General features: G+C 66.8%; 48 protein-coding genes, 1 tRNA gene and 1 pseudogene (1 of these 50 running past the window's edge). 16 read left to right on the forward strand and 34 right to left on the reverse strand.

From position 1 onward, the window contains the following. The 4 genes in view from V2S85_RS13450 to V2S85_RS13465 are tightly spaced (at most 58 nt apart) and all read right to left on the reverse strand, a layout consistent with a single transcriptional unit that may run on beyond the window. Window positions 1–492: the 5' portion of a CoA transferase gene (locus V2S85_RS13450; RefSeq protein WP_330703360.1), read on the reverse strand. It extends 636 nt beyond the left edge of the window; 492 of the gene's 1,128 nt are visible here — the first part of the coding sequence; the start codon lies at window positions 490–492; its stop codon lies beyond the left edge, outside the window. A gap of 58 nt (window positions 493–550) precedes the next feature. Further along, entirely contained in the window at window positions 551–2,050 is a 1,500-nt protein-coding gene (locus V2S85_RS13455; protein ID WP_330703361.1) for a class I adenylate-forming enzyme family protein, read from the reverse strand. 10 nt (window positions 2,051–2,060) lie between these two features. Then, complete coding sequence (locus tag V2S85_RS13460) at window positions 2,061–2,351, reverse strand: hypothetical protein (RefSeq protein ID WP_330703362.1); 291 nt, start codon at window positions 2,349–2,351, stop codon at window positions 2,061–2,063. Between the two features lie 47 nt (window positions 2,352–2,398). After that, window positions 2,399–3,628 carry a CoA transferase gene (locus V2S85_RS13465; RefSeq protein WP_330703363.1) on the reverse strand — a complete coding sequence of 410 codons (1,230 nt, stop codon included), beginning with the start codon at window positions 3,626–3,628 and terminating at the stop codon, window positions 2,399–2,401. A gap of 324 nt (window positions 3,629–3,952) precedes the next feature. Here V2S85_RS13465 and V2S85_RS13470 point away from each other — a divergent pair, with 324 nt between their 5' ends. Next, window positions 3,953–4,264 carry a hypothetical protein gene (locus V2S85_RS13470; protein WP_330703364.1) on the forward strand — a complete coding sequence of 104 codons (312 nt, stop codon included), beginning with the start codon at window positions 3,953–3,955 and terminating at the stop codon, window positions 4,262–4,264. A 113-nt stretch (window positions 4,265–4,377) separates the two neighbouring features. Here V2S85_RS13470 and V2S85_RS13475 read toward each other — a convergent pair whose 3' ends face one another. Both V2S85_RS13475 and V2S85_RS13480 read right to left on the reverse strand, forming a co-directional pair. Next, on the reverse strand, window positions 4,378–4,881 hold the full coding sequence (locus V2S85_RS13475) for a MarR family winged helix-turn-helix transcriptional regulator (protein WP_330703365.1): 504 nt from the start codon (window positions 4,879–4,881) through the stop codon (window positions 4,378–4,380). A 23-nt stretch (window positions 4,882–4,904) separates the two neighbouring features. Further along, entirely contained in the window at window positions 4,905–6,158 is a 1,254-nt protein-coding gene (locus V2S85_RS13480; protein ID WP_330703366.1) for an acetyl-CoA C-acetyltransferase, read from the reverse strand. A 239-nt stretch (window positions 6,159–6,397) separates the two neighbouring features. On the opposite strand from V2S85_RS13480, the gene V2S85_RS13485 reads away from it, so the two are divergent. From V2S85_RS13485 to V2S85_RS13495, 3 genes are all read left to right on the forward strand, one after another. After that, window positions 6,398–8,065, forward strand: a complete 1,668-nt coding sequence (locus tag V2S85_RS13485; RefSeq protein WP_330703367.1) for an MFS transporter — start codon at window positions 6,398–6,400, stop codon at window positions 8,063–8,065. Window positions 8,066–8,166: 101 nt separating this feature from the next. Then, window positions 8,167–10,398: a TonB-dependent receptor gene (locus V2S85_RS13490; RefSeq protein ID WP_330703368.1), complete on the forward strand. Its 2,232-nt coding sequence runs from the start codon at window positions 8,167–8,169 to the stop codon at window positions 10,396–10,398. A gap of 44 nt (window positions 10,399–10,442) precedes the next feature. Further along, the gene (locus V2S85_RS13495; RefSeq protein WP_330703369.1) at window positions 10,443–11,486 is read left to right on the forward strand and encodes a dihydrodipicolinate reductase; all 1,044 of its coding nucleotides are present in this window, start codon (window positions 10,443–10,445) and stop codon (window positions 11,484–11,486) included. On the opposite strand, the gene V2S85_RS13500 is transcribed toward V2S85_RS13495, so the two are convergent. From V2S85_RS13500 to infA, 8 genes are all read right to left on the reverse strand, one after another. After that, the gene (locus V2S85_RS13500; RefSeq protein WP_330703370.1) at window positions 11,477–12,913 is read right to left on the reverse strand and encodes an efflux transporter outer membrane subunit; all 1,437 of its coding nucleotides are present in this window, start codon (window positions 12,911–12,913) and stop codon (window positions 11,477–11,479) included. The two genes, V2S85_RS13495 and V2S85_RS13500, sit on opposite strands and share 10 nt — an antisense overlap. Then, window positions 12,910–16,116, reverse strand: coding sequence for an efflux RND transporter permease subunit (locus V2S85_RS13505; RefSeq protein WP_330703371.1), 3,207 nt, complete (start codon window positions 16,114–16,116; stop codon window positions 12,910–12,912). Before V2S85_RS13505 ends, V2S85_RS13500 begins: the two co-directional genes overlap by 4 nt. A gap of 7 nt (window positions 16,117–16,123) precedes the next feature. After that, on the reverse strand, window positions 16,124–17,350 hold the full coding sequence (locus V2S85_RS13510; protein ID WP_330703372.1) for an efflux RND transporter periplasmic adaptor subunit: 1,227 nt from the start codon (window positions 17,348–17,350) through the stop codon (window positions 16,124–16,126). A 187-nt stretch (window positions 17,351–17,537) separates the two neighbouring features. Continuing rightward, window positions 17,538–17,613: transfer RNA gene (locus tag V2S85_RS13515), tRNA-Phe, on the reverse strand. A gap of 99 nt (window positions 17,614–17,712) precedes the next feature. Beyond that, window positions 17,713–17,904: a DNA gyrase inhibitor YacG gene (locus V2S85_RS13520; RefSeq protein ID WP_330703373.1), complete on the reverse strand. Its 192-nt coding sequence runs from the start codon at window positions 17,902–17,904 to the stop codon at window positions 17,713–17,715. Next, the gene (locus V2S85_RS13525; protein ID WP_330703374.1) at window positions 17,901–18,875 is read right to left on the reverse strand and encodes a ribonuclease E/G; all 975 of its coding nucleotides are present in this window, start codon (window positions 18,873–18,875) and stop codon (window positions 17,901–17,903) included. Before V2S85_RS13525 ends, V2S85_RS13520 begins: the two co-directional genes overlap by 4 nt. After that, window positions 18,868–19,455, reverse strand: coding sequence for a nucleoside triphosphate pyrophosphatase (locus V2S85_RS13530; protein WP_330703375.1), 588 nt, complete (start codon window positions 19,453–19,455; stop codon window positions 18,868–18,870). The genes V2S85_RS13525 and V2S85_RS13530 overlap by 8 nt, the downstream gene beginning before the upstream one ends. Window positions 19,456–19,471: 16 nt before the next feature. Beyond that, on the reverse strand, window positions 19,472–19,723 hold the full coding sequence (gene infA / locus V2S85_RS13535) for a translation initiation factor IF-1 (protein WP_008832182.1): 252 nt from the start codon (window positions 19,721–19,723) through the stop codon (window positions 19,472–19,474). Between the two features lie 286 nt (window positions 19,724–20,009). Between infA and V2S85_RS13540 the strand changes: the two genes are divergently transcribed. From V2S85_RS13540 to V2S85_RS13550, 3 genes are all read left to right on the forward strand, one after another. After that, entirely contained in the window at window positions 20,010–23,132 is a 3,123-nt protein-coding gene (locus tag V2S85_RS13540) for a TonB-dependent receptor plug domain-containing protein (RefSeq protein WP_330703376.1), read from the forward strand. Between the two features lie 105 nt (window positions 23,133–23,237). After that, window positions 23,238–25,181: an excinuclease ABC subunit UvrC gene (gene uvrC, locus V2S85_RS13545; protein ID WP_330703377.1), complete on the forward strand. Its 1,944-nt coding sequence runs from the start codon at window positions 23,238–23,240 to the stop codon at window positions 25,179–25,181. A 93-nt stretch (window positions 25,182–25,274) separates the two neighbouring features. Beyond that, the gene (locus V2S85_RS13550; RefSeq protein WP_330703378.1) at window positions 25,275–25,889 is read left to right on the forward strand and encodes a hypothetical protein; all 615 of its coding nucleotides are present in this window, start codon (window positions 25,275–25,277) and stop codon (window positions 25,887–25,889) included. A 4-nt stretch (window positions 25,890–25,893) separates the two neighbouring features. On the opposite strand, the gene V2S85_RS13555 is transcribed toward V2S85_RS13550, so the two are convergent. From V2S85_RS13555 to V2S85_RS13570, 4 genes are all read right to left on the reverse strand, one after another. Next, window positions 25,894–26,124 carry a DUF2061 domain-containing protein gene (locus V2S85_RS13555; protein ID WP_330703379.1) on the reverse strand — a complete coding sequence of 77 codons (231 nt, stop codon included), beginning with the start codon at window positions 26,122–26,124 and terminating at the stop codon, window positions 25,894–25,896. 86 nt (window positions 26,125–26,210) lie between these two features. Next, window positions 26,211–27,059, reverse strand: a complete 849-nt coding sequence (locus V2S85_RS13560) for a transcriptional regulator (RefSeq protein ID WP_330703380.1) — start codon at window positions 27,057–27,059, stop codon at window positions 26,211–26,213. Between the two features lie 8 nt (window positions 27,060–27,067). Next, entirely contained in the window at window positions 27,068–28,213 is a 1,146-nt protein-coding gene (locus tag V2S85_RS13565; protein WP_419198198.1) for a GNAT family N-acetyltransferase, read from the reverse strand. A gap of 163 nt (window positions 28,214–28,376) precedes the next feature. Beyond that, the gene (locus tag V2S85_RS13570; protein WP_330703382.1) at window positions 28,377–30,470 is read right to left on the reverse strand and encodes a sodium-translocating pyrophosphatase; all 2,094 of its coding nucleotides are present in this window, start codon (window positions 30,468–30,470) and stop codon (window positions 28,377–28,379) included. A gap of 161 nt (window positions 30,471–30,631) precedes the next feature. Here V2S85_RS13570 and tgt point away from each other — a divergent pair, with 161 nt between their 5' ends. Continuing rightward, complete coding sequence (tgt, locus tag V2S85_RS13575) at window positions 30,632–31,759, forward strand: tRNA guanosine(34) transglycosylase Tgt (RefSeq protein ID WP_330703383.1); 1,128 nt, start codon at window positions 30,632–30,634, stop codon at window positions 31,757–31,759. A 92-nt stretch (window positions 31,760–31,851) separates the two neighbouring features. Next, window positions 31,852–33,840, forward strand: a complete 1,989-nt coding sequence (locus V2S85_RS13580; protein ID WP_330703384.1) for a S9 family peptidase — start codon at window positions 31,852–31,854, stop codon at window positions 33,838–33,840. Between the two features lie 37 nt (window positions 33,841–33,877). Here V2S85_RS13580 and V2S85_RS13585 read toward each other — a convergent pair whose 3' ends face one another. From V2S85_RS13585 to rpiB, 8 genes are all read right to left on the reverse strand, one after another. Then, complete coding sequence (locus tag V2S85_RS13585; protein ID WP_330703385.1) at window positions 33,878–34,078, reverse strand: hypothetical protein; 201 nt, start codon at window positions 34,076–34,078, stop codon at window positions 33,878–33,880. Window positions 34,079–34,218: 140 nt separating this feature from the next. After that, window positions 34,219–34,833 carry a 30S ribosomal protein S4 gene (gene rpsD, locus V2S85_RS13590; protein WP_271183266.1) on the reverse strand — a complete coding sequence of 205 codons (615 nt, stop codon included), beginning with the start codon at window positions 34,831–34,833 and terminating at the stop codon, window positions 34,219–34,221. 214 nt (window positions 34,834–35,047) lie between these two features. Beyond that, the gene (locus V2S85_RS13595) at window positions 35,048–35,329 is read right to left on the reverse strand and encodes a hypothetical protein (protein WP_330703386.1); all 282 of its coding nucleotides are present in this window, start codon (window positions 35,327–35,329) and stop codon (window positions 35,048–35,050) included. An 84-nt stretch (window positions 35,330–35,413) separates the two neighbouring features. After that, window positions 35,414–36,157 (reverse strand): RNA methyltransferase, encoded by a 744-nt coding sequence (locus tag V2S85_RS13600; RefSeq protein WP_330703387.1) that lies wholly within the window; start codon window positions 36,155–36,157, stop codon window positions 35,414–35,416. After that, complete coding sequence (gene nrdR, locus V2S85_RS13605; RefSeq protein ID WP_008831226.1) at window positions 36,141–36,617, reverse strand: transcriptional regulator NrdR; 477 nt, start codon at window positions 36,615–36,617, stop codon at window positions 36,141–36,143. The genes V2S85_RS13600 and nrdR overlap by 17 nt, the downstream gene beginning before the upstream one ends. A 14-nt stretch (window positions 36,618–36,631) precedes the next feature. Then, a complete protein-coding gene (locus tag V2S85_RS13610; protein WP_330703388.1) occupies window positions 36,632–36,859 on the reverse strand; it encodes a hypothetical protein in 228 nt (75 codons plus the stop codon). A gap of 4 nt (window positions 36,860–36,863) precedes the next feature. Next, complete coding sequence (gene glyA, locus V2S85_RS13615; protein WP_069707703.1) at window positions 36,864–38,162, reverse strand: serine hydroxymethyltransferase; 1,299 nt, start codon at window positions 38,160–38,162, stop codon at window positions 36,864–36,866. Between the two features lie 14 nt (window positions 38,163–38,176). Continuing rightward, window positions 38,177–38,614, reverse strand: a complete 438-nt coding sequence (gene rpiB / locus V2S85_RS13620; protein ID WP_008831229.1) for a ribose 5-phosphate isomerase B — start codon at window positions 38,612–38,614, stop codon at window positions 38,177–38,179. A 180-nt stretch (window positions 38,615–38,794) separates the two neighbouring features. Here rpiB and V2S85_RS13625 point away from each other — a divergent pair, with 180 nt between their 5' ends. Continuing rightward, on the forward strand, window positions 38,795–40,519 hold the full coding sequence (locus tag V2S85_RS13625) for a M20/M25/M40 family metallo-hydrolase (RefSeq protein WP_330703389.1): 1,725 nt from the start codon (window positions 38,795–38,797) through the stop codon (window positions 40,517–40,519). A 64-nt stretch (window positions 40,520–40,583) separates the two neighbouring features. Further along, entirely contained in the window at window positions 40,584–40,832 is a 249-nt protein-coding gene (locus V2S85_RS13630) for a hypothetical protein (RefSeq protein ID WP_330703390.1), read from the forward strand. Between the two features lie 179 nt (window positions 40,833–41,011). Here the strand turns inward: V2S85_RS13630 and rpoD are convergent, their stop codons facing one another. From rpoD to V2S85_RS13645, 3 genes are all read right to left on the reverse strand, one after another. Next, window positions 41,012–43,042, reverse strand: coding sequence for an RNA polymerase sigma factor RpoD (rpoD, locus tag V2S85_RS13635; protein ID WP_330703391.1), 2,031 nt, complete (start codon window positions 43,040–43,042; stop codon window positions 41,012–41,014). Window positions 43,043–43,113: 71 nt separating this feature from the next. Next, window positions 43,114–45,003 (reverse strand): DNA primase, encoded by a 1,890-nt coding sequence (dnaG, locus tag V2S85_RS13640; RefSeq protein WP_330703392.1) that lies wholly within the window; start codon window positions 45,001–45,003, stop codon window positions 43,114–43,116. Window positions 45,004–45,026: 23 nt separating this feature from the next. Continuing rightward, on the reverse strand, window positions 45,027–45,479 hold the full coding sequence (locus V2S85_RS13645) for a GatB/YqeY domain-containing protein (RefSeq protein ID WP_271183273.1): 453 nt from the start codon (window positions 45,477–45,479) through the stop codon (window positions 45,027–45,029). 181 nt (window positions 45,480–45,660) lie between these two features. On the opposite strand from V2S85_RS13645, the gene carA reads away from it, so the two are divergent. The 4 genes from carA to greA all read left to right on the forward strand — a co-directional run bounded on the left by carA (window position 45,661) and on the right by greA (window position 51,309). Beyond that, window positions 45,661–46,827 carry a glutamine-hydrolyzing carbamoyl-phosphate synthase small subunit gene (gene carA / locus V2S85_RS13650; RefSeq protein WP_330703393.1) on the forward strand — a complete coding sequence of 389 codons (1,167 nt, stop codon included), beginning with the start codon at window positions 45,661–45,663 and terminating at the stop codon, window positions 46,825–46,827. A 146-nt stretch (window positions 46,828–46,973) separates the two neighbouring features. Further along, the gene (locus V2S85_RS13655) at window positions 46,974–47,348 is read left to right on the forward strand and encodes a hypothetical protein (RefSeq protein ID WP_330703394.1); all 375 of its coding nucleotides are present in this window, start codon (window positions 46,974–46,976) and stop codon (window positions 47,346–47,348) included. A gap of 46 nt (window positions 47,349–47,394) precedes the next feature. After that, entirely contained in the window at window positions 47,395–50,718 is a 3,324-nt protein-coding gene (carB, locus tag V2S85_RS13660; protein ID WP_330703395.1) for a carbamoyl-phosphate synthase large subunit, read from the forward strand. A 114-nt stretch (window positions 50,719–50,832) separates the two neighbouring features. Continuing rightward, entirely contained in the window at window positions 50,833–51,309 is a 477-nt protein-coding gene (gene greA / locus V2S85_RS13665; protein ID WP_008828706.1) for a transcription elongation factor GreA, read from the forward strand. 64 nt (window positions 51,310–51,373) lie between these two features. Here greA and V2S85_RS13670 read toward each other — a convergent pair whose 3' ends face one another. The 5 genes from V2S85_RS13670 to V2S85_RS13690 form a co-directional block, all read right to left on the reverse strand. Then, window positions 51,374–51,595 (reverse strand): DUF4170 domain-containing protein, encoded by a 222-nt coding sequence (locus V2S85_RS13670; RefSeq protein ID WP_008828705.1) that lies wholly within the window; start codon window positions 51,593–51,595, stop codon window positions 51,374–51,376. Window positions 51,596–51,732: 137 nt separating this feature from the next. Continuing rightward, a complete protein-coding gene (locus V2S85_RS13675) occupies window positions 51,733–52,284 on the reverse strand; it encodes a hypothetical protein (RefSeq protein WP_330703396.1) in 552 nt (183 codons plus the stop codon). A gap of 18 nt (window positions 52,285–52,302) precedes the next feature. Then, window positions 52,303–52,605 carry a hypothetical protein gene (locus tag V2S85_RS13680; RefSeq protein ID WP_330703397.1) on the reverse strand — a complete coding sequence of 101 codons (303 nt, stop codon included), beginning with the start codon at window positions 52,603–52,605 and terminating at the stop codon, window positions 52,303–52,305. Between the two features lie 18 nt (window positions 52,606–52,623). Next, entirely contained in the window at window positions 52,624–53,007 is a 384-nt protein-coding gene (locus V2S85_RS13685; RefSeq protein ID WP_330703398.1) for a phage holin family protein, read from the reverse strand. A 35-nt stretch (window positions 53,008–53,042) separates the two neighbouring features. After that, window positions 53,043–53,522: a DUF883 C-terminal domain-containing protein gene (locus V2S85_RS13690; protein ID WP_008828701.1), complete on the reverse strand. Its 480-nt coding sequence runs from the start codon at window positions 53,520–53,522 to the stop codon at window positions 53,043–53,045. A 176-nt stretch (window positions 53,523–53,698) separates the two neighbouring features. On the opposite strand from V2S85_RS13690, the pseudogene eno reads away from it, so the two are divergent. Then, window positions 53,699–54,134, forward strand: a pseudogene (gene eno / locus V2S85_RS13695) (phosphopyruvate hydratase); the annotation flags it as partial.

The raw sequence follows: 54,134 nt of genomic DNA on the forward strand, positions 1-54,134 counted from the left end.
GCGGCTCCGGCTCTCCACCTTGACCACTTCCATGCCCGCCTGCCACAGCAAGTGCCCGGCCAGAGGACCGGCCCAGATCGCGGAAAGATCGACGACCAGCGGCCGATGCCCCGGCATGCGCCGGCGATGGTCGGCGGCGAGCAGGACTTCGACGGGAGGCGATGCGGGCGTCTCGTCCATGCCGGCCACCGGTAGGCCCAGCAGGCGCCCGGTCGCGACGAGATGGGCGCAGTCGTGCTGCAGCACGGCGGCGGCGATGGCATTCCAGTCGCCGGTGTCGATCGTGGCGTCGCCGAACAGCGCCGGGAGAAGTTCGCGGTCCACCTCGCGGATCAGCGTCAGGGCGAACCAGCCGCCGTCGCGCGTGGGCATGAGGTGGCTGGCGCCGAGGCCGGCCGAGATCCTTGCGCCGACCTTGTAGCCCCCGGCCGCGGCACGCTCGCCCATCAGCATCGCCGCATCCAGGAACGGCAGGCCATGATCGCGGGTCATGGCGCACAGTTGCCGTTCGGCCCAGCGGGCGAGGGGAATCGTCAGGCCATGAGGACGGTCAGAGGGCAAGGACATCCTTCACCTTGCGGCGCAGCAGCTTTCCCATCTCGTTGTAAGGCAGTTCGCTGACGAAGGCGACCTTCTCAGGCACGCGCGAGGAGCGCAGGCGCGAGCGGACGAGATCCTTCAGTTCGTGCTCGGGCGGTACGTCATGCCCGGCGCGGGTGACGATCGCGACGCCGACCGCCTCGCCCCATTCGACCGAGGGGATCGCGCAGGCGCAGGCATCGGCGACCGCCGGGTGGGTGAGCAGCACGTCCTCGATCTCTCCCGGCGACATGTTCTCGCCGCCGCGCACGATCACGTCGTCGGCGCGGCCGGAGAGGAACAGGTAGCCGTCCGCGTCCATGTAGCCGGCGTCGCGGGTGGGAAACCAGCCCTCGGCATCGAGCGCGCTCTTTTCCTTGTACTCGCCCGAGACCTGCTCGCCGCGCACGTAGATCTCGCCAGGCTCGCCGGTGGGGAGGACTTCGCCGTTCTCGCCGCGGATCTCGATCTCGACGGTCGGGATCGGTTTGCCGAGCGAGGTCAGGCGGGCGCGGATGTTCGGATCGTCGGAGGCGAGGGCCTCGCGGTGATCGTCGGGGCCGAGCAGGGCGACGGTGGAACTCGTCTCGGTCAGGCCATAGGCGTTGGTGAAGCCCGCCGCCGGGAACCGTTCGAGGGCCTTGTGGATCACCTCCAGCGGCATCTTGCCGCCGCCATAGGCGATCGCGCGCAGCGAGGCGGTGTCGGCGCTCGTGCCTTTCTCCATGGCCTCGATGATGCGCGCGAGCATGGTCGGCACGACGAAGGCGTTGGTGACGGCCTCGCCCTCGACCAGCGCCAGCCAGCCTTCGGGCGAGAAGGCGGGCAGCATCACGATCCGGCGCTGCGCATAGATCGACGACAGCAGCGCCGAGATGCCCGCGATGTGGTAGGGCGGGACCACCACCAGCGCGGCGTCGGCCTCGTCGGCGCCGGCGAACTCGACGGTGCCCAGGATGTAGCCCAGCAGGTTCGAATGGCGCAGGATCGCTGCCTTGGGCGCGGCCGTGGTGCCGCTGGTGAAAAGCTGGATCGCCACGCCTTCACCGGGATCGTATTCGCGCGCGTCGTCCGCCGGGACCGTCTCCTGCGACTTGAGGGTGAACTCCTCGCGCGCCAGGATGGTGTGGCCCTGGTTCCCGGCGATGCGCATCACGCGCTCCTCGTCGCCGATCACCAGCGCGGGCGCGATGCGGCCCAGCAGCGCGGCGAGGTCGGCGTCGGGCAGGCGATAGTTGAGCGGGCAGTAGGGCACTCCCGCCAGCGCCGCGCCGAACACCGCGATCACCGCCGCCTCGCTGCTTTCGTCGAGCAGGGCGACGTATTCGGCCCCGCTGTCCTGGATGACCGCGAAGGCGCCGCGCGCGGCGGCGAGGAGGTCCGCGTAAGTCCAGCGCTTGCCCTCGCAGACGAGGGCGATGCGGTCGGGCGCGGCCTCGGCCGCCATTTCGAGAAGAAGGGCGATGTTCATCGGCGTGTAGTCAGTCCGAGGCGGGAAGCGGCTTGGCGTCCTTGACGACGAGCGCCTGCCCGTCGACCGCGAGCGAGCCCTTGCCGGGCTTCACGCAGAGCAGTTCGTACTTGCCGTCGGTATCGACGTAGCGCTTGCCCATCAGCGTGCCGGCCGAGAAGTCGGCGGCGAGGGGGGCGGGATCGGCGGGCTTGGCCTCGCCCATCGGCGCACCGCCGCATTCGATCTGGCCATCGGCGGCGCGGATCACCATGACCTCGGTGTCGCAGGCGGCGCTCTTCAGGCGGGTTCCGGGCTTCATTTCGGGTTCCTTGTCCTCTCTTGCATGCGTCTTGTTCGGATGAGCGCTCAGGCGATCGCGCCGCTGGCCTTCCATTCCTCGATCCGGTCCCATTCCACGCCCATTTCCATGAGCACGATCTCGGTGTGTTCGGAGGCCTGCGGCGAGCGGGTGGTTTCCACCGCCTCGCCGTTCCACTGCACCGGGCCGCGCACCAGCTTGAGCGGCGCGCCGCCGTCGGCCCCCTCGACTTCGACGATCATGTCGTTGGCGAGCGCCTGCTCGTCGGTCAGCAGTTCGTGGAAGCTCTGGATCGGCGCCCACTGGCCGGAGAAGGTCTTGAGGTGCTGGCGCCAGTATTCGAACGGCTGCGAGGCGAACGCCTTCATCAGGATATCGCTGGCGGCACCGGCGTTCTCGAACAGCGCGCGCGGTTCGCTGAAGCGCGGATCGTCCGCCGCCTCCGGCACGCCGATGTGCTCGAACAGGCTGCGGATATGGCCGGTGGGCGAGATCGTGCAGAGGTTGATCGTGCCGTTGTCGCTGGTCTGGTAATTGCCCATGAACGGATTGCGCGCAGCGCCGCCCGAGCCGGGCATCGGGTTGCGCGTGAGTATGCCGGTCTCCGCGACCTGGGCGATCACCGCGCCCGAGGCCCAGGCGGCGGCGCTCAGCAGCGAGACGTCGAGTTCCACGGCCTCGCCGGTCTTCTCGCGGTGGAAGAGGGCAGCGGAGATGCCGCCGGCGATGAACATGCCGCCGATCGAATCGCCGAATGCGGGGATCCCCTGCGAGATCGGGCCGGGCAGTTCCTCGGGAGTCATCGAATAGGCGATGCCGCTGCGCGACCAGAAGCAGGTGCCGTCGAAGCCGCCGACCTCGCGCTCGGGGCCCTTGTTGCCGAGCGCCGAGCCGCGCGCGTAGATGATGTTCGGGTTGGCGGCGCGGATGTGCTCGACGTCGAACTTGTTCTTCTGGCGCACCTGCGGGAGGTAGTTGGTCAGGAACACGTCGCACTGCTTCGCCAGTTCGTAGAGCACGTCCTGGCCCTCGGGCGTGGACAGGTCGATGCCGACGCTGCGCTTGCCGCGATTGGGGTGTTCGAACAGCGTGTGGCGCAGCGGGTCGAGGGTGACGCCGCCCATGTTGAGAAAGCCGCGCTGGGTGTCTCCGCGGACCGGATGCTCGATCTTGATGACGTCGGCGCCCCAGTCGGCCAGCACCGCGCCGGCTGCGGGAGTGAAGGTGAACTGCGCGACTTCGAGGACGCGCACGCCCTGCATGACCTTTGTCGACATCTGCTGCCAATCCCTGTGATTTTCTGTCCGGCGCCCGGTTTTCCGCCGTTTGCACCTGTCGATCCGGTGTGCGCGCAAAGCCGGGATGGATCAACCGGGTGGCCCATCGTGCGGACGATCATGCCCGTAGATACCTGCTTTTCCAGCGCTTCCAGAACTGCGGGAGCGCCGTGCGCAGGCGAATGCCGCCGAGGCGATGATGTTGCCGAAAGTGCCTTTAAAGATGCATAATTTGCATTTGACCGGGTGTTCAAAAAATACTAACCCAGCTTAGTAAGTAAATCAGCCCGAGCCTTAGGGGTTCGCAGTTTTCGGAGAAACGCCATGAAGAAGTTCGTCACGCTCGTCGCTCTCGCCACCGTCGCGTCGGCCCCGGTCGCCGCCTTCGCAGAGACCACCCAGGTCCGCGAAGCCACCGAGGAAACTGCCGCCGCTCCGGTCGCGCTGAACGCCGGCAAGATGCTCTACGCCGCCGACGGTTTCCGCGTCGCCTCGATCTACCGCGTCAGCGCCGAGGGTAACCCGCAGGTGATCCTCAACGGCCGCCTCGTCACCGTTCCGGCCTCGAGCCTCAGCGACGTCGGCGGAAAGGTCACCACCTCGCTGTCGAAGAAGGAACTTGCTGCCGCGAAGTGAGTTCTGCCGATACTCTCAAGAAGAAGAGGGCGGCGCCGGATGGCGTCGCCCTCTTTTCTTTTTGCGGCCGGGTCTTTTTGCGGCCGGGCAGATCGGCGCGGCGTGCCGGCGGTTCAGCCCCGGCTGACGTTCTCGTAGATGCGCGTCATGAAATCGAGCAGCATGTCGACCTCGCCTTCCGAAAAGCCGGCGAACATCTTCTGCTCGCTCTCGCTGGCGATGGCGCCGAGCTGGTCGAGCAGGGGACGTGCCTGTTCGGTCAGGTAGACCGCGCGGGCACGCCGATCGTCGCGGCGGTCGCGGCGTTCGAGCAGGCCGTCGGCGCAGAGGCGGTCGATCAGGCGGCCCGCCGAAGCCTCCGACATCTCGAGATACTCGGCGACGGTGCGCTGGGTCGAGCCGGGATAGCGCGCGACGATCGCGATCATCGCCCACTGCGAGCGGGTGACGTTGAGCGCGGCAACCTTGCGGTCGAAGTTGTTGCGCTGCAGTCGCGAAACGATCGTCATGCGCAGGCCGACCTGGCGCCTGGGACTTTCGTCGCGCATCATGAACGGGTCGTTGATCGTTCCGGCCGGCTTGTCGTCGGTTCGTTCCTGGCCCGCTTCTGTCGCCACTAACTGCTCCATGTTGCGCGCCGTCAGACGCGTTCGATGATGATGGCGGGGGCCATGCCGCCCGCCGCGCACATCGTGATGAGGGCATAACGCCCGCCGATGCGTTCGAGTTCGTCGAGCGCGGTGCCGATCAGCATGGCCCCGGTGCCGCCGATCGGGTGGCCGAGCGCGATCGACCCGCCATTGGGATTGACCCTGGCGCGGTCGAGGTCAAGGTCGCGGATGAACTTCTCGACGACCACGGCGAAGGCCTCGTTCACTTCGAAGACGTCGATGTCCCCGGTGGTCAGCCCCGCCTTGGCGAGAACCTTGCGCGCGGAGGGCACCGGGCCGTTGAGCATGAGGGTGGGGCAGTCGCCGGTCTCGGCCATGGCGACGATGCGCGCACGGGGCTTGAGGCCATGGGCGTCCGCATAGTCCTTCGAGGCCAGCAGGATCGCCGAGGCACCGTCGACCACGCCCGAGGAGATGCCGACATGGTGGATCGGCGTGATCTCGACGTCCGGATAGACCTGCGTGATGAGTTCGCCGTAAGTCCTGCCGCCGGGTGTCGAGGGCATGTTCAGGAACATCTCGAAGGCGGGCTTGAGCTGGGCGAGGCTCTCCGCCGTGGTTTCGGGCCGGGGATATTCCTCGTGGTCGAGGATCACGTTGCCCTCGTCGTCCTTCACGACGATGGTGGATTTGTCGAAGCGGCCTTCGGCGATGGCGATGGCGGCGCGGCGCTGGCTCTCGACGCCGAGCGCCTCCAGTTCCGCGCGGGTGATGCCTTCCATCGCGGCGATGGCATCGGCGCAGACGCCCTGGTTCGACTGCGGGTGCTTCGCCTGCAGGCGGGGGTTGCCGGCGCCCATGCCGGCGCTGCCGACGCCGGCCTCGCGCATCTTCATCCCGTACATGTTGGCGTAGGAGAGCATGTCCATGCCGCCCGCGACCATGAGATCGGCCATGCCGGACTTTATCATCGCGGCCGAGAGGTTGGTGGCGGTCAGGCTCGATCCGCAGAAGCGGTTGAGGGTGACGCCGCCGGCCTTCACGTCGTAGCCGGCGTCGAGCGCGGCCATGCGGCCGATGTCGCCCGCCTGCAGGCCGAGCGCCGCCGAGACGCCCCAGATGACGTCGTCGACGTCGGCGGTGTCGAGGGCGTTGCGCTCTCTGAGCGCGGCTAGGACCGTGGCCGAAAGATGCTCGGGATGCATCTGCGAGAGCGCGCCCTTGCCCATCTTGCCGAGCCCGCGCGGGGTACGCACGGCGTCGATGATATAGGCCTCGGTCAAGACAGGTCTCCTCGCGTTTATCGCGCGGCAAAGCGCGGTTTCCCGCGTGATGCGGGCGGGGCGGGCGATTTGCAATCTGGGGCGGGGGTGCTATCGCCGCAGCGATTGCTGACTATGGTTAGTATATCGGAATCGCGCGGCCTTGCGTCAATGGATCGTCTTCGCGATGGGCGGCTTGACGCGGCGCTGCCGCCGTTCAAGATCGATGGCCAGATATAACGACAGGGGGACGAGCAGCCATGGCGAGCGTGGACGAGGAACAGCCCGGCGGCGCCTTCGCACCGCTTCGCGAACGCACGTTCCGCAATATCTGGACCGCGAGCCTGTTCTCAAACTTCGGGCAACTCTTCCTGGGCGTGGGTGCGCAATGGGAGATGACGCGGCTGAGCAGTTCGCCGAGCATGGTCGCGCTGGTGCAGAGCGCGATGATGTTGCCGCTGATGCTGGTGACGCTGCCGGCGGGTGCCATCGCCGACATGTTCGATCGCCGCCGCATCGCCATCACCGGCCTTGCCTGCAGCGCGGTGTGCGCGGCGGTGCTGGCGGCGGTCACGTTCCTCGGCCTGACCACGCCCTGGCTGCTGCTGGCGTTTTGCGTGCTGATCGGCGCCGGCGTGGCGCTGTTCTCGCCTTCGTGGCAGGCCTCGATACCGGAGCAGGTCTCGCGCGCGCACTTGCCCGCCGCCGTGGCGCTGGGGACGATCAGCTACAACGTCGCGCGCAGCTTCGGGCCGGCGCTCGGCGGGTTGATCGTAGTGGTCTATGGCGTCCGGGCGGTGTTCGGCATGACCTCGCTGCTTTACCTGCCGCTGCTGATCGCGTTCTTCTTCTGGCGGCGCCGCCATGTGCCCTCGCGCCTGCCGCCCGAGCGGATCGACCGTGCCATCGTCACCGGCGCCCGCTATGCGCTCCACGCCCCGGCGGTGCGCACCGCGCTGCTGCGGGTGCTCGGCTTCGGGCTGAGCACCGCGACGGCCTCGGCACTGGCACCGCTCATCGCCAAGGACTTGCTCGGCGGGAATGCGGCGACGTTCGGAATCCTGCTCGGCGCGCAGGGCGTGGGAGCGGTGGCGGGCGCGCTGTTCGTCAGCCAGATCCGCGCGGCGATATCGACCGAGTGGGCGGTGCGGCTTTTCGCTGTCGGCACCGGCGCCGCGCTGGTGACGATCGGGTTCAGCCATTCGCTGGTACTCAGTTGTCTGGCCTTCCTGATCGTGGGGGCCTGCAACATCCTGACGATCGCGATGCTGAACGTGACCGTCCAGCTTTCGGCGCCGCGCTGGGTGACGGCGCGGGCGCTGTCGCTGTTCTCTTCTGCAATCACCGCCGGGATCGGCATCGGCGCCTGGGGCTGGGGCGTGGTCGCGGCGCACCATGACGTCGCCTTCGCGCTGGTGGCTTCGGGCGTGGCGGTGGGCGCGACGGCATTCCTGGGCCTCCTGCTGCCGATCGGCAAGGATCCCGAGGCCGACATGGACACGGTCGACATCGGCCACGAACCCGCCGCGAACCTGCCGCTGACGCTGCGTTCCGGGCCGGTGGTGGTCGAGGTGGAGTACGACGTCGATCCCGATCTGGCGCGAGAGTTCCACGCGGTGATGACGGCGATGCAGCGGGTGCGCAAGCGCAACGGCGGCTTCGACTGGACGATCTCGCGCGACATAGAGAACCCGGCGCTCTGGACCGAGCGCTACCACTGTCCCACCTGGGGAGATTACCTGCGCATGCGAAGCCGGTACACGCAGGGGGATTACGATATCCAGGCGCAGGCCGACGGGTTCAATCGCAGTCGCCATGGCCGCCGTGTGCGCCGCCGGCTGGAACGGCCGTTCGGCTCGGTGCGATGGCAGGCCGATTCCTACGATCCGCGCCAGGAAACCATCGGCTACATCACCCCCGGTACCTGAATCCGCCGCTGGCGCGATATGTGGGGCGTGCGTCCGGTCGATCGCTGGATCGCGTCGATTCCCCGTGCCACTCTGCGTGAAAAGCAGATGGGAGGGATTTCATGAAGATCGCGACGACGTGCGCGTCCATATTCGCGCTTGCCGCAATGGCGCCGCTGACGGCCTTTGCTCAGGATACGGGGCAGGGGATGGCCCAGGGCGATACCGGCGACATCGATGGCGGTGCGATCATCGTCACCGCGCAGCGCCGTGCCGAGGCGCAGGTCGATGTGCCGATCTCGATCACCAACTTGTCGGGCGACGCTCTCAAGACCGCCAGCGTCCAGCAACTCGCCGATATCGGCAAGGTCACCCCGGCGCTGCGCTTCGACTTCGCGGGCGGCTTCTTCCAGCCCACCATTCGCGGCATCGGCACGGCGGTGACGACCTCGGGCGGTGGCGGCAACGTCGGCATCTACATCGACGGTTTCTATTCGCCCAACCCGCTGGCGGCCGATTTCGACCTCATCAGCGTGGATTCGATCCAGGTGCTGAAAGGCCCGCAAGGCACGCTGTTCGGCCGCAACACCACCGGCGGCGCCATCCTCGTGACCACGCGCGAACCCTCCACTTCGGCCAATGCGTTCGAGGGGCGGCTGACCTACGGCCGCTACAACGAGGCCAAGGCCGAGGGCTTCGCGAACTACGTGATCTCCGACCGCGTCGCCCTCGGCATCGAGGGCCAGTACCGGCGGGGCGACGGCTGGCAGCGCGACATCTCGAACGGCAACCGGCGCGTGGGTGGCTACGAGAGCTGGTCGGTGCGCCTTGGGCTCAAGGCCGAACTGACCGACACCGTGGACGTGCTGCTGCGCTACAAGCATGGCGACGTGGACGATCCCTCGACGATGCTGGCTTCCAGTCTCGACACCTCGGACTTCGGCCTCGGCGCACCGTTCGGCGGGGTGCCGGGGACGTACACGACCGCCAAGAACCGCATCGCCACCGGATCGGTCGGCGAGGTATTCCGCTCGAATACCGACGTGGTCCAGGGCACGATCCGCGCGGACCTCGGTTTCGCCGACCTGACCTCGTACAGCCAGTACCGCAGCGAGAACTCGGTGATGTCGCAGGATCTCGACTATTCCGGGCTCGACCTGTTCCAGCTCGGCCTGCCCAATCTCAACGAGACCTGGAGCCAGGAAGTGCTGCTGACCTCCAAGGCCGGTCCGAAGCTGCAGTGGACCGCCGGGCTGTTCTACTTCCAGAACAGCGACACCTACATCACCTACATCAACAACGCCGGCAACGATCCGGCCCAGCGCATCCGCCTGGGCGGTTCGAGCACCACGGTGAAGAGCTACGCGGCATTCCTCGACGCCACGTACGAGATCACGCCTAGCGTCTTCCTGACGGCGGGCGCGCGCTATTCGATCGACAAGATCGTCGATGCCTATTGGAACCAGCAGTTCCTGCTCACCGAGATGCCGGTGCCGAACATCTCGAACAACAAGCTGACCCCGCGTGTCGTGCTGCGCTACAAGCCGACCGACCGGACCAGCATCTATGCCTCGTTCACCAAGGGCTACAAGGCGGCGATCTCGGACGTGGGCGGCTCGTGCCAGATCCCCGATACGAACTACACCTGCAACAAAGTGCAGCCCGAGGACATCAACGCCTACGAAGTGGGCTTCAAGTACGAGCAACGCGGCCTGTCGTTCGAGGCTGCGGCGTTTTACTACGACTACAAGAACCTGCAGGTCTCGATCTACCGTACCGGCACGGCCGAGATCATCAATGCGGCGACCTCGGAGATCTACGGGCTGGAAGGGGCGCTGCATTACCAGGTTACCCCGGCGTTCCAGCTCAACGCGGGCGCGTCTTATGTCCATGCGCGCTACAAGCGCTTCAACGATGCGCCGGTGTACGTGCGCTGCGCCGGGCTGGACGAGGACACCGCCGAAACCTGCGCCGCCAATGGCGTGACTTTCGTGGTCGTGCCGACGACGCTGGAGAACGTGACCATGCAGCGCACGCCCGAGTTCACGGGATTCCTCGGCGCGCGCTACGAGACGCAGCTTGGCGGCGGCGAACTCGCGCTGTCGGGCAACCTGTTCTACTCGTCGAGCTTCTACTTCGGACCTTCGGGCGTACAGTTCCGGCAGGGCGGCTACGAAACGCTGGCGCTGCGCGCGCAGTGGACCGCGCCGGACGAGAAGTTCCACGTCGCCGTGTTCGGCGACAACGTCACCAACAGCCGCTACCTGACGCAGGCGCAGTATTCCAGCTACGGCATCGGCGCCAACTGGAGCAAGCCGGTCACCTACGGTGTCGAACTGGGCGTCAGCTTCTGAGAGTCGGTTCGGAAATTCGCGGCACCGGAACGGGGGAGAATGTCATGACCGAACAGAAGACCTGGCGCGTCGTGCAGTGGGCGACCGGCAACATCGGCAGTCGTTCGCTGCGCATGGTGATCGAGCACCCCCGCATGGAACTGGTCGGGCTATGGGTCAGTTCGCCCGAGAAGGTCGGCAGGGACGCGGGCGAGCTTTGCGGGCTGCCGACCGAGACGGGCGTGAAGGCGACCAACTCGCTCGACGAGATCGTCGCGCTCGACGCCGACTGCGTCCTGTTCATGCCGCAGGGGACGGACTGGGACGCGCTGTGCGCCTTGCTCGCGTCCGGCAAGAACGTGGTGACCACGCGCGGCGACTTCCATTTCCCGCCGAGGATGGATTCCGAAAAGCGCGCGCGCATCGAGGAGGCCTGCGCGCAAGGGAGTACCTCGATCCATTCCACCGGATCGAGCCCTGGCTTCGTCACCGAGGCGCTGGCGATTCCGCTATTGTCGCTCCAGCGGGGGCATGGCCTGCTGACGATCGACGAATACGCCGATTGTTCGAGCCGCAACTCGCCAGACATGCTGTTCAACATCATGGGGTTCGGGGCGCCGATGGGCCCATTCGACCAGCGCCGCGCCGAGCACCTCAAGGGCGACTTCGGCAGTTCCCTTTCGCAAGTGGCCGAGGCGATCGGGCTGCCCTGCGACGACATCGAGGCCGTCGGCGAACTCTCGGCCACGCGCCGGGATCTGGAGATCGCCGCTGGCACGGTCCCCGCCGGCACCGTCGGCGCCATGCGCACCACCATCACCTGCAAGCATCAGGGGCGAGCGATCCTGCGCTTTCGCGCCAACTGGTACGTCACCACCGACATCGAGCATGACTGGGCGCTGCGCGATTCCGGCTGGCGCCTCGCCACCGAGGGCGACACGCCGGTGACCGTGGACATCCACTTTCCCGTCGCCGAGGCAGACTATGCCGCCTATACGCCGGGGCTGACCGCGCACCGTCCCGTCAACGCCGTTCCCGCCGTCTGCGCCGCCGCGCCGGGCATCCGCACCACCGTCGAACTGCCGCAGATCGTCCCGCTCTACGGCTGAGCGGGGCCTGCGGCGGCGGGCGCGGGGGTTGCCGTCGCCTGATCGCCGCCGAGCACGCGGTAGAGCGTGATCCGGTTGCTGGCGAGGGCGAGCCGGACCGCGATCTCCGCCTGCCGCGCCGAATAGAGGCTGCGCTGGGCGTCGAGGTTGTCGAGCGAGCCGACGATCCCGCGCCGATAAGTCGCCTCGGTGAGCGTGGCGCTATCCTGCGCGGCCACCGTGAAGGCCTTCGCCGCGCGCAGTCGCTCGGCCAGCGTACCCTGGTTGGCGAGGGCGTCGGCGGTTTCCTGGAACGCGGTCTGGATCGCCTTCTCGTAGGTCGCCAACGCGGCATCGCGCTGGGCCCTGGTGACTTCGACGTTGGCCTTGCGCCCGCCGGCGTTGAACACCGACCAGCTGCCGTCGGCGCCGAGGGTCGTCGTGCGCGAAGCGGCGTCGAACAGTCCCGACAGCGACTGGCTGGCGAACCCGATCAGCGCGCTGAGCGAGATCGAGGGGAACAGCTGTGCCCGCGCGACGCCGATGTCGGCATTGGCGGCGCGCAGCTGGTACTCGGCCTGGACCACGTCCGGGCGGCGCAGCAGCACTTGCGTGGAGGTTCCGGCCGGCACTTCGGCCAGCCCGGCGTTGACCTCGTCGATCCCTGCCGGCAGCAGCGCGCGGTCGAATTCGGCGCCGACCAGCAGGCGGATGGCGTTGACGTCCTGCGCCAGCGCGGCGGTCTGGGCGGCGACATCGCCGTTGGCGGTCTCCAGCACCTGCTCGGCCTGGCGCAGCTCGGTTCGTGCGGCGACGCCGCCCTTCAGGCGCGCGGAGGAGAGGCGGACGCTGTCCCTGGCATTGGTGGCGGTGGCCTGCGCGGTCCGCAGCAGGTCGTTGTCCGCCGCGTAGGTCGCCCAGGCGAGCGCAAGGTCGGCGACGAGGCCGAGGCGTACCGTGCGCCCGGCGGCTTCGGTGGCGAGGGCGGTGTCGCGGTCGGACCGGGTGGCATTGGCGAGCTTGCCGAACAGGTCCAGCTCGAAGCTGGAGATCCCGCCCTGCAGCGCATAGCTCATGCCGTTCTGGCCGAAGCCGCCGCCGGTCTCGGTATCGGTGGCAGAGCCGCTGACGGCGACCGCCGGGAACTGGTTCGCCCGCGTCACCCGCACTTGCGCCCGCGCCGCCGCGACGTTGGCCGCCGCCACCCGCAAGTCGCGGTTGTTGGCCAGCGCCTGTTCGACGAGCGCCTGCAGGCGCGGATCGCGGAACACGTCCTTGTAGGAGACCGCCGGCAGCGCCGCCTCGCTTTGCGCCAGATAGGCATCGCCGGCCGGCCACGACGCCGGAACCGGCAGCTCCGGCTGCACGTAGCGCGGGGCCAGCGAGCAGGCGCCGAGCGCCAGGGCAGGCAGCATTCCGGACAGCAGCCGGGGGTTCACGCGCTTCATGCCGGGTCTCCCGCGCGGCCCTGCCGTTCGCGCAGCTTCTCGCGGGCGAGGGCGAGGCCCTCGCGCACGCCGCGCCGGACCAGCACGAAGAACAGCGGAATGTAGAAGATCGCCAGCAGCGTCGCGGTCAGCATGCCGCCGACCACGGCGGTGCCGATGGCGACGCGGCTGTTGGCGCCGGCACCGGTCGCGATCGCCAGCGGCAGCACGCCGAAGATGAACGCGAAGCTGGTCATCAGGATCGGGCGCAGGCGGATCTTCGCGGCTTCGAGTGCGGCGTCGATGACGCGCTTGCCCTGGCGTTCCGCCTGTTCGGCGAACTCGATCATGAGGATCGCGTTCTTCGCCGCGAGGCCCATCGTGGTGAGTAGGCCGATCTGCAGGTAGACGTCGTTCTCCAGCCCGCGCAGCGTCACGAAGGCGATCGCCCCGAGCAGGCCGAGCGGAATGACCAGGATCACCGCCACCGGGATCGACCAGCTCTCGTAGAGCGCGGCCAGGCACAGGAACACCACCAGCAGCGAGAGCGCATAGAGGATCGGCCCCTGGCCCGAGGACAGCCGCTCCTGATAGGACGAACCCGCCCAGGCGACGCTGACGCCGGGGATCTCGGACGCGAGTTGCTCCATGACGTTCATGGCCGTGCCCGAACTGATGCCCGAACCCGCCTCGCCCGAGAATTCGTAGGCCGGCAGGCCGTTGAAGCGCGAGGTCGAACTCGGCGCGGTCGACCAGCCGACCGAGGAGAACGCGGAGAACGGCGCCATCTGCCCGTCCGTGCCGCGCACGAACCACTGGGCAAGGTCTTCGGGCCGCGAGCGGAACTGCGCGTCGCCCTGCACGTAGACGCGCTTGACGCGGCCCTTGTCGATGAAGTCGTTGACGTAAGTACCGCCCCAGGCGGTCGAGAGCGTCGCATTCACGTTGGCCGGGGTCAGGCCATAGGCGGTCAGGGCGCGCGTGTTGGTGTCGATCTTGAGGGTCGAGACGTCGGGCAGGCTGCTCAGGCGCACCGTCGACAGCTCCGGGTTCTGCGTGGCGGCGGCGAGCAGCTTCTCGCGCGCGGCGGTGAACTGGTCCGCCGAAAGGCCGCTGGCGTTCTGCAGTTCCATGGTGAAGCCCGAGGAATTGCCGAGGCCGCGCACGGCGCCGGGCACCAGCACGAAGACCTGCGCATTGCGCAAGCCCTTGAACGCGGCGCTGGCGCGCTTGACGATCGCCTGCGCGCCATTCTCGGCGCCCTCGCGCTGCGACCAGTCGGTCAGGTTGATGTAGGCCTGTCCGCTGTTCTGGCCGGACGCGCCCTGGCCACCGCCGGTGACCGAGAACATGCCCGAGACGTTATGCTTCTCGTAGGTCGTGAAATAGCTCTCGACGGCGCGCTGCACTTCCTCGGTGCGGGCACGCGGGGTACCGGCGGGGAGGCGCCACTGGACCATGATGTTGCCCTGGTCCTCGTTGGGCAGGAACCCGGTGGGCAACCGCTGGAACAGCCAGAAAGTGCCCGCGCAGGTCACCACGAACAGTGCCAGCCAGCGCCACTTGTGCGCGACGACGACCTGCACCTTGCGCACGTAGGCATCGGTGGTGCGCTCGAAGCTGCGGTTGAACCAGGTGTGGAACTTCTCCCAGCCGCGCGCCAGCCAGGGCAGGCGGCGCTCGATGAAGGTCGGCTCGTGGCCTTCCTCCCCGTGCGGCTTCTTGGCCTTGAGCAGCGTCGCGGTCAGCGCCGGGCTGAGGATCAGCGCCACCAGCACCGAGAGCACCATCGCCGTCACGATCGTCAGCGAGAACTGGCGGTAGATCACGCCGGTCGAGCCGCCGAAGAACGCCATCGGCAGGAACACCGCCGAAAGCACCAGGGCGATGGCGACCAGCGCGATCTGGATCTCCTCCATCGACTTGATGGTCGCCTCGCGCGGGGACATGCCGGGGTTTTCTTCCAGCAGGCGCTCGACGTTCTCGACCACGACGATGGCATCGTCCACCAGCAGGCCGATCGCCAGCACGAGGCCGAACAGCGTCATCGTGTTGATCGAGAAATCCATCAGGTAGAACACCGCGAAGGTGCCCAACAGCACGACGGGCACCGCGATCGCCGGGATCAGCGTGGCGCGCCAGCTCTGCAGGAACACGAACATCACGATGACGACGAGCACGATCGCCTCGAACAGCGCCTTCTCGACTTCCTCGACCGAGAGCTTGATGAACGTCGTGGAATCGCTGCCGTAGATGTACTTCAGGCCGTCGGGCATCTCGGCCGAGAGCGCCTCCATCTTCGCCTTGACCGCCTCCGCGGTGCGCAGCGCGTCGGCGCCGGGCGCCAGCGAGATCGAGATGCCCGCGCCGGGGTGGGCGTTGACGCGGCTGACGGTGGTGTAGCTGTCGGCGCCGATCTCGACGCGCGCGACGTCGCCGATGGTGACGGTCGATCCATCGGGATTGGTCTTGAGGACGATCTGGCGGAACTGGTCTGCGGTCTGCAGGCGCGATCCGGCAGTGACGACGGCGTTGATCGCCTGGTTGTCGACCGCCGGCATGCCGCCGATCTCGCCCGCCGCGACTTCGGTGTTCTGCGCGGTGATCGCGGAGGTCACGTCGCTGGGCATCAGCGCCACGGCGGCCAGCTTGCGCGGGTCGAGCCAGATGCGCATCGCGTGCGGCGCACCGAACACGTTGACGTCGCCGACGCCTTCGACGCGGGAGAGCGGATCCTGGATGTTGGAGGCGAGGTAGTCGGACACGTCCTGGTTCGAACGCGTGTCGGTCTCGTCGTAGACCGCCACCAGCAGCAGCTGGTCGGGGTTGGACTTGGTCACGGTGACGCCGCGCGCCTGCACCGTCTGCGGCAGGCGCGGCAGGGCGGACTGGACCTTGTTCTGGACCTGCACCTGGGCGATGTCGGGGTCGGTGCCCTTGGCGAAGACCACGCTGATCGTCGCCTGCCCGCGGTTGCTCGATTCCGAGCTGAAGTACAGCAGCCCGTCGACGCCGGTGAGCTGTTGCTCGATGATCTGCGTCACCGAGTTCTCGATCGTCTGGGCCGAGGCGCCCTGGTAGGTGGCGCGGATGTTGACCTGGGTTGGCGCGATGTCCGGGTACTGCTCGTTGGGCAGGAAGTTGAGCGCGCCCAGCCCCGTGAGCATCACGATGATCGCCAGAACCCAGGCGAAGATCGGTCGGTCGATGAAGATGCGTGACATGCCGGGCTCAGCCGCCCTTGGCCGAGCCGGAGGCGTGTCCGGACTGGCCTTCGCCGCCTTCCTTGTGCGGTGCCACCTTCTGCGGCACGGTGCTCGCTACCGGCTTGATGGCGGCGCCCTGGCGCAGGCCGTTGAGGCCCTGGATGATGACCTTCTCGCCCTTCTTGAGGCCGCCGGTGACGACCGAGAACTCCTGGTAGGTCCGCTCGGAGATGACCTTGCGGCGCACCGCCTTGTTGTCCGCGCCCACCAGCATGACATAGGCGCTGCCGTCGAAATCGCGCTGCACGGCAGCTTGCGGGATCAGGATCGCGTTGGGGTCGGACGCCTGGTCGAACATGGCGGTCACGAACATGCCGGGCAGCAGCATGCCGTCCGGGTTCGGGAAGCGCGCGCGCAGCGTGACGGTGCCGGTGGTCTGGTCCACGGTGACTTCGGAGAACTGCACGGTCCCGGCCTGCGGATAGCGGCTGCCGTCGTCCATCTGGAGGTGGACCTGGGTGCTGCCCGGCGTGACGCCGCCTTCGGCGAGCCGGCGGCGCAGCGCGGTCACTTCGGCAGCCGACTGCTGCATGTCGACATAGATCGGGTCCATGCGCTGGATCACCGCGAGCGGGTCGGTCTGGCTGGCGCTGACGAGCGCGCCGACGGTGAACAGCTGGCGGCCGATCCTGCCGCTGATCGGCGCGGGCACGGTGGTGAAGCGCAAGTTGATCTTCGCGGTATCGAGCGCGGCGGCGTTCTGGGCGATGGAGGCCCTGGCCGTGCGCGATTCCGCCAGCGCGTCGGTATAGTCCTGCTTGGCGATCGCTTCCATGTCGGCGAGCGGGCGATAGCGCTCCGCCTTGACCGACGCCGCATCAGCCGTGGCGCGGGCGCTGGAGAGGTTGGCCTGGGCCTGGTTGACCGCCGCGCGGTAGAGGCTGGGGTCGATCTCGAATAGCGGTTGACCGGCCTTGACCGTGCTGCCCTCGGTGAAGAAGCGGCGCTTGATGACACCGGTGACCTGGGGCCGAACCTCCGAGGTCTCGAAAGCGACGGTGCGGCCGCTCAGCGTCGCGGCGAGCGGAACGCTGCTGGTCTGGGCGACGATATAGCCGACCTCGGCATCGTGCTGCTGCGCGCTTTTCGACGATTCGCCGGAACAGGCGGCAAGCGACGCCCCTGCAACGAGCAGGAGCGGCCAGCGCCAACCGATCGGGCGGCGGAAGACTTTCAGGGGGGAGGTGGTCAATTCGCACGCCTTATTGGATATCGCCTTGTCCTATTCAGCAAAGCGGCATCGCTGCAAGCGTCCATTTCGCAGGTGCGACAATTTGCGACTAAAGGTCAATCTGATCCGCGACGCACGCGGGATTTGCCGGAAACCTGCGTATGTTCCCAGAGGGGAATTGATTTCGGATATCTGCACCGGAAGGAAATGGTGCCCGAGGGCGGATTCGAACCACCGACACTGCGATTTTCAGTCGCATGCTCTACCAACTGAGCTACTCGGGCAGCCGTTCGGCGGCGGCCTCCGAAGAGACCGGCGAGCGGTGTGGGCGGGCCTATGAAGAAGGTCGCCGACCTTGGCAACCCCTAAATGACGAAGAAACTTCAATCGTCCTGTGGATTGTTTTTCGCCTCGCCCGCAAAGTCCTCGGGATCGTGGGGCTGGCCGGGCAGGGCGTAGCCGTCGTCTAGCCACTGCAGCAGGTCGCGGTCACGGCAGCGCTTGGAGCAGAACGGCGCGTGCTCGGCGACGCGCGGCTTGCGGCAGATGGGGCATTTGCGTTCGGAGAGGGTCATAGCGGCACCGCCTGCGCGAATCCGGCGGCCAGTGCAAGCGTGCGGTCCTCGTGCCAGCGGATCACCCGGCCGGTGCGCCGTGCGAGCGCATCGAGCCACGGCTGCGTGGTTGCCGTGCGCACGGCGGGATGCGCGGTGAGCAGCAAGGCGCCGGGCTCGGCGACGTCCTCGGCGCTGCGCAGCAGCAGCCGCGCCGCGGCGGCAGCGGGAGCACCGCGCACACGCTGGGGGATGGAGGGACGTTCCAGCCGCGCGACGAGCTGGACGAACCCGAACCCGTTCATCGCGGTACGCTGGTGGGGCCAGTGGTCGAGCGCGCTCGCCAGCGCTTCGTCCACCGCGCGGCGATCGTCCTTGCGTTCCAGCGAGGGGAAGTCGATGCCGATCGCGCCAGCAAGGTCGAGCCGCCCCACGGCCTCGGCGATCGCGGGCACGGCGGCGAGCGCCAGTGCGGCGAGGGGCAGGGCGCCGTCGATGTCGATCAGCGTCATCGCCGGGGTGGGCGAGACGACGAGGGAGCCGCCGTCGAAGGCGATCACGCCGTCGAACGCCTCGGCGATGATCTCGGGCCAGGGGTCTTCGGGAAAGCGCCGGACCGTCCTGACCGGCAGGCCGTCGCCGCGCAGCGCCTGGGCGAGTGTCGGGGCCGGGCGGGGCGGCAGATCGCTGGCGCGGGTCTGCGCCAGCTTGTGCCGACCGGTTTCCGCGATCGCGGCGCGGGTGACGATCACCCGCTGGCGCGCGCCCTCGCTGGCCGACCTGGCAAGGCCGTCGACGAGCGCTTCCTCGCCGGAATCGAAGCGGACGATGCCGCGCGAGGCGCCCGCACGGCGTGACACCAGCACCGCGTCGGCGATTTCACCGGCGGCCAGCCGTCCCGGCCAGTCGAGCCGGGCGGCGAGGAGGTGGCCGTTCTCGACGAGGATCGCGCGGGTCTCGCCGATCCCGTCCTCGATCAGCCATTCAGCCAAGGGGAAACCCGGCGCCGCGCAGCAGCGCGCGCGTTTCGAACAGGGGAAGCCCGACGACGCCCGAATGGCTGCCCGAAATCCACGCGATCAGTCCCTCGGCGCTGCCCTGGATGGCGTAGCCGCCGGCCTTGCCCTCCCATTCGCCGCCGGCGATGTAGGCTTCGACCTCGTCCTTCGAGAGCTGCTTGAAGCGCACGATGGTTTCGCTGAGTCGTTCGCCGATCGCGCCGCCGGGCGCGCGCAGGGCGACGGCGGAGAGCACGCGGTGCCGCCGGCCGGACAGCAGCGCGAGGCATTCGCGCGCGGTCGCCTCGTCCTCGGCCTTGGGGAGCACGCGGCGGCCGCAGGCGACGACGGTGTCGCCTGCCAGCACGAAAGCGTCGCCGGGGGGAAGCGCGAGCGCCTTTTCCCGGGCCATGCGCCGGGCATAGTCGCGCGGCACTTCGCGGGGGGCGGGGGTTTCGTCGATGTCGGCAGCTTCCACCGTGAAGTCGCTCATCCCGATGCGGGAGAGCAGTTCGCGGCGGCGGGGGCTGGCGGAAGCGAGAACGAGCCGGGGGGCAGCCTGCCCCGCCGGCATGTCAACGCGGTTCAGGTCAGGACCCGAACTGGCCGGGGCCGCCACGGCCCGGCATGAAGCGGTAGGTGATGCGACCCTTGGTGAGGTCGTAAGGGGTCAGCTCGCAGAGCACTTCGTCGCCGACCAGCACGCGGATGCGGTTCTTGCGCATCTTGCCTGCCGTGTGCCCGAGGATCTCGTGGCCGTTCTCCAGCTCGACGCGGAACATCGCATTGGGGAGCAGTTCGACCACGCGGCCGCGCATTTCGAGGAGTTCTTCTTTCGCCATTGGCGATCAATATCCGTTGTTCTGGTGTGTCATCGCGGCGCGACATAGCCACGACTCAGCGAAAATGGAAGCCTTGCGCGCGTTTTTGCATCCGCTGCGGCGGGAAAGCCGCAGCGGATGGCTCCGATGCGGACCGCGCCGCCGGTTCATCGTCGCGCAAGACGATTGCGACAAAATGATACCGCGCCCCCGCTTGTCGCCTGCAGGAGGTCGAGGCAATAGCGATGCAGGGGAAGGAACAGCGACACTACCACATCAGACAAATGCACCTTGGCGGAGACTGCACTTGCGTTCCTTACCTCTGATCAGCCTCGTGGCGAGCCTCGCCATGCCGATGCCTGCGTTCGCGGCGGAAGCGGCGGCTGACGCACCCAGCGTGCCGGTCATCAAGGATGACGACACCGATCCCGACAACCCGCTGGAAGTCCACGGCAACGAGATTCTCGTCACCGCGCCGCGCGTGATCGGCTCGATCGACGTGCCCCAGCAGCCCATTGCGGTCTTCGACGAGAACGACATCGCGTCCTATGGCGTCGCCTCGATCGAGGAACTGCTGGATGCGATCAGCCCGCAGACCGGCAGCGGCCGCGGGCGCGGCGGCTCGCCGGTCATGCTGCTCAACGGCCAGCGCATTTCCAGCTTCCGCGAGATGCGCGGCATCCCGCCCGAGGCGATCCGCCGGGTCGAGGTGCTGCCCGAGGAAGTGGCGCTGCGCTTCGGCTATTCGGCCAACCAGCGCGTCGTCAACATCATCCTCAAGGACCAGTTTTCGGCGGTGACGACTTCGGCCGAGTACAATCGCCCGACGCGCGGCGGCTACGACAATTACGAGCTGGAAGGCGGCCTGTTCAAGATCGCCGGGCCGCGCCGCTTCAACGTCAACGGCAAGCTCGACAACACCAGCATGCTGACCGAGGCCGAGCGCGGCATCACGCAGGACGAATCGCGCGTCTCGCAAGTCGCGGGCGATCCCGATCCGGCGCGCTATCGCAGCCTTGCGGCGCAGGACCACGAACTGACGCTGGAGGGCACGATGACGCAGGGGCTGGGCGAGAAGGGCCTGGCCGGGGCGATCACCGCGACCGGCGGCTATACCCGTTCGAACACGCTCTCGCTTTCGGGGCTCGACACGGTTCCGCTGACCTATGACGGCCAGACGCTGCGCCGCACGCTGGCCGATCCGCTGCGAAACCGCTCGATCACCGATACGTTCGAGGGCGGGCTCGGCTACAGCACGATGCTCGGCGAATGGCAGGTCAGCGCCACCGCCAATGCGACCTATACCGACACGAATACCCGCGTCGATCGTCGCCGTGATGAAGAGCAATACGGCGACTTGCAGGCGGCGGTCGCATCCGGCGCGCTTTCGATCACCGGGGCGCTGCCCAGTGTGCCGGGCGCCGGGGTGGACGTCGCGAAGACGCGCCAGCTGACCCTTTCGAACCTCGTCACGCTGTCGGGCAAGCCCTTCCGCATGCCTGCGGGCGAGGCGAACCTGACGATCAAGGGCGGGTACGATTACGACCGCTCGATGAGCGAGGACACCCGCACCACCGTGGGCAACGTGACGCTCAGGCGCGGCGACGTGTTGGGCGGTGTCAACCTCGCCCTGCCGCTGACCAGCAAGGGAGAAGATTTCCTCGGCGCGGTGGGCGACATCACGCTGAATTTCAGCGGCGGGCTCGATCATCTTTCGGACTTCGGCACGCTGACCGACTGGAGCGCGGGCATCACATGGTCTCCGACCGAGACGCTGATGCTGCAGGCGAGCTACATCGTCGATCAGGCCGCGCCCAAGCTGACCCAGCTGGCCGCGCCGATGGTCGAGACGTACAACGTCGCGGTCTACGACTTCACCAATTCGCGCACCGCGCTGGTCACCACGGTGACCGGCGGCAACCCGGACCTGAAGAAGGAAACCCAGCGCGACTGGAAGATCTCGGCGCAGTGGAAGCTGCCGTTCCTGCAGCGCTCCAACCTGATCGTCGAATACTTCCGCAACCGGTCGAGCAACGTCACCCAGTCGTTCCCGCTGCTGACCTCGGCGATCGAGGATGCCTTCCCGGACCGCGTGGCGCGCGATGAGGACGGCAACCTGACCCGCATCGACCGGCGCGCGGTGACTTTCGACGAAGTGAAGACTTCCTCGATGCGCTGGGGTTTCAATATCTCCGGCAGCCTTGGCGGTTCGTCTTCGGGTGGCGGCGGTGCGCCGGCGGGCCAGCCCGCGCCGATGAGCGCAGCGCCGGCGCAGTCGGTCACCGGTCCGAATGGCCCCATGGCGGGCGGTCAGGTGTTGAACGGCGGGCAGGCGACTGGGGAGGCGGGGCGTCCGAACTTCGATCCGTCACGTTTCGCGGCGATCCGGGAGAAGCTCTGCGCGCCGGGCGCGGGTGATCCCGATCCGGCGAGCCTGCCGGAGGGCCTGCGCAATCGCCTGGTTGGCGCGGACGGCAAGATCGACCCGGCCAAGCTGGCCGAGTTCAAACAGCGTGCCTGTTCGGCCGAAGGGCAGGGCGCCACTCCCGGCGAAGGCGGTGGCAGAGGTCCGATGGAACCGGAGCGTTTCGAACGTATCCGCACCGCGCTTTGCGCAGGCGGCAGTGGCCCTCCGGACGTGGCGAGCCTGCCCGACCGCATGCGGGAGCGCATCATGGGCGCCGACGGCAAGGTCGACCCGGCCAAGCTCGCCGAACTGCGCGAGCGTTTCTGCAATGCGCCGACGCCGGCTCCCGGCACGACCCGTGCGCAGGGCGAACAACCGATGTTCCCGCCGCCGGGTGCTTTCGGGGGGCAACCGCCGATGGCTTCCAATGCGGGCGAGCGGGGCGCCGGTGGGACGCGTGCTGAATCTGGCGGGCGCGGACCGGGCGGTGGACCGGGTGGCCCTCCGGGCGGCGGCTTCGGCCCGCCGGGTGGACGGGGTGGCAGTCGCTGGAACCTCTCGGTTTATCACACCTGGCGCTTCACCGACACGATCCTGATCGCTCCGGGCGTGCCGGTGCTCGATCAGCTCAATGGCGATTCGACCACGGCGGGCGGCACCCCGCGCCACACGATCGAGGCGGAGGGCGGCCTGTTCAAGAACGGCTATGGCTTGCGTCTGAAAGCCGAGTGGAACGCGCCCGCGCGAGTCGACGGTTCGGGCGCTCCGGGGAGTCAGGACTTGCGCTTCGGCAGCACTTTCGACGTATCGCTGCGCATCTTTGCTGATCTCGGCCGCAACGAGGCGCTGGTGGCGAAGATGCCGTTCCTCAAGGGCTCGCGCCTGTCGCTGGTTGCCGACAACCTGCTCGATTCGCGCCAGAAGGTGACCGACCAGAACGGCGCAACGCCGATCGCCTATCAGCGCGCCTACCGCGAGCCGCAGGGCCGCGTGCTGGGGATCGATTTCCGCAAGATGTTCTGAGGACAGGCAAGGCCCACCCCCAACCCGTCTCTCTTGCGGGAGGGGCTGGGGGTGGGCGCGTTCGGGCACTTCCCCTTCGCGCGAACCTTCCCTATCTGCACGAACATGGCGAGAACACCAGCCGGCACTCCTGAGCAGCCCAACCATCTCGAACGCTTCAACGAGGAGCGGGCGACCTACACCGTGCGCGGCTCCGACCAGCCCGACCTGCAGGCCGGCGTCGAGGTGATCCGCGATACCGTCCGTACGCTGCCCGCCAAGCCCGGCGTCTACCGCATGCAGGATGCGCGCGGCGACGTGCTCTATGTCGGCAAGGCGCGGGTGCTGAGGAACCGCGTCGCCAACTATACCCAGTGGGAACGCCTGCCCGGCCGCTTGCAACGCATGGTCAGCCAGACCCGCTCGATGACGATCGTGACGACCAATTCCGAGGCCGAGGCGCTGCTGCTCGAAGCGCAGCTCATCAAGCGCTTCCGGCCCGCGTACAACGTGCTTCTGCGCGACGACAAGTCGTTCCCCTTCATCCTGCTGCGCACCGACCACGCTTTCCCGCGCATCATGAAGCATCGCGGCGCGCGGCGGATGAAGGGGAATTACTACGGCCCCTTCGCCAGCGCCGGGTCGGTGAACACCACGATCAACGCGCTGCAGAAGCTGTTCCTGCTGCGCAGTTGCACCGACAGCTTCTTCGCCCGCCGCGAACGGCCTTGCCTGCTCTACCAGATCAAGCGCTGCTCCGCGCCCTGCGTCGATCGCATCGACGAGGCGGGCTACAAGGAGCTGGTGCAGGAGGCGAAGGACTTCCTCGGCGGCAAGTCCAACGCGGTGCAGCGCAAGATCGAGGCGCAGATGGCCGAGGCCGCCGCCGACCTCGACTTCGAGCGTGCGGCGATGCTGCGCGACCGCCTGCGCGCGGCGACTTTCATTCAGGGCAGCCAGGCGATCAACGCGGAAGGGCTCGACAATGCCGACATCTTCGCGATGGCCAGCAAGGGCGGGCAGGTGGGCGTCCAGGCCTTCTTCATCCGCGGCGGCCAGAACTGGGGCCACCGCGCCTTCTTCCCCACCCACACCGAGGGGCTGAGCGAGGAGGAAGTGATGCAAGCGTTCCTCGCGCAGTTCTACGAGGAAGTGCCGCCTGCGCGCTGCATCCTCGTAGACCGCGAACTGCCAGAGGCCGACCTCATCGCCGAAGCCCTGCGCGAGAGTGCGGGCGGCAAGGTGGAAATCTCCGTCCCCCAGCGCGGCAACCGCCGCAACCTGATGATGCAGGCCACCCGCAACGCGGTGGAAGCGCTCGACCGCCGCCAGGCCGAGCGCGGCACGCAGGCGAAAGTCTGGCGCGAGATGGCTGACTTCCTCGAGCTGCCCGACCTGCCGCAGCGCGTGGAAGTCTACGACAACAGCCATATCTCGGGCACCAAGGCGCTGGGCGCGATGGTGGTGGCGGGGCCGGAGGGCTTCCAGACCAGCCAGTACCGCAAGTTCAACATCAAGTCCGCGCAGACCGACGACGACTACGCGATGATGCGTGAGGTCATGACCCGCCGCTTCGGCCGCGTGCAGGAGGAAGACCCGGAGCGCACCGGCGGCACCTGGCCCGACCTCGTCCTGATCGACGGCGGCAAGGGCCAGATGAATGCGGTGAAGGACGCGCTGGAGGAACTCGGCATCGAGGACGTCAACCTCATCGCCATCGCCAAGGGGCCGCATCACGGGCGCGAGGGGCGCGAGGTGTTCCACTTCCCCGACGGGCGCGAGAAGATGCTGCCGGTGAATTCGCCGGTGCTGTTCCACCTCCAGCGCCTGCGCGACGAGGTCCACCGCTTCGTCATCGGCGCGCACCGGGCGAAGCGCAGCCGGGCGATCACCGCCAGCCCGCTCGACGAAATTCCCGGCATCGGCCCGGCCCGCAAGCGCGCGCTGCTGCTGCACTTCGGCACGGCGGGCAAGGTTCGCGCGGCGAGCCTGGAGGACTTGCGCCGCGCGCCGGGGGTCAGCGTGGCGGTGGCGCAGACGATCTATGATTTCTACCACCCGAACGGGTGAAGGGCGCGGCACCTGCGATGGACCGGGAAACCACTCGTCGCCCGGCCGGTTGAAGTTCGCATGGAGTGCGAATGAAAAACCGGGAGATACAACGTGGTAACACTTAGTCCCCTTGCGATAGCCACCGGCCTGATCGCTCTTGCCGTGATCTTCGGCGTGGTCGTGACGCTGGTGCGTGTCCGCAAGTCGGCCCGGCTGCGCGACCGCTTCGGAGACGAATACCAGCGCACCGTGGAGGATGCGGGCGGCACCCATCGTGGTGAAACCGTCCTGCATGAACGCGAGCGGCGTGTCGCGGCTTTGGATATCCGCCCGCTGTCACCGTCCCGGCGCGAAGACTTCATCCTTGCGTGGCGACAGGTGCAGGCGCAATTCGTCGATGATCCGGCCGGCGCGGTGATGCGCGCCGACGTGCTGCTCACGGATGTCATGAATGCGCGCGGCTATCCGGTGGCCGAGTTCGAACAGCGCTACGAGGATATCTCGGTCGATCATGGCGAGGTCGTGGCGCACTATCGCACCGGGCACCACATCGCCGAAAGCCATGCGCGCGGCGAGGGCGGCACCGAGGAACTGCGCCGGGCGATGATCCATTATCGCGCGCTGTTCGACGATCTCGTCAACGAGCCCGAGGATTTCGGCCCGGTGATCGAGCACCGTGGCGGCCGGGTCCACGACTTGCGGCGGGAGCCGGTGCGCAGGAACTGAACCGTCAGGGCGCGGCGTGGCGGTGGCGCAGGACATCGAGCAAGGGCGCCTGTTTCGCCTCGGCACCCTTCCATGCGCGTTCGTGGAAGAAGAAGACCACCGCGTTGACCATCGGTTCGATCAGCGCGATCCCGCCCGCCATCGTCGCCGAGCCGGTGACGAGGTAAGCCACGCCGAACCCGACTGTCAGATGCAGAGCCAGGAAGCTGAGTGTCTTGGCAAGATCGCGGTTCATCGTTCGATCCTTTCGATGAACTTGATAATGAGAATTGAGTGCAACAACAAGCCTGCGCCGGTCACGACTGTGATCGGCCCAGGCGATCAGGCCCCCAGCTTGCGGGCGATGCGCCAGCCCAGCGCCTTGGCGCGATTGGTCGCCGGCCAGCGTCCCGGCGGGTTCGGGGCCAGCCCCCACTTGCGCAGCAGCCCGTTGAAAGCGCGCGCGTCGGCTTCGGCAAAGCTCCATTCCGAGCGCCAGGTGATCGAGAGCGAAACCGAAGGCTCCGACCCGTTGCGCACGAAATGCGGCGCCATCACCGGCACGTAGAGCGCCTCGCCGGGCCCCAGCGCGAACTCGCGGCCGCCGGATAGCATGGCTTCGCGCCACCGCAGTTCGCGCCCGCCGCCGGTGTGATAGGTCTCGTGGACCTCGTCCGGCGCATAGGCGGGGTCGCCGGCCGGGAACTGCGTCATCACCTTGGCGCCGCGCACCTGCATCAGGATGTTGTGCTCGGGATCGAAGTGGTAGGGGGTCACCCCGCCCGCGCTGGTGATGAACACGAAGCCCTGGGTCTTGAGCATGCGCCCGGTCCGCGCCTCGATGATCGGGCGGATTTCCTCCAGCAGCGCCGCCAGCAAGGCCGCGTAGGCGGGATCCTGCTCGATGTTCTTGAGCACCGCCCACGACTTTGCCGTCTCGATGTGGCGGATGGTCTCGCCGATCGGGATGCCGGTGGCGGCGGGCTTGCCCTCGACGCCGATCGGCTGCTCGCTGGCGTTGTACTCGATCGAGGCCTCGGGCAGCGCCTCGGCGAGCCGGGCGAGCGCTTCGAGTTCCATCAGCGGATGCGCGCCGAGAGCATGGGCCAGCTTGTGCGGCACTTCGGGATAGTGCGCGGCGAAGGCCGTGCGGGCGGTCTCGGTAAAAGTCGCCGGGGGCGTCAGGGGCATCTGGGCATTCATGGGCGGGGTCCGACGGGATGGCGCGCGGTCTCGGCGCGGACGAACTGGCGAAACGCGGCGCGGCGCAAGGGCCCGCCGATGGCGATGGAAAGCCGCCCGATCCCCCGGCGCTCGCGCCAGATATGGTCGATCATCGGATGGTCGGCGCTGGCGCAACTGTCGGTCCAGGCGATATCCGGACGCTCCAGCACGGCGAGGTTCTCGCGCTGCAGCAGCACGCCGGGCGAAAAGCGGGCGTAGTCCTCGTCGAAGGCGGTCTTGAAGGAATAGGCTCCCGGCGATGTCAGGAACGTCGCCAGCATCGCGATCGGGCGCGCATCGAGACGCAGGGTGAGGCGTTCCAGCCGGCCGCGCCCGGCGGCGCCTGCAAGGCTTTCGCGCAGCAGTCCGGCGGTCGCGGCGGACGATGCCAGCGCCGAACCCGCCTTGCCTTTCCACCCGGCGCCCTCGAGCGCGAGGAATTCCTCGCACCAGCGGTCCAGGTCGCGCCTGTCGGTCAGGCGTTCGCAGGCGAGCGTGCCTTCCTCGGCAAGACGATTGGCCTGGCGGCGCAGTTCCTTGCGCTTCTTGCCCGAGAGCGAAGCCTCCAGATAGGCTTCGGGCGACAGCGCGGAGGCGAGCATCGCGCGCGCCTCGGCATGGACGACCTCGACCTGGCGCGCTTCGTTCGCGGCGACGGCGAGGAGGGCGGTGTGCAGTGGCCCGTCGAGGACGATGCCCCGCAAGTGCATGAACAGCGCGATCCCGGCCGAGGCGTCGGCCCAGCGCAATACCGCCTGCCAGAACGCGACTTCGGCCCCGCGCGCGACCAGCGGCACGCCGCAGAAGCAGTTGCTGTGCAGCCAGCTCGACACATGCGGCACCGGCCAGCGGTAATAACGCGGCGCCCGTACGATCGGCAGCAGCCCGGCCAGTTCTCCGCCCTGCTCGAAGCGCAGGATCATCACCGCGCCGGTATCGGCGAGGTGCCGCAGCGAGGGCAGTAGATACCAGCTTTCGAAGAAGGGGTTGGGTTCGCTGGCCCGCTCGGCAAGCTGATCCCAGGCGGCGATCTCGGTTTCGAGCGCGCGCCACGGCACGCAGTCGAGGCGGCCTGCAGCCGAGGACGCCGGCGCAAGGCGTGCGGAGGCGCTCTCCCGCATCGCGGGCCGGTACTCGCCTTGCGCTTGTCCTGCCACTGCCGCGAATGTCCCCATTGCTGGACGGTGTCGCCTTCGTGGCCGGTCTTATCGCGCAGAACTCAAGGAAACGCTAACGAGGGCGACCCTTCCCCCCCCCGCCAAGGGAGGGGGGAAGGGCGCAGTGTCATCCCGCCGCCATCGCCGCGAGCAGCAGCAGCGCGACGATGTTGGTGATCTTGATCATCGGGTTCACCGCCGGGCCTGCGGTGTCCTTGTAGGGATCGCCCACGGTATCGCCGGTGACCGCGGCCTTGTGGGCCTCGGAGCCCTTGCCGCCGTGGTGGCCGTCCTCGATGTATTTCTTGGCGTTGTCCCAGGCGCCGCCGCCCGAGGTCATCGACAGCGCCACGAACAGCCCGCCGACGATCACGCCCAGCAGCAGCGCGCCCAGCGCCGCGAAGCCGTTTGCACGCCCCGCGACCGCCGTGATGACGAAGTACACCACGATCGGCGCCAGCACCGGCAGCAGCGAGGGGATTATCATCTCCTTGATCGCCGCCTTGGTGACGAGGTCGACGGTGCGGGCGTAGTCGGGCTTTTGCTCGTACGTCATGATGCCCGGCTTCTCGCGGAACTGCTCGCGCACGTCGACGACGACGTCGCCGGCCGCGCGGCCCACCGCCGTCATGCCCATCGCCGCGAACAGGTAGGGCAGCAGCGCCCCCAGCAGCAGGCCGACGATGACGTAGGGGTTCTCGAGGCTGAAGTTGACGTCCAGCGACGGGAAGAACTCCTTGAGGTCGGTGGTATAGGCGGCGAACAGCACCAGCGCGGCAAGGCCCGCAGAGCCGATGGCATAGCCCTTGGTGACCGCCTTGGTGGTGTTGCCCACCGCGTCGAGCGCGTCGGTCTTCTCGCGCACGGCGTCGTCGAGGCCGGCCATCTCGGCGATGCCGCCGGCGTTGTCGGTGACCGGACCGTAGGCATCGAGCGCCACGACCATGCCCGCCAGCGCCAGCATCGCCGTCGCCGCATAGGCGATGCCCAGCAGGCCCGCGAGCTGGTAGGAGACGATGATCCCGGCGACGATCACGATCGTCGGCAGCGCCGTCGCTTCCAGGCTGATGGCGAGGCCCTGGATCACGTTGGTGCCATGCCCGGTGACCGAGGCCTTGGCGATCGAGCGGACCGGGCGGTAGTTGGTGCCCGTGTAGTACTCGGTGATCCAGATGATGAGCCCGGTGATCGCCAGCCCCACCAGCGCGCAGTAGAACAGCGTGCGTCCGGTGAAGTCTCCATCACCGATCGCGGTGTTCATGTCGCCGAGCGCATGGCTGACCGCCCACCAGATCGCCGGGATCGACAGTACCGCCGTCACCAGGAAGCCCTTGTACATGGCTCCCATGATGTTGGTCGATCCGCCGAGCCGCACGAAGTACGTGCCCACGATCGAGGTGACGATGCAGACCCCGCCGATCAGCAGTGGCAGCGCCATCATCGCGGCAAGGTTGTCCGCGCCTTTCAGCAGCAGCGCGGTCAGCACCATGGTGGCGCCGACGGTCACCACATAGGTCTCGAACAGGTCGGCGGCCATGCCGGCGCAGTCGCCGACGTTGTCGCCCACGTTGTCGGCGATGACCGCCGGGTTGCGGGGATCGTCCTCGGGGATGCCGGCTTCGACCTTGCCGACGAGATCGGCGCCCACGTCCGCGGCCTTGGTGAAGATGCCGCCGCCCAGACGCGCGAAGATCGAGATCAGCGAGGCGCCGAAGGCGAGGGCGGTCAGCGCCTCGACCACGGTGCGGTCTTCTCCGCCGACGCTGTGCCCGGCCGGGCCGGTCAGGTACCAGTAGAACACCGCGATCGCCAGCAGGGCGAGCCCCGCCACCAGCATGCCGGTGATGGCGCCCGCGCGGAATGCCAGCGTCAGCCCGTCCTGCAGGCCCTTCTGCGCGGCGGCGGCGGTGCGCACGTTGGCGCGCACCGAGATGTTCATCCCGATGAACCCGGCGACCCCCGAGAGGATCGCGCCGATCACGAACCCGGTGGCCGATATGGCCCCGAGCGTGAACGCCAGGATCACCGCGACGATCACGCCGACGATGGCAATGGTGGAATACTGGCGCTTCAGGTAGGCTTGCGCCCCTTCCTGAATGGCGGCGGCGATCTCCTGCATCTTTTCGGAGCCTGCCGGAGAACTGAGCACCTGACGACTTGTGACAAAGCCATAGACGATGGCCAGAAGTCCCAGGACTATTGAAATCGTGACTAGATCCACGAAGACGTCCCCTTCCCAATATGTTGTAGCGGCGGGTTTTCCCGCTCGCGGCGACTAGGGCTATAGGGAAGGACGGGGAGTGGCAAGCGGCGATGAGTCCACTATGCCCCCACCGCGTTTTTCCCGAGAGTTTGCCAGGAAAATGCTCTAATGGCGGCGCCATGAATCCCCGTTTCCAGTTTTCCGTCCACGCTACGGACGGCAAGGCCCGCACCGGCACCATCCAGATGCGCCGCGGCGAGATACGCACCCCCGCCTTCATGCCGGTGGGCACCGCCGCGACCGTCAAGGCGATGAAGCCGCAGGACGTGCGCGCCACCGGCGCCGACATCCTGCTCGGCAACACCTACCACCTGATGCTGCGCCCCGGCGCCGAGCGCGTCGCGCGCCTCGGTGGCCTGCACAAGTTCATGAACTGGGACCGCCCGATCCTGACGGACAGTGGCGGCTATCAGGTCATGAGCCTGTCGGACCTGCGCAAGATCACCGAGGAGGGCGTGACTTTCGCCAGCCACATCGACGGTTCGCGCCACATGCTCAGCCCCGAGCGTTCGATGGAGATCCAGCGCCTGCTCGGCTCGGACATCGTCATGTGCTTCGACGAATGCCCGAAGATCGACCAGCCGCGCGACGTCATCGCCCGCTCGATGGAAATGTCGATGCGCTGGGCGAAGCGCAGCCGCGACGCCTTCGACACCGGCGGCGCGCATGCCGAGGCCTCGGCGCTGTTCGGCATCCAGCAGGGCGCGCTCGACGAAGGCCTGCGCAAGACCAGCGCGGATGCCCTGACCGAGATCGGCTTCGACGGCTACGCGATCGGCGGCCTTGCCGTGGGCGAGGGGCAGGAGGCGATGTTCGCGACGCTGGAATTCGCGCCGGGCCAGCTTCCGGCGGATCGCCCGCGCTATTTGATGGGCGTGGGCAAGCCCGACGATCTGGTCGGCGCGGTGGAGCGCGGGGTGGACATGTTCGACTGCGTGCTGCCGACGCGTTCGGGGCGCAACGGGCAGGCGTTCACCTGGAACGGCCCGCTCAACATGCGCAACGCTCGCCATGCCGAGGATACCGGCCCGATCGACGAGCGCTGCGCCTGCCCGACTTGCGGCACGTATACGCGCGCGTATCTGCACCACCTCATCAAGGCCGGCGAGATGCTGGGCGCGATGCTGCTGACCGAGCACAACCTGTCGTTCTACCAGCAACTCATGCAAGGCATGCGCGATGCCATCGCCGGGCAGCGCTTCGCAGCCTTCGCAGCCGATTTCCGGCGTGATTACCTGAAAACATGACGTAATTAAAAAGTTGTAAGTTGTGAAAGCCGCTCGATCGGATAGCTTTCCGATCCAGGGGGGCTGGCGGAAATGCTCCCCGAAGAGGGGCAGTGACAAAACGGACACTATTCTACGCCACTGCCGGATGGCTGGCGCTTGGTGCATCTTCGGTTTCGGCACAGCAGGTCGATGATGCGGCGCGGTTCGGCGCCCTGCCGCAAGTGGAGCAGGTCAGTCTGTCGCCAGGCGGAACGAAAGTCTCGCTGCTGACGCGGCAGCCCGATGGGCGCTCGCTGCTTGCGGTCATCGATACCGAGACCGGCGGCGATGTCAGGGGCATCCTGTCGTCGCCCAGCGCGGACGAGAACCTCTATCACTGCGATTGGGCCACCGATACGCGGCTGGTCTGCGGCATCGCGATCCAGACTTACGCCTTCGGCAAGCTGATGACCTTCACCCGGCCGCTGGCGGTCAATGCCGATGGCAGCAAGGTTCTGCAACTGCTTCCCCGCGGTTCCGACAAGGCTTTGGGCGTGGCGGTTCGGGGCGGCGAACTGATCGACTTCAACACCAGCAAGCCCGGCCATGTGCTGATGACCCGCGTCTTCGTGCCCGAATCGAGCACCGGAAGCCTCGTCCAGCGCAACGAGCAGGGCGTCGGTGTCGAGGACGTCGACGTCACTTCGGGCGCCCGCCGTATCGTCGAGCATGGGCGCAAGGACGCGCGCAGCTACATCAGCGACGGCCTGGGCAACGTCCGCATCATGGGGCAGATCGATGTCGGCGGCACCGGAATGATGACCGGGCGTTCGCGTTATTATTACCGCACCGCCGACGATCGCGAATGGAAGCCGCTGTCGGAGGCGAAGGAGGCCGACTACACGACCCGGGGTTTCATCCCCGAGGCGGTCGATGCGAAAAGGAACGTCGTCTACGGCTTCGATGCCGACCAGGATGGCTTCACCAAGCTCTACAGCATCGCGCTGGATGGCAGTGCGCGGCGTGAAGTGGTGCTTTCGCGGCCGGGGATCGACGTCGACAGCATCGTCACCTTCGGCCGGACGAGCCGCGTCGTCGGCGCCAGCTATGCGACCGAGCGGCGCATGGTGGAATATTCCGACCCCGAACTGCGGAAGCTGAGCATGGCGCTGTCGAAGGCGCTACCGGGCAATCCGGCGATTTCGTTCATCGATGCCAGCGCGGATGAGAACAAGATCGTCATCCTCGCGGGCAGCGATACCAACCCGGGGGTGTTCTACCTCTACGACAAGCAGACGCACCATCTGGGCGAGATCGCGCCCTATCGTCCGAACCTGGTCGGCGCGAAGCTCGCGGAAATGAAGCCGATCAGCTTCCCTGCGGCTGACGGGACGATGATTCCGGGCTATCTCACCCTGCCGCTGGGCAGCACGGGCAAGAACCTGCCGGCGATCGTGATGCCGCACGGCGGACCCTCTGCCCGCGACGAATGGGGCTTCGACTGGCTCGTGCAGTTCTTCGCGGCACGCGGCTACGCGGTGCTGCAGCCGAACTATCGCGGATCTTCGGGCTATGGTGCGGACTGGTATCAGCACAACGGCTTCAAGTCCTGGAAGGTCGCGATCGACGATGTCGACGATGCGGGGCGCTGGTTGACCAGGGAAGGTATCGCGGCCCCGGGCAAGCTGGCGATCGTCGGCTGGTCCTATGGCGGGTACGCGGCGCTGCAGTCGCAGGTCGTTGATCCCGATCTCTACAAGGCCGTCGTGGCGGTCGCGCCGGTTACCGATCTCGACGCGGTCAGGGACGAGGCGAGCGGCTTCACGAACTACGGCATCATCGATCAGGCGATCGGGCGCGGTCCACATATCGAGAACGGTTCACCCGCGCGCCATGCGGACCGCTTCAAGGCTCCCGTCCTCCTGTTCCACGGCGATCGCGACGAGAACGTGAGCGTGAGCGAATCGCGAATGATGAAGAATCGGCTGCAAAGCGCAGGAAAACAGGTCGAATACGTCGAGTTCTCCGGCCTCGACCACCAGTTGCCCGATGCCGCTGCGCGCACCAGGTTGCTCTCCACCAGCGACGCTTTCCTGCGAAAAGCGCTCAAGATCGAGTGATTCTGTCAGACCTCAGGGAAAGACAGAGGGGGCTGCCTCAGGCGGGCTCTCCCTCGCCCTGGGCTGGTTCCTCGGCGCCCATCGCCACTTGCAGGCGGGTTCCGACGTAGGCCACGAACCGGCCGGTGCGCGTGTCGAGAAAGCCGGCGCCGATGGAGGACGCGAACCGCTTGGCCGTAGCCAGGTCGGGATACCATTTGCCGGTGCGGGTGGGGGTGATGAAACGATAGCGTGACATGGTGCAGGCTCAATGCCCCACGCCTGCGTCAGTTCCCTTACAAGTCCCGCGAATCATACAATTTTTCACATCCGAAACAGATGCGAAAAAGGCGGCCCCGAAGGACCGCCTTTTTGTATTTTCCGTAGACGGAAAACCGATCAGCGCGAGTAGAACTCGACGACCAGGTTCGGTTCCATCTTTACCGGGTAGGGCACTTCGTCGAGCGTCGGAACGCGAACGAAGGTCACCTTGTCGGTGCCGTCCTGGGCGACGTAGTCGGGAACTTCGCGCTCGGGCAGGTTCTGCGCTTCGAGAACGAGAGCCATTTCCTTGGCCTTGTTGCCCAGAGTGATGATGTCACCGACCTTCACGCGGCGCGAGGCGATGTTGCACTTCACGCCGTTGACGCGGATGTGGCCGTGCGAAACGATCTGGCGGGCCGAGAAGATCGTGGGCGCGAACTTGGCGCGGTACACGATCATGTCCAGGCGCTGTTCCAGCAGACCGATCAGGTTCTGGCTGGTGTCGCCCTTCATGGCCGACGCTTCCTGGTAGGTGCGCTTGAACTGCTTCTCGGTCACGTCGCCGTAGTAGCCCTTGAGCTTCTGCTTAGCGCGCAGCTGCAGGCCGTAGTCCGAGACCTTGCTCTTGCGACGCTGGCCGTGCTGGCCCGGGCCGTAGCTGCGGCGGTTGACCGAGCTCTTGGGACGGCCCCAGATGTTCTCGCCCATGCGGCGGTCGAGTTTGTACTTCGAGCTTTGACGCTTCGACATATGTCGTCCTTCAGTCTGCTTGCCGTGCTGCCATCGTGGCTGCACGATCCATGGTTCCCCCGGGGCGCACCATCAGGCCTATTATGCCGGATGCGGCCGCCGCTTCACCGGGAGTGCGGGGCCGAGTGGACGAACCTGCGATTGCAGGCGCCATGTGAAGGGGTGGCCCATACGGTCATGGGCGAGATTGTCAAGAAAAGAGTCCCAGCCTCGCTTACGGCACATGCTGAAGCGGAAGCGTATTGAGCCGGTCCCGGGTGTTGCGGGCATTGGCTTCGTCGATTGCGGCCCATTCGGCGGAAGTACGGCACACCCGCCTGACCGCGATCGATCCGGTATCCGCAAATCGGCGGCAGACCTTCTTGTCGACGGGAGAGCCGTTTTTGTCGGTCAGCGGCGCGATCTCCAGCGATTTCTTCGCCAGGGCCGGAGCGGCACCGCCGCAGAGCGACAGGGCGACAGCGGCGCAGGTCAAAGTATTGACAGCACGGATCATCACGAAATTCCCCCGAAATGGCATGCGTCCCCGTGGGGAGCGAAGTCCATCTCGTAACCGTCGTCGAGCAAGTGAGTAAAGCGGCTATTCCGCTATTTTCGGCCGCCGGTTGCCGCCCAGCGCGCTCAGCACGCCGCGCATGGTGCGCACTTCGAGGCTGTTCCAGCCCGGCTTGGTGAGCATGTTGCGCAAGGTCCGGCGCGTGGCGGCGGAGCGGCTTTCCGGGTAGAAATACTTGGTCGGCTCCAGCACTTTCTCGAACTGCTGGATCATGCCTTCCAGTTCGTCCTGCGGGGCCGGAGGGAGCAATTCCTCGACCGTCGGCTGCGCCAGCGAAGCGCCCTTCGACCATTCGTAGGCGCACAGGATCACCGCCTGCGCCAGGTTGAGCGAGGCGAACTCGGGGTTGATCGGCACCGTCAGGATCGCGCGGGCGAGGGCGACGTCGTCGGTCTCCAGCCCCGAGCGCTCCGGCCCGAACACGTAGGCCGAGCGGCCCGTCGCCGCGTAGACTTCGCGCGCGGCTTCCTCGGGCGTGACGACCGGCTTGGTGACGCCGCGCTTGCGCACGGTGGTGGCGTAGACGTTGGCGCAGTCGTGCACGGCTTCGGCGAGCGTCTCGAAGACTTCCGCCTTCTCCAGCACGTCGTCCGCACCTGCCGCCGCCGGGCCTGCCGACGGATTGGGCCAGCCGTCGCGCGGGGAGACGAGGCGCATCTCGGTCAGCCCGAAGTTGAGCATCGCGCGCGCGGCCTTGCCGATGTTCTCGCCCAATTGTGGGCGGACCAGTACGATTACCGGCTGCTTCACTTCAATTGACGCCGACATCGCGCACGGTCCCTGCAAATTCCTCGAAATCCCTCGCCTCGTTAAAGGCGCGGTAGACGCTGGCGAAGCGGATGTAGGCGACCGAGTCGAGCTGTCGCAGCCCTTCCATCACGAGTTCGCCGATGACGCGCGAAGGCACCTCGTTCTCGCCGATCGTCTCGACCTGGCGCTGCACGCCCGAGACGAGCCGCTCGATCTTCTCGCGGTCGATGCCGCGCTTGCGACAGGCGAGGGTGACAGACTGCTCGATCTTGGCGCGGTCGAACGGCTCGCGGCGTTCGAGCCCGGCCGCATCGTTGCTCTTGACCACCACGATCTCGCGCAGCTGCACGCGCTCGAACGTCGTGAAGCGGGCGCCGCAGCTGGAACACTGGCGGCGGCGACGGATCGCGGTGGCATCCTCGGTCGGGCGGCTGTCCTTGACCTGGGAATCGTCGTGGGCGCAAAAAGGACAGCGCATTCAGCGGGTTACTTTCATTCAGGACGGAGGCGCTTGTAGAACTTGTAGCCCGCGCCCGCTGCCAGCCCGAGGCCGATGGAGACGAAGGGCAGGAACGCGCCCGCAACCGCGCCCGCAGCGCCCCAGATCAGAACCGGCTTGGTCGAGGGATGGGCCATGCCATCCTTGAGCATTCCGGCGAGTTCCTCGCGGGCATCGCTGACGAAGTGGCCGGAGTTCTGGGGGCGCTGCGGGTCGGTCATAGACTTAGTCCTCGTAAATGGGGAAACGATCACACAGCGCTTCAACGCGCGTGCGAACGTTCTGCTCCACCTGAGCGTCACCTGCTTCGCCGCACTTGGCAAGACCGTCGAGAACGTCGGCGACCATGTTGCCGATCTCGCGGAATTCCTCCGGGCCGAAACCGCGGGTCGTGCCGGCGGGCGAACCGACGCGGATGCCGCTGGTCTTCATCGGCGGCAGTGGGTCGAACGGGATGCCGTTCTTGTTGCAGGTGATGCCCGCACGCTCCAGCGCCTCGTCGGCGTCCTTGCCGGTGACGCCCAGCGGCGAGAGGTCGATCAGCGCGAGGTGCGTGTCGGTGCCGCCCGAGACGATCGCGGCGCCGCGCGCCTTGAGGGTGGCGGCCAGGACCTGCGCGTTCTCGATCACGCGCGCGGCGTAGTCCTTGAACTCGGGACGCAGCGCTTCACCGAAGGCGACGGCCTTGGCGGCGACGACGTGCATCAGCGGGCCGCCCTGCAGGCCGGGGAACACCGCCGAGTTGATCTTCTTGGCCAGCGCTTCGTCGTTGGTCAGGATCATGCCGCCGCGCGGACCGCGCAGCGTCTTGTGCGTGGTGGTGGTGGCGATGTGCGCGTGCGGGAACGGCGAGGGGTGCAGGCCCGCCGCGACGAGCCCGGCGAAGTGCGCCATGTCGACCTGGAACAGCGCGCCGACGCTGTCGGCGATCTCGCGCATGCGCTTGAAGTCGATCACGCGCGGATAGGCCGAGCCGCCCGCGATGATGAGCTTGGGCTGGTGCTCCTTGGCCAGTGCCTCGACCTCATCGTAGTCGATCAGGTGGGTGTCCTTGGTCACGCCGTACTGCACGGCCTTGAACCACTTGCCCGAAAGCGCCGCGCGGGCGCCGTGGGTGAGGTGGCCACCGGCGTCGAGGCTCATGCCCATGATGGTGTCGCCGGGCTTGACGGTCGCGAGAAGAACCGCGCCGTTGGCCTGCGCGCCCGAGTGGGGCTGGACGTTGGCGAAGCCGCAGTCGAACAGCTGCTTGGCGCGCTCGATGGCGAGGGTCTCGACTTCGTCCGAAGGCTCGCAGCCCTGATAATAGCGCTTGCCGGGGTAGCCCTCGGCGTACTTGTTGGTCAGCACCGAGCCCTGCGCTTCGAGCACGGCCTTGGAGACGATGTTCTCGGACGCGATCAGCTCGATCTGCTTGCGCTCGCGCTTCAGTTCATGGCCGATCGCGGCGGCGACGGCGGGGTCGCTCTGGGCGATCGTGTCGGTGAAGAAGCCGGGCGAACGGATGGCGGTTTCTACGGTCATGGTTCTTGGCTCCTTCAGAACGACGGATTGGAGAGCTTCTCGACGCGGCCTGCATGGCGGCCGCCGCCGAACTCGGTGGAGAGGAAAGCGTCGAGGCAGGCCTTGGCCATGTCCTCGCCGGTCAGGCGCGCGCCCATGGCGATGACGTTGGCATCGTTGTGCTCGCGGGCGAGGGCGGCCGAAAGCGGCTCGCCGACCAGCGCGCAGCGGCAGGCGGGATCGCGGTTGACGGCGATCGAGATGCCGATGCCCGAGCCGCACAGCGCGACGCCGAACTGCACGGTGCCGTCGGCGACGACCGAGGCCAGCTTGTAGCCATAGTCGGGGTAGTCGACGCGGTCGGCGGTTTCGGGGCCGAGGTCGGCGACTTCGTGGCCGGCTTCGATGAGGTATTCGCGCAAAGTCGCCTTGAGGTCGACGGCGGCGTGGTCGGATGCGATCGCGATACGCATGGGAGAGGTGCTTCCTGCCTGCGAGGGATTCGTTTGCGGCCCCCATAGTCGCGCCTTTGCAATATTGCCAGTCCGGCGGGAGCGGCGGCGGGTATTGTTGCGTCGCAGGCGGGTAACGGGCTGGTGCACCGCCGCGAATCGGGCATTGTCGGTGAGGTTTGTTGCAGCAGGGGTGACGTGATGGGCAAAGCGGGCGCATTCTGGATCGCGATCGTCGTCGCGATCGGCCTGGCGGTGCTGGGCACCACGCCGCCGCGTCCCGCCCCCGTCTCCGCACCGGCCGGGCAATTCTCTGCCGAGCGGGCGATGGCGGATGTGCGCATGATCGCGCAAGGGCCGCACGGCACCGGCACCGAGCAGCATCGCTGGGTACGCGAACGGCTGGAGCAGCGCCTGATCGAAACCGGCCTCGGCGTGCGGCAGGACGAGGGCGAGGTTACCGACCCCCGGATGCGCGAATGGCTCAATCGCTACAACGGCACGAAGCTGGCGCGCATTCCGCTGACGAACACGGTCGCGGTGCTGGGCGGCAGCGACCCGAAGCTGCCCGCCGTCGCGCTCATGGCGCATTACGACAGCGTGCCCGGCTCTCCCGCAGCGGCGGACGACGGCGCGGGTGTCGCCGCCATTCTCGAGACGCTGCGCGTCCTCGCCGCCGATCGCGAGCGGCGGCGCGACGTCATCGTCATCTTCACCGACGGCGAGGAATCGGGCCTGCTCGGCGCGAAGATGTTCTTCGGGCAGAACGGCAAGGGCGGCACGGACGAGGCCGGGCGGATCGGCGCGATCATCAATCTGGAGGCGCGGGGCGGGGGCGGCACCGCGAACCTGTTCCAGACCTCGGCGATGAATGGAGAAGTGGCAGGGCTGTGGGCGCGCACGGCGCCGCATCCGGCGGGGGCCTCGCTCTCGGCCTATATCTACAGCGTCCTGCCCAACGACACCGACCTGACGCCCGCGCTGCCGAGGGGCTATGCGGCGTGGAACATCGCCTTCGTCGGGCGCCCCGAACTCTACCACTCGCCGCTGGCGACGGCGGACCGGCTCGACCGGGGATCGCTGCAACAGATGGGCGAGCAGACGCTGGGCCTCGCGCAGGCGCTGGTGCGGGCGGAGGCTTTGCCGGGCAAGGCGCCGGATGCGGTGTTCTTCGATGTCTTCGGGCTGTTCGCGGTCCATTACGCGCCGGTCTGGGGCTGGGCGATGCTGGCGCTGGGGGCAGCGGGTTATGCCCTGCTGGGCGCGCGGGACTTCGCACTGCGGCCGTTCCTTGGCGGCATCGGGCGCATGGTCGGGCTGATCGTGCTGGCGGCGGCGGTGCTGCAGGGTCTGAACCTGCTCTCGCAGGGCGCGCCCGTCGATTACTACGACCGCCTTGCCGCCACGACCAAGCTGGAGGCGATGGCGCTGTTCGTCTGCATCGACATCGCCTTCCTGTTCGCCGTCAGCGGACCGACCACCCGCGCGGGCGAGGCGGGCTTTGCGCTGCCGCTGCTGCTGCTCGGCGCGGCGGGACAGGCGCTGGCACCGACGGCGGCCTATGTGCTGGCCCTGCCGCTCGCGCTGGGTGGGCTGGCGGCCTTGCCCAAAGTGCGCGAGAGCCGGGCGGGAATGGCGGTGTCGGCGGTCATGGCCGCGCTGGTCGGCGGCTACATGCTGGTGCTGGGGCACTTCGGGATGCAGGCGGTCGGTGCGATGATGCCGGTGGTGGCGGTGCTGCCGCTCGCGCTCGTGTGCCTGCTGTTCCTGCCGCTGCGACCGTTGCTGCCGGCCATCGCCGCGCGGCTTGCCGCTGGCGCGTTCCTGCTGCTGGCGGTCGGCATGGCGCTGTGGGTGCGCTGGGATGCGCCGGCGCCGACGGTGCCGATCTACAGCCAGGTGCGCGAACTGGGGGTCAAGGGGTAATGCGCTTGCGGGCGGCCCGGGCAGGGCGCACTATGCGCAAAAGTTGCGAAAAAGGGAGTGGCTTATGAAGCGATCCGTTCTTTCGGCTCTGGGCCTGGCAGGCGTTCTCGTTCTGGCGGGATGCCTGGAGACGATGCCCGGACCCGACCGGCCGCACCGCCCGCCGCCGCCGCGTGACAAGCCGGCGATGTGTACGCGCGAATATGCGCCGGTCTGCGGGGTGAAGCGCAAGCAGCGGCAGACTTTCAGCAATGCCTGCATGGCGAAGGCCGAGGGTTTCCGGGTGGTGGCTTCGGGGGACTGCCGACGTTAAGACGCCTGCCGTGAGCCAGGGGCAGGAGAATGCCCTTGCCTTGAATCGTCATTGCGAGCGAAGCGAAGCAATCCAAGGCAGCCTCAAGCCGCGCTGGATTGCTTCGCTTCGCTCGCAATGACGAGATGAAGCTCGCAATGACGAGATGAAAAAAGCCCCGCCGGAGCGGGGCTTTTCTCTTACTGGTCCAGGAACGAGCGCATCTTGCGCGACCGGCTCGGGTGCTTGAGCTTGCGCAGCGCCTTCGCTTCGATCTGACGGATACGCTCGCGGGTCACCGAGAACTGCTGGCCGACTTCCTCCAGCGTATGGTCGGTGTTCATGCCGATGCCGAAGCGCATGCGAAGAACACGCTCCTCACGCGGGGTGAGCGAGGCGAGGACGCGGGTGACCGTTTCCTTGAGGTTCGCCTGGATCGCCGCGTCCACCGGGATGATCGCGTTCTTGTCCTCGATGAAATCTCCGAGGTGCGAATCCTCCTCGTCGCCGATCGGCGTTTCGAGGGAGATCGGCTCCTTGGCGATCTTCATCACCTTGCGCACCTTCTCCAAAGGCATCGACAGACGCTCAGCCATTTCCTCGGGCGTGGGCTCGCGGCCCTGCTCGTGGAGGAACTGGCGGCTGGTGCGAACCAGCTTGTTGATCGTCTCGATCATGTGGACCGGGATGCGGATCGTGCGGGCCTGATCCGCGATCGAGCGTGTGATCGCCTGCCTGATCCACCACGTCGCATAAGTCGAGAACTTGTAGCCGCGGCGGTACTCGAACTTGTCGACCGCCTTCATCAGACCGATGTTGCCTTCCTGGATGAGATCCAGGAACTGCAGGCCGCGGTTGGTGTACTTCTTGGCGATCGAGATCACCAGACGCAGGTTCGCCTCGACCATTTCCTTCTTCGCGATGCGTGCTTCACGCTCCGCCTTCTGGACCATGTTGACGATGCGGCGGAACTCGGGAAGCGCCATGCCGGTGGCGGCGGCGATGTCCGAGACTTCCAGACGGATACGCTCGACCGGGTCGGCTTCGTTCTCGGCGAAGGCGGCCCACTTCTTGTCCTTCTTGGCGATGTCCGTGATCCACGTATCGTCCAGTTCGCGGCCGACGTAGGATTCGAGGAAGTCGGTGCGCTTCACCTTGTGACGCTCGGCCAGACGCAGCATCTGGCCGCCCAGCGTCGTCAGGCGGCGGTTGAAGGCGTAGAGGTTGTCGACCAGGTATTCGATCTTGGTCGCATGGAACTTGACCGATTCCACTTGCGCCGTGAGGTCTTCACGAAGCTGCTGGTACTGGTCTTCCTTGGCGGCCGGGAAGTCGATGCCCAGCGCCAGCGCGTCCAGGCGCTCGGACTGCAGGCGCTCGAAAGTCTGGAACAGCTCGGTGATGAGCATGAACTTCTCAAGCGCCTCGGGCTTGAGGGCCGCTTCCATCTGCGCGAGCGAGAGGGTGTTGTCCTCTTCCTCTTCCTCGGCTTGACGCTTGGGAATCGGGTTGCCGTCCTCGTCGACCTCTTCGGAGTTGTCCTCCTCGACGTCGTCCTCGTCCTTGAACGAGGGGCCGGCGGTCTTCTCGCTGATCTCGCCGTCGTCGTCGCTCTCGCCGTCCTCGTTGAGGCTCTCGGGCGCGGGCTCCTTGGACAGCATCGCGTCGAGATCGAGGATCTCGCGCAGCTGCATCTCGCCGTTGTTGAGCGCTTCGGACCACTGGATGATGGCGTGGAAGGTGATCGGGCTCTCGCACAGGCCCAGGATCATCATGTCGCGGCCGGCTTCGATGCGCTTGGCGATGGCGATTTCGCCCTCGCGGCTGAGCAGTTCGACCGCGCCCATCTCGCGCAGGTACATGCGCACCGGGTCGTCGGTGCGCTCGATCGTTTCCTTCTTCTTCGCGGGATCGACGTTGACGCGGGGCGCCATCTCGTCGCCGTCGCTGTCGTCGGTGTCCGAATCGTTGTCCTGTTCGTCGCCGTCCTGACCGTCGGCATCCTCGTCGCTTTCGACGATGTTGACGCCCATCTCGTTCAGAGCCGAGGTGATGTCCTCGATCTGGTCCGAGGACATGTCTTGCGGCAGCGCTTCGTTCAGCTCGTCATACGTGATGACCCCGCGACGCTTGGCGCGTGCGATCAGCTTCTTGATCGAACCTTCGTTCAGGTCGATCAGCGGCGCGTCCTGGCCCTCGTTGTCCGCGCCGTTGGTGTCGTTCTTGCTCATCAGTTCGCCGTTATCCCGTGCCGTCGTGGGTTACTGGTCGTAGAGGCCGTAAAACCCGTATAATTATACAATCACGACGCATGTCTGGTTGCCATTTGCCTGAGACGGCTGTCGAATTCCAGCTTTCTCTTCAGCAGTCGCTGCTGTTCCGCGAATGCCGAGTCGGAAAGCTCCGATTCGAACCGTGCCGTTGCCTTAGCCAAAGCCGCTTCGAGCACCGGTCGCTCGACGAGAAGGTCGATCGCCTGGGCCAGTTCGGCTGCCGCCTGTTCCTCGCTCGTTTCGGGAATCAGGAAGCCGAATCGCAGGCCCGCGTACTCGGCGGCCTTGGGTTGTACCAGGCCGTTGTCCTGCAATATGGTGGCGAGAACCCCGGTTTCAAGCGCGTCCGCGCCATGGTCCAGCGAGCCGCAGCAGTCCACCAGCATCCCGAAACGCGGATCGAGGCCGGGGGTGCGGGCAAGCGCCTCGGCATGGCGGGCAAGCTGCGCCGGCCAGCGGATGAGCCCGGCGATGATCGCGGCCGATAGCGCATCGCGGGTTCCGGCGCCTGCGAATCGGGTGTTGAGGCGCTCGATCGATTCGGGCGAGGAGGGTGCAGGGGTCGGCTTGCCGTTCCACTTCCCGCGCTGGTTCTGGCGGGGCTGGAAGGTGCCGCCGCCCTGGCCGCCCCCTTGCTGCCAGCGACTCTCCCGGCGCGGGAAGGCGAATTCGGAATAGCGGTCCTGCAGTTCGCGGCGGTAGAGGCCGGCGATGTCGGGATGCTGGATCGTCTCGACATGGGCCATGAGGCGGGCTTTCAGGCCGGCCTTGTCCTCCGGCGTGGCGAGGGGGACGGCATCGCGCTCGGTCTCCCACAGCACCTCGACGAGGGACTTCGCCTCGCCGAGAATGTCCTCCATCGCACGGGGCCCCTTGGCCTTGATGAGATCGTCGGGGTCGAGCCCCTCGGGCAGGCGGACGATCCGCAGCGAGTGGGCCGGGCGCAGCAGCGGCAGGGCGCGGGTGATCGCGCGCATCGCCGCGCGCTGGCCCGCCGCGTCGCCGTCGAAGCACAGCACCGGCGTCTCGACGTGGCGCCACAGCATCTCGATCTGGTGCTCGGTCAGTGCGGTGCCCAGCGGGGCCACGGCATCGGCGATCCCGGCGGCGGCAAGGGCGATGACGTCCATGTAGCCCTCGACCACGACCATCCGCCCGGAATGGCGCGCGGCAGGCGCGGCCCGGTGCAGGTTGTAGAGCGTGCGGCCCTTGTCGAACAGCGGAGTGTCGGGGGAGTTGAGGTACTTGGGGGCATCGGTCTTGCCCTTGGCGAGGATGCGCCCGCCGAAAGCGATGACCCGGCCGCGCGCGTCCTCGATGGGGAGCATCAGGCGGTCGCGGAACCGGTCGTAAGGGTCTCGATCCTCGACGGCGATGCGCAGGCCCGCCTCGATCAGCATGGCCTCCGGAAAGCGGGAGAGGGCCTCCTTCAGTGCCTGACGACCCTCTGGCGCGTAGCCGAAGCCGAAACGCTGCACGGTATGCGCGTCGAAACCGCGTGTGGCGAGGTAGGTGCCCGCTGTGGCACCACTAGGTGCCGTTAGGTGCCGTTTGAAGAATTCCTGCGCTGCAGCCATGACATCGTGCAGGGAATCGCGCTTTTCTGCGGCTTTCGCCATCTGCGGATCGGGCGCGGGAACGTCCATCCCGGCCTCCGCCGCCAGTTCCTTGACCGCGTCCATGAAGGCGAGGCCCTGGTGATCGGTCATCCAGCGGATGGCATCGCCATGGGCGCCGCAGCCGAAGCAGTGGTAGAACCCCTTCTCGTCGTTGACGTAGAAGCTGGGCGAGTTCTCGTTATGGAAAGGGCAGCAGGCCCGATGCTCGCGCCCCGCCTTCTGCAGCCGCACGGAGCGGCCGATCAGCGCGGAAAGCGCGGTGCGGGACCGGAGCTGGTCGAGCCATTGGGGGGTGAGCACGAGACCTGCCGCCTGTCAGCAAATCAGGCCAGCGCCGCCTTCACCCAGCCGCTGGCCTTGGTCATGTCGAGCACGGTGCCGTGGCGGGCCTTCAGTTCGCCCATGACTTTGCCCATGTCCTTCATGCCGCTGGCGCCGGTTTCGGCCTTGATCGCCTCGATGGCGGCCATGGTCTCTTCCTCGGACAGCTGGGCGGGGAGGAAGGTTTCGATCACTTCCAGCTCGGCCTGTTCCTCGGCGGCCTTTTCGGGGCGACCGCCCTGCTCGAACAGGGTGATCGATTCGCGGCGCTGCTTCACCATCTTCTGCAGCACGTCGATCACCAGCGCGTCGTCGTCCGGCACGGTGTCGGCGGTGCGCAGTTCGATGTCGCGGTCCTTGATCTTTGCAAGGATGAGGCGGACAGTGGCGAGCCGCTGCTTCTCACCGGCCTTCATGGCGGTGATCTGTGCGGCCTTGATCGAATCACGAAGCATGGGTTTCCTGGCAGTCTTGAGTGAACGGGTATGGTGCGTGTGGCAAAGCTAGCAACCTGCGCGCCGATTTGCACGTGTGCGCCCAAATTGCACCCCCACACCTTGACGCGGTGCACAACCCTCTCTAGCGGCCGCGTCTTAGCACACAACGTTAGAAACGCCGTCAACGGAGCGACCCACCATGGCCGACGCCGCATCTTCGCTTGCGCCCAAACCCGAAGGGGCAACGGGCGTTCTGGTTCTCAGCGACGGACACGTCGTTTGGGGACGTGGTTTCGGTCATGTCGGAGAGTCCGTGGGTGAAGTCTGCTTCAACACCGCGATGACCGGCTACCAGGAAGTCATGACCGACCCGTCCTATGCGGGCCAGATCGTCACTTTCACTTTCCCGCACATCGGCAATGTCGGCGTGAACGAGGAAGACCTCGAATCGCTGGTCGACGGCGCCGTCGGCTGCGTCGTCCGCGAGGACGTGACGCTGCCTTCGAACTTCCGCTCCGCAGGCGGCTACGGCGAGTGGCTGTCGAGCAAGGGCAAGGTCGGCCTCTCGGGCGTCGACACCCGCGCGCTCACTCGCCGCATCCGCGGCGCCGGTGCGCCCAACGCCGTCATCGCCCATGATCCCGAAGGCAACTTCGACATTCCCGCGCTCATCAAGCGTGCGCAGGAATGGCCGGGCCTCGAAGGCATGGACCTTGCCAGGCTGGTCAGCCGCGAAATCCAGCAGGGCTGGGAAGGCTCGACCTGGGTGCTGGGCGAGGGCTACGGCGCTGCCGAGGGCGAGACCCGCCCGCACGTCGTCGCGATCGACTACGGCGCCAAGGACAACATCTTCCGCAACCTCGTGAAGGCTGGCGCGCGCGTCACCGTGGTTCCGGCCGAGACCTCGCTGGAAACCATCCTGTCGCTCGAACCCGCTGGCGTGTTCCTCTCGAACGGCCCCGGCGACCCGGCGGCGACCGGCGCTTATGCCGTGCCCGTGATCGCGGCGCTGCTGGAGCGTGACATGCCGGTGTTCGGCATCTGCCTCGGCCACCAGATGCTGGGTATCGCGGCGGGCGCGAAGACCAGCAAGATGTTCCAGGGCCATCGCGGCGCCAACCATCCGGTCAAGCGCCATGCCGACGGCGTCGTCGAGATCACCTCGATGAACCACGGCTTCGCGGTGGACAACACCTGCCTGCCGGACAACGTCGAGGAAACCCACGTCTCGCTGTTCGACGGCACCAACTGCGGCATCGCGATCAAGGGCAAGCGCGCTTTCGGCGTCCAGTACCACCCCGAGGCGAGCCCCGGCCCGCAGGACAGCTTCTACCTGTTCGAGAAGTTCGTGGGTATGCTCGGCTGATGGTCGCAGCGGGTCAGGTTCCCTTGGCGGCGTTCGCGCCGTCCCACGCATCGGCGATGATTGCCGGTGCGGCCAAGGGAGCTTTCGACCCGGCACGGCGGATTGCCTATGCATCCAGGCACCTCATAACAAAGAAGGTGCCTGAAATGTCCGCTCTGATCGACCACATGATCGCCTACTACGTCGCCGGGCCGGCGTCCGAACTCTCGGTCGCGCCGCGCTTCTATCCTTACGGCGAGCTGCAGCTCATCTTCGAGGACAAGGTTTCCGTCGCCGTCCGCAAGTTCGGCCCGAAAGTGCGCAAGCACTCCAAGGAAGCCGGCAAGGCCTTCATCGATCGCATGATCAAGATGGGCGCCTGGTCCACCAACCAGGGCGAGTACGGCGGCTCGATGCACCAGTTCCAGGCCGACCGCTTTCGCGAAGTCATTCGCGCGGAGCAGGACGCCAACCCCATCATCCAGAACGCGAAAGCCGATCCCGACTACTGGGACAAGGCTTTCGGTGATCTGGTGGCATAAGCCACCGGGTCGCATTACAAGACACACAGGACACCCAGGAAAGCCCATGCCAAAGCGCACCGACATCTCCTCGATCCTCGTCATCGGCGCAGGCCCGATCATCATTGGTCAGGCCTGCGAGTTCGACTATTCGGGCACCCAGGCGATCAAGGCGCTGAAGGAGGACGGTTACCGGGTGATCCTGGTGAACTCGAACCCGGCCACGATCATGACCGACCCGGACATGGCCGACGCCACTTACGTGGAGCCGATCACCCCCGAGGTCGTCGCGCGCATCATCGAGAAGGAGCGCCCCGATGCGGTGCTCCCGACAATGGGCGGCCAGACTGCGCTGAACTGCGCGCTGGCACTGTTCAACGACGGCACGCTGGAGAAGTTCGGCGTCCAGATGATCGGCGCCGACGCCGACGCCATCGACAAGGCCGAGGATCGCCAGCGCTTCCGTGACGCGATGGACAAGATTGGCCTCAACTCGGCGCGTTCGGGTGTGGCGCATACCTTGGACGAGGCGTTCGCGGTGCTTGAGCGCACCGGCCTACCCTCGATCATCCGCCCCAGCTTCACCATGGGTGGCACCGGCGGCGGCATCGCCTACAACAAGGCCGAGTTCGAGGCGATCGTGCGCTCGGGCCTCGATGCCTCGCCGACCACCGAAGTCCTGATCGAGGAATCGCTCCTCGGCTGGAAGGAATACGAGATGGAGGTCGTGCGCGACCGCCACGACAACTGCATCATCATCTGCTCGATCGAGAACGTCGATCCGATGGGCGTCCACACGGGCGACTCGATCACCGTCGCCCCGGCGCTGACGCTGACCGACAAGGAATACCAGATCATGCGCAACGCCTCGATCGAGGTGCTGCGCGAGATCGGCGTCGAGACCGGCGGTTCCAACGTCCAGTTCGCGGTGAACCCCAAGGACGGCCGCCTGATCGTCATCGAGATGAACCCGCGCGTGTCGCGTTCCTCGGCGCTGGCCTCGAAGGCCACCGGCTTCCCGATCGCGCGCGTCGCTGCCAAGCTGGCGGTCGGCTACACGCTCGACGAGATCATGAACGAGATCACCGGCGCGACCCCGGCCGCGTTCGAGCCGACCATCGACTACGTCGTCACCAAGATCCCGCGCTTCGCCTTCGAGAAGTTCAAGGGCGCCAAGAACGATCTCACCACCGCGATGAAGTCGGTCGGCGAAGTCATGGCGATCGGCCGCAACATCAAGGAATCGATGCAGAAGGCCCTGCGCGGGCTCGAAACCGGCCTTGACGGCTTCAACCGCGTGCCCGCGCTGGAAGGCGCTGGCCGTGACGTCATCACCGCCGCTCTTTCGCGCGCCACGCCGGAACGCCTGCTGCACGCCGCGCAGGCCTTCCGTGAAGGCTTCACCGTGGACGAGATCCACGCGATCGCCCACTACGACAAGTGGTTCCTGCGCCACATCGAGGAGATCATCGCCGAGGAAACCAAGATCATCGCAGAAGGCCTGCCGGGCGATGCGGCGGGCATGCGCAAGCTGAAGGCCATGGGCTTCTCCGACAAGCGCCTTGCCACGCTGGCGGTGCGTTCGGTCGGCGTCGCGGGCGGTCTGGGCGAGACCCAGGCCAAGCGCTCGGGCCTGCTGCATGACGCGCTGCGCGCCATGGCCGGTGCCACCAGCGAGAAGGAAGTGCGCCAGCTTCGCCGCAAGCTGGGCGTCGTCCCCGTGTTCAAGCGCATCGACAGCTGCGCTGCCGAGTTCGAGGCGGTGACGCCCTACATGTACTCGACCTACGAGGCCCCGATCTTCGGCGAGCCCGAGGACGAGGCGATGCCGTCCGACCGCAAGAAGATCGTGATCCTCGGTGGTGGTCCGAACCGCATCGGGCAGGGCATCGAGTTCGACTACTGCTGCGTCCACGCCTGCTTCGCCCTGTCCGAGGCCGGCTACGAGACCATCATGGTCAACTGTAACCCGGAAACGGTTTCGACCGACTACGACACTTCGGACCGCCTCTACTTCGAGCCGCTGACCGCCGAAGACGTGCTGGAAATCCTGCGCGTCGAGCAGCAGAGCGGCGAACTGGTCGGTGTGCTGGTGCAGTTCGGCGGCCAGACCCCGCTCAAGCTGGCGCAGGCGCTGGAAGACGAGGGCATTCCGATCCTCGGCACCTCGCCCGACGCGATCGACCTTGCCGAAGACCGTGAGCGGTTCTCGGCGCTGGTGGACAAGCTGGGCCTCAAGCAGCCCGCCAACGGCATCGCCCGCAGCCGTGACGAGGCGGTCAACGTCGCCAACCGCATCGGCTACCCGGTGCTGATGCGCCCCAGCTACGTGCTCGGCGGCCGCGCGATGGAGATCGTCGACAGCGAACAGCAGCTCGACGACTACATCACCACCGCCGTGCAGGTCTCGGGCGACAGCCCGGTCCTGATCGACCAGTACCTGCGCGACGCCATCGAGTGCGACGTCGATGCCCTGTGCGACGGCGAGCGCGTCGTCGTGGCGGGCGTGATGCAGCACATCGAGGAAGCGGGCATCCACTCGGGCGACAGCGCCTGCACCCTGCCGCCCTACAGCCTGCCGCCCGAGATCATCGCCGAGATGGAGCGTCAGGCCGAAAAGCTGGCGTTCGGCCTCAACGTCAAGGGCCTGATGAACATTCAGTTCGCGGTGAAGGACGGCGAGGTCTACCTCATCGAGGTCAACCCGCGCGCCTCGCGCACGGTGCCGTTCGTCGCCAAGGCGCTGGGCCAGCCGGTCGCCAAGATCGCTGCGCGCGTCATGGCGGGCGAGAAGCTGGACACCTTCCCGCCGTTCAAGCGCGACCTGCCGTACATGGCGGTCAAGGAAGCCGTGTTCCCCTTCAACCGCTTCCCCGGCGTCGATCCGGTGCTCAGCCCCGAGATGAAGTCCACCGGCGAAGTGATGGGAATCGATAGCGATTTCGCTCGCGCCTTCGGCAAGGCGCAGCTTGGCGCCGGCATGAAGCTGCCGGTCGAGGGCACCGTGTTCGTCTCGGTCAAGGACAGCGACAAGCCGGTGATTCTGCCCGCGGTGAAGACGCTGATCGAGCAGGGCTTCCGCATTGTCGCCACCAGCGGCACGCAGAAGTATCTGGCCGAGGCGGGCCTGCAGGTCGATCTCGTGAACAAGGTGGCCGAAGGCCGTCCGCACATCGTCGACAAGATCGTCGATGGCGAGATCGCGCTGATCTTCAATACCACCGAAGGCTGGCAGAGCCTGGTGGACTCCCAGTCGATCCGCGCCTCGGCGCTGACCGGCAAGGTTTCGATCTTCACCACGGCGGCGGCCAGTGTCGCTGCGGCGGAGGCGATCGCGACAATTCGCGGGAGCAAACTTGAAGTGCGATCGTTGCAGGACTACTATAGCTGAAATCGATCTCGCCTCCCCCCACATCGCAGCAGATCGGCCCCGCCCGCCTAGGGCGGGGACAGGAAACTAGTCGCAAGACCTTTGGGGGAAGGCCGCAGGAGGAAATGAATTAGAATGGCAAGTGTCGAAAAGCTGCCGATGCTCGCGGAAGGTTACGAGCGGATGACCGCGGACCTCAAGGCGCTGCGCGATGAGCGTCCGCTCATCGTCGACGCCATCGAGGAAGCGCGTGCCCACGGCGATCTTTCGGAAAACGCCGAGTACCACGCCGCCAAGGAGCGCCAGGGCCAGGTCGAGGCGACTATCGCCGACTTGGAGGACAAGATCACGCGCGCGCAGATCATCGATCCCGCGACGCTGTCGGGCGACAAGATCATCTTCGGCGCCACCATCACTCTTCTCGACGATGACGAGAAGCCGGTGAAGTACCAGATCGTCGGCCCTTACGAAGCGGACGCGAAGGTCGGCCGCATCAGCTACAACTCGCCGCTCGGCAAGGCGCTGATCGGCCGCAAGGTCGAGGAAGAGATCGAAGTGACCGTCCCCTCGGGCGACAAATTCTACCTGGTGCAGAAGATCGAATTCATCTGATCCTCTTCGCTTCAGGATAAAGAAAAAGGCCGGCGTTTCCGCCGGCCTTTTTCGTTTCCGCTGCTCAGGCTGCCGGCAGTTCCGGCTCGAGCAGGCGATGAAGATGCACGATCACGTACTTCATCTCGGCATCGTCGACGGTGCGCTGCGCTGCCGATTTCCAGGCGTTCTGGGCCTCGGCGAAATCGGGATAGACACCGACGAGGTCGAGAGCCTTGAGGTCGGTGAATTCGAGGCTGCGCGGATCCTTGACCCGGCCGCCCATTACAAGGTGAAGCTTCTGCATGGGAGAGTGCCGCTTTCCTGCTGGTTGGGAGATAAGCGGCCTATAATTTTGGAGAGGTCAAGGAGCAAGTGCACAAGACGCACCTTGATCGCGCAGTAAGCGAAAAGGTGCGTCTTTAGCTGAAATTCACGAGCCGTTTACGATCTGACACGCTTCTTGAGGTCTTCGGCCATGTGCAGCACTTTGGTCGAGCGGACAGCCGCCGCGTCTCCAAGGCGGTTGGCAGTGTCGGCAGCCGCATCGCCAAGCCTGCTGGCTCGGCGGGCAGTCGCACGGCCGAGGGCACTTGCGGCGCCTACTGCAGCCAGGCCGTACTTTTCGAGATTGAGAATGGCCAGATCGCTGGCCTTTTCAGCGCTGTCCGCGAACTTCGAGGCCTGCTTGCGCGCGTCGATGCCGATGTCATGCGCCTTGTCGCCCGCCTTGCGGCCGAGTACGACGCTGGCGGTGCCGGCAGCCTCCGCGAGGTCCAGCGTGCGCGCGACGATCCGCCTGCTGACGCGGCGCGGCAGGAGGGCGCTCACCGCGACGCCGACGGCGACACCGCCTGCGACGGTCAGTACCGGGTGCTTCTTGACGAAGGCGATGACTTTGTCAGACGGCTTGGGCTCGGCGATCTTCGCGGGCAGGGCGACGACATTCGCACCCTTGCTGACATCGATCGGGGTGGACGACTCGGTCTTGCTCACCTGGCGTTCCTTCCTTGGTCAAGAGACCCGGTCGCGCACGCTGTCCAACAGGCGCTGCGCCAGGTCGATAATGGGATTACGCAAAAACCAAAGCACGAGCGCGGCCAAGGTTCCGCCGATTGCGGCGGGATGCTCCTCGACCATGGCAACGGCCTCGTCGAACATCAACTTGGCCTGATCGAGCGCCTCTTCAGCGATCCGGCCGCCAATACCGCGCTCGTCCATGTCGGCCTTGAAAGCCTGGTAATGTCCGTCAAACTTCGCCTTCGCGGCGTCGCGCGCGGCCCGGTCCGCCAGAACCTGCGCTGCCTGCTTGCCCATTCGAGCCCCCGTAATAGATCAATCGTCCTGAGAACCGCCCGCGATATGCAGCATCCGGCGCAGCCGTGCGCGTGCACTCCAGGCCCCGAATGCGGCAAGCGCAAGCAATACCAGCGTGACAACCGCCATCGCGCCCCACAATCCGAGCAGCGGGCCGAGAGCAATTACCGTACCGACCACGAAGGCCATGACAGCGAAGAAAACCAGCACCGCTGCCACCACGAGCAGCATGACGATAGTGCGTGTTTCCGACCCGACATATGCAGCGCGCGACTTTTGAAACGCGAGTTCAGCCTGCGCAAAAACCTTCGCTTCATCAGCCAGCTGGCGCAGATCCTGCGCCAGCGACAGATTCTCGTAATCCTCGGCCGCAGGGGCGAGGGTGGGTGTGGTGTCCTGCATTCTATCAGGAAGTCAGCTCAGGCGCCGAAGCGCCTTCACTTGCCCCTGAACAGGCGGGAAAGCACGAAGCCGGTCGCGGCCGCGATGCCGAGTGCCTGCCACGGGCTGTTGCGCACGAAGGTCTTGGCATCCTCGCCAATGTCTTCGATCGACTTCTCGTCCAGCTTGGCTCCGGCGTCGGCCAGCGACTTCGATGCGCTGCGGGCGTAGTCGCCGTACTTCACGCCGACCTTCTCGTCGATCAGGGCGGCATTGTCGTCGATCAACTTGGAGACGCCGACGATCGCCTGACTGGCCTTGGCTTTGCCTTCCTCGGCATAGCCGGCGGCCTTGACCTTGGCATCGGCCGCGAAGGCGCTGGCCTTGTCCTTGGCTTCACCGCTGCGGGTCTTGCATTCGCTCGACACTTCACCGGCGAAAGCCTGCGCACCGGCCTTGGCTTCCTCGACCGCCTTGGAGAAGTGATTCTTGGCGCTTTCGGTGCCGTTTCCGGCGGAGATGGTGGGTTCGACCATGCGATTATCCTTCCTTGTCTATCCTTGGCGCGAATTGGCATCATAAGCCATGTGCGGACGGAGTAACACAACTTGTCGTTCCTTGCTGCAACGCAACTTGTCACGCGAAGTTCCCCTGCTAAGACCGCCTCCGGACGGATGGCGCGTAATGCGCCCGCTTGAGGAGAACCGCAGACATGACCGCGATCATCGACATTCACGGACGGGAAATCCTGGACAGCCGCGGCAACCCCACCGTGGAGGTGGACGTCCTGCTGGAAGACGGCAGCTTCGGCCGCGCGGCAGTGCCCTCGGGCGCATCGACCGGCGCGCACGAAGCGGTGGAACTGCGTGACGGCGACAAGAGCCGCTATCTCGGCAAGGGCGTGCTCAAGGCCGTGGATTCGGTCAACGGCGAGATCGCCGAGGCGCTCGTCGGGCTCGACGCCGAAGACCAGCGCGACCTCGACCTCGCCATGATCGAACTCGACGGCACGCCGAACAAAGCGCGCCTCGGTGCCAACGCCATCCTCGGCGTCAGCATGGCCGCCGCGAAGGCCGCCGCCAATGCGCGCGGCCTGCCGCTCTACTCCTACGTCGGCGGCGTTTCGGCGCATGTCCTGCCGGTGCCGA

The sequence above is a fragment of the Novosphingobium resinovorum genome (genome assembly GCF_036352595.1).
Taxonomy (GTDB): domain Bacteria; phylum Pseudomonadota; class Alphaproteobacteria; order Sphingomonadales; family Sphingomonadaceae; genus Novosphingobium; species Novosphingobium resinovorum_B.

Excerpts from the sequence above, each read along its gene's own strand:
- V2S85_RS13530 (WP_330703375.1), bottom strand. The coding sequence starts at position 19,455 with ATGCCGGCGGGGCAGGCTGCCCCCCGGCTCGTTCTCGCTTCCGCCAGC.
- V2S85_RS13555 (WP_330703379.1), bottom strand. The coding sequence starts at position 26,124 with ATGAACCGCGATCTTGCCAAGACACTCAGCTTCCTGGCTCTGCATCTG.
- V2S85_RS13505 (WP_330703371.1), bottom strand. The coding sequence starts at position 16,116 with ATGTCACGCATCTTCATCGACCGACCGATCTTCGCCTGGGTTCTGGCG.
- V2S85_RS13465 (WP_330703363.1), bottom strand. The coding sequence starts at position 3,628 with ATGTCGACAAAGGTCATGCAGGGCGTGCGCGTCCTCGAAGTCGCGCAG.
- nrdR (WP_008831226.1), bottom strand. The coding sequence starts at position 36,617 with ATGCGCTGTCCTTTTTGCGCCCACGACGATTCCCAGGTCAAGGACAGC.
- carA (WP_330703393.1), top strand. The coding sequence starts at position 45,661 with ATGGCCGACGCCGCATCTTCGCTTGCGCCCAAACCCGAAGGGGCAACG.
- V2S85_RS13645 (WP_271183273.1), bottom strand. The coding sequence starts at position 45,479 with ATGCTTCGTGATTCGATCAAGGCCGCACAGATCACCGCCATGAAGGCC.
- V2S85_RS13600 (WP_330703387.1), bottom strand. The coding sequence starts at position 36,157 with ATGTCGGCGTCAATTGAAGTGAAGCAGCCGGTAATCGTACTGGTCCGC.
- infA (WP_008832182.1), bottom strand. The coding sequence starts at position 19,723 with ATGGCGAAAGAAGAACTCCTCGAAATGCGCGGCCGCGTGGTCGAACTG.
- rpoD (WP_330703391.1), bottom strand. The coding sequence starts at position 43,042 with ATGAGCAAGAACGACACCAACGGCGCGGACAACGAGGGCCAGGACGCG.
- rpiB (WP_008831229.1), bottom strand. The coding sequence starts at position 38,614 with ATGCGTATCGCGATCGCATCCGACCACGCCGCCGTCGACCTCAAGGCG.
- V2S85_RS13460 (WP_330703362.1), bottom strand. The coding sequence starts at position 2,351 with ATGAAGCCCGGAACCCGCCTGAAGAGCGCCGCCTGCGACACCGAGGTC.
- V2S85_RS13585 (WP_330703385.1), bottom strand. The coding sequence starts at position 34,078 with ATGTCACGCTATCGTTTCATCACCCCCACCCGCACCGGCAAATGGTAT.
- V2S85_RS13610 (WP_330703388.1), bottom strand. The coding sequence starts at position 36,859 with ATGACCGACCCGCAGCGCCCCCAGAACTCCGGCCACTTCGTCAGCGAT.
- V2S85_RS13655 (WP_330703394.1), top strand. The coding sequence starts at position 46,974 with ATGTCCGCTCTGATCGACCACATGATCGCCTACTACGTCGCCGGGCCG.
- uvrC (WP_330703377.1), top strand. The coding sequence starts at position 23,238 with ATGGCGAGAACACCAGCCGGCACTCCTGAGCAGCCCAACCATCTCGAA.
- greA (WP_008828706.1), top strand. The coding sequence starts at position 50,833 with ATGGCAAGTGTCGAAAAGCTGCCGATGCTCGCGGAAGGTTACGAGCGG.
- V2S85_RS13625 (WP_330703389.1), top strand. The coding sequence starts at position 38,795 with ATGGGCAAAGCGGGCGCATTCTGGATCGCGATCGTCGTCGCGATCGGC.
- V2S85_RS13560 (WP_330703380.1), bottom strand. The coding sequence starts at position 27,059 with ATGCCCCTGACGCCCCCGGCGACTTTTACCGAGACCGCCCGCACGGCC.
- tgt (WP_330703383.1), top strand. The coding sequence starts at position 30,632 with ATGAATCCCCGTTTCCAGTTTTCCGTCCACGCTACGGACGGCAAGGCC.
- V2S85_RS13490 (WP_330703368.1), top strand. The coding sequence starts at position 8,167 with ATGAAGATCGCGACGACGTGCGCGTCCATATTCGCGCTTGCCGCAATG.
- V2S85_RS13485 (WP_330703367.1), top strand. The coding sequence starts at position 6,398 with ATGGCGAGCGTGGACGAGGAACAGCCCGGCGGCGCCTTCGCACCGCTT.
- V2S85_RS13495 (WP_330703369.1), top strand. The coding sequence starts at position 10,443 with ATGACCGAACAGAAGACCTGGCGCGTCGTGCAGTGGGCGACCGGCAAC.
- V2S85_RS13455 (WP_330703361.1), bottom strand. The coding sequence starts at position 2,050 with ATGAACATCGCCCTTCTTCTCGAAATGGCGGCCGAGGCCGCGCCCGAC.
- V2S85_RS13690 (WP_008828701.1), bottom strand. The coding sequence starts at position 53,522 with ATGGTCGAACCCACCATCTCCGCCGGAAACGGCACCGAAAGCGCCAAG.
- V2S85_RS13520 (WP_330703373.1), bottom strand. The coding sequence starts at position 17,904 with ATGACCCTCTCCGAACGCAAATGCCCCATCTGCCGCAAGCCGCGCGTC.
- V2S85_RS13565 (WP_419198198.1), bottom strand. The coding sequence starts at position 28,213 with ATGCGGGAGAGCGCCTCCGCACGCCTTGCGCCGGCGTCCTCGGCTGCA.
- rpsD (WP_271183266.1), bottom strand. The coding sequence starts at position 34,833 with ATGTCGAAGCGTCAAAGCTCGAAGTACAAACTCGACCGCCGCATGGGC.
- V2S85_RS13500 (WP_330703370.1), bottom strand. The coding sequence starts at position 12,913 with ATGAAGCGCGTGAACCCCCGGCTGCTGTCCGGAATGCTGCCTGCCCTG.
- V2S85_RS13680 (WP_330703397.1), bottom strand. The coding sequence starts at position 52,605 with ATGGGCAAGCAGGCAGCGCAGGTTCTGGCGGACCGGGCCGCGCGCGAC.
- V2S85_RS13595 (WP_330703386.1), bottom strand. The coding sequence starts at position 35,329 with ATGATCCGTGCTGTCAATACTTTGACCTGCGCCGCTGTCGCCCTGTCG.
- carB (WP_330703395.1), top strand. The coding sequence starts at position 47,395 with ATGCCAAAGCGCACCGACATCTCCTCGATCCTCGTCATCGGCGCAGGC.
- V2S85_RS13685 (WP_330703398.1), bottom strand. The coding sequence starts at position 53,007 with ATGCAGGACACCACACCCACCCTCGCCCCTGCGGCCGAGGATTACGAG.
- V2S85_RS13630 (WP_330703390.1), top strand. The coding sequence starts at position 40,584 with ATGAAGCGATCCGTTCTTTCGGCTCTGGGCCTGGCAGGCGTTCTCGTT.
- V2S85_RS13670 (WP_008828705.1), bottom strand. The coding sequence starts at position 51,595 with ATGCAGAAGCTTCACCTTGTAATGGGCGGCCGGGTCAAGGATCCGCGC.
- V2S85_RS13470 (WP_330703364.1), top strand. The coding sequence starts at position 3,953 with ATGAAGAAGTTCGTCACGCTCGTCGCTCTCGCCACCGTCGCGTCGGCC.
- glyA (WP_069707703.1), bottom strand. The coding sequence starts at position 38,162 with ATGACCGTAGAAACCGCCATCCGTTCGCCCGGCTTCTTCACCGACACG.